Annotated in this window: 52 protein-coding genes and 1 pseudogene (1 of these 53 cut by a window edge); 19 read left to right on the forward strand and 34 right to left on the reverse strand. The window is 72.4% G+C overall.

Translation table 11 applies throughout. From position 1 onward, the window contains the following. Positions 1–694: 694 nt before the first annotated feature. Genes tyrS through argC form a run of 10 tightly spaced genes read right to left on the reverse strand, consistent with a single transcriptional unit; the run spans position 695 to position 11,218 of the window. Positions 695–1,972 carry a tyrosine--tRNA ligase gene (gene tyrS, locus FFT21_RS12840; RefSeq protein ID WP_137814078.1) on the reverse strand — a complete coding sequence of 426 codons (1,278 nt, stop codon included), beginning with the start codon at positions 1,970–1,972 and terminating at the stop codon, positions 695–697. 23 nt (positions 1,973–1,995) lie between these two features. Next, complete coding sequence (locus FFT21_RS12845; protein ID WP_137814079.1) at positions 1,996–2,649, reverse strand: DNA-3-methyladenine glycosylase; 654 nt, start codon at positions 2,647–2,649, stop codon at positions 1,996–1,998. Positions 2,650–2,686: 37 nt separating this feature from the next. Further along, on the reverse strand, positions 2,687–4,126 hold the full coding sequence (gene argH, locus FFT21_RS12850) for an argininosuccinate lyase (protein ID WP_137814080.1): 1,440 nt from the start codon (positions 4,124–4,126) through the stop codon (positions 2,687–2,689). 17 nt (positions 4,127–4,143) lie between these two features. Then, positions 4,144–5,346: an argininosuccinate synthase gene (locus tag FFT21_RS12855; protein WP_137814081.1), complete on the reverse strand. Its 1,203-nt coding sequence runs from the start codon at positions 5,344–5,346 to the stop codon at positions 4,144–4,146. After that, positions 5,339–5,881: an arginine repressor gene (locus FFT21_RS12860; RefSeq protein WP_137814082.1), complete on the reverse strand. Its 543-nt coding sequence runs from the start codon at positions 5,879–5,881 to the stop codon at positions 5,339–5,341. Before FFT21_RS12860 ends, FFT21_RS12855 begins: the two co-directional genes overlap by 8 nt. 5 nt (positions 5,882–5,886) lie before the next feature. Beyond that, on the reverse strand, positions 5,887–6,810 hold the full coding sequence (gene argF, locus FFT21_RS12865) for an ornithine carbamoyltransferase (RefSeq protein ID WP_137814083.1): 924 nt from the start codon (positions 6,808–6,810) through the stop codon (positions 5,887–5,889). 1 nt (position 6,811) lies between these two features. Continuing rightward, positions 6,812–8,026, reverse strand: coding sequence for an acetylornithine transaminase (locus FFT21_RS12870; protein WP_137814084.1), 1,215 nt, complete (start codon positions 8,024–8,026; stop codon positions 6,812–6,814). After that, complete coding sequence (gene argB, locus FFT21_RS12875; RefSeq protein ID WP_137814085.1) at positions 8,023–8,949, reverse strand: acetylglutamate kinase; 927 nt, start codon at positions 8,947–8,949, stop codon at positions 8,023–8,025. Before argB ends, FFT21_RS12870 begins: the two co-directional genes overlap by 4 nt. Beyond that, on the reverse strand, positions 8,946–10,136 hold the full coding sequence (argJ, locus tag FFT21_RS12880; RefSeq protein WP_137814190.1) for a bifunctional glutamate N-acetyltransferase/amino-acid acetyltransferase ArgJ: 1,191 nt from the start codon (positions 10,134–10,136) through the stop codon (positions 8,946–8,948). Before argJ ends, argB begins: the two co-directional genes overlap by 4 nt. Positions 10,137–10,195: 59 nt before the next feature. Next, positions 10,196–11,218 carry an N-acetyl-gamma-glutamyl-phosphate reductase gene (gene argC / locus FFT21_RS12885; protein WP_137814086.1) on the reverse strand — a complete coding sequence of 341 codons (1,023 nt, stop codon included), beginning with the start codon at positions 11,216–11,218 and terminating at the stop codon, positions 10,196–10,198. A 180-nt stretch (positions 11,219–11,398) separates the two neighbouring features. On the opposite strand from argC, the gene FFT21_RS12890 reads away from it, so the two are divergent. Next, a complete protein-coding gene (locus tag FFT21_RS12890) occupies positions 11,399–11,758 on the forward strand; it encodes a plasmid mobilization protein (protein WP_137814087.1) in 360 nt (119 codons plus the stop codon). Positions 11,759–11,989: 231 nt separating this feature from the next. Here FFT21_RS12890 and pheT read toward each other — a convergent pair whose 3' ends face one another. From pheT to infC, 6 genes are all read right to left on the reverse strand, one after another. Further along, positions 11,990–14,473, reverse strand: coding sequence for a phenylalanine--tRNA ligase subunit beta (pheT, locus tag FFT21_RS12895; RefSeq protein ID WP_137814088.1), 2,484 nt, complete (start codon positions 14,471–14,473; stop codon positions 11,990–11,992). A 3-nt stretch (positions 14,474–14,476) separates the two neighbouring features. Next, complete coding sequence (gene pheS, locus FFT21_RS12900; protein ID WP_137814089.1) at positions 14,477–15,544, reverse strand: phenylalanine--tRNA ligase subunit alpha; 1,068 nt, start codon at positions 15,542–15,544, stop codon at positions 14,477–14,479. Positions 15,545–15,701: 157 nt separating this feature from the next. After that, complete coding sequence (locus FFT21_RS12905) at positions 15,702–16,589, reverse strand: TrmH family RNA methyltransferase (RefSeq protein WP_137814191.1); 888 nt, start codon at positions 16,587–16,589, stop codon at positions 15,702–15,704. After that, on the reverse strand, positions 16,586–16,957 hold the full coding sequence (gene rplT, locus FFT21_RS12910) for a 50S ribosomal protein L20 (RefSeq protein WP_137814090.1): 372 nt from the start codon (positions 16,955–16,957) through the stop codon (positions 16,586–16,588). Before rplT ends, FFT21_RS12905 begins: the two co-directional genes overlap by 4 nt. Before the next feature lie 108 nt (positions 16,958–17,065). Continuing rightward, the gene (gene rpmI / locus FFT21_RS12915) at positions 17,066–17,260 is read right to left on the reverse strand and encodes a 50S ribosomal protein L35 (protein ID WP_137814091.1); all 195 of its coding nucleotides are present in this window, start codon (positions 17,258–17,260) and stop codon (positions 17,066–17,068) included. A 135-nt stretch (positions 17,261–17,395) separates the two neighbouring features. Next, the gene (infC, locus tag FFT21_RS12920; protein WP_137814192.1) at positions 17,396–17,944 is read right to left on the reverse strand and encodes a translation initiation factor IF-3; all 549 of its coding nucleotides are present in this window, start codon (positions 17,942–17,944) and stop codon (positions 17,396–17,398) included. A 348-nt stretch (positions 17,945–18,292) separates the two neighbouring features. Here infC and FFT21_RS12925 point away from each other — a divergent pair, with 348 nt between their 5' ends. Further along, positions 18,293–18,601 carry a DUF1844 domain-containing protein gene (locus tag FFT21_RS12925; protein WP_137814193.1) on the forward strand — a complete coding sequence of 103 codons (309 nt, stop codon included), beginning with the start codon at positions 18,293–18,295 and terminating at the stop codon, positions 18,599–18,601. Positions 18,602–18,775: 174 nt separating this feature from the next. On the opposite strand, the gene FFT21_RS12930 is transcribed toward FFT21_RS12925, so the two are convergent. Genes FFT21_RS12930 through FFT21_RS12940 form a run of 3 tightly spaced genes read right to left on the reverse strand, consistent with a single transcriptional unit; the run spans position 18,776 to position 20,939 of the window. After that, entirely contained in the window at positions 18,776–19,162 is a 387-nt protein-coding gene (locus FFT21_RS12930; RefSeq protein WP_137814092.1) for a RidA family protein, read from the reverse strand. Between the two features lie 11 nt (positions 19,163–19,173). Continuing rightward, a complete protein-coding gene (locus FFT21_RS12935) occupies positions 19,174–19,938 on the reverse strand; it encodes an IclR family transcriptional regulator (RefSeq protein WP_137814093.1) in 765 nt (254 codons plus the stop codon). Further along, complete coding sequence (locus tag FFT21_RS12940; protein ID WP_137814094.1) at positions 19,935–20,939, reverse strand: sugar kinase; 1,005 nt, start codon at positions 20,937–20,939, stop codon at positions 19,935–19,937. Before FFT21_RS12940 ends, FFT21_RS12935 begins: the two co-directional genes overlap by 4 nt. Positions 20,940–21,067: 128 nt before the next feature. Between FFT21_RS12940 and FFT21_RS12945 the strand changes: the two genes are divergently transcribed. The 4 genes from FFT21_RS12945 (at position 21,068) to FFT21_RS12960 (ending at position 25,382) form a co-directional block, all read left to right on the forward strand. Beyond that, positions 21,068–22,360 (forward strand): amino acid deaminase, encoded by a 1,293-nt coding sequence (locus tag FFT21_RS12945; protein ID WP_225978360.1) that lies wholly within the window; start codon positions 21,068–21,070, stop codon positions 22,358–22,360. 18 nt (positions 22,361–22,378) lie between these two features. After that, a complete protein-coding gene (locus tag FFT21_RS12950; protein ID WP_137814095.1) occupies positions 22,379–23,980 on the forward strand; it encodes an N-acyl-D-amino-acid deacylase family protein in 1,602 nt (533 codons plus the stop codon). A gap of 90 nt (positions 23,981–24,070) precedes the next feature. Then, the gene (locus FFT21_RS12955) at positions 24,071–24,337 is read left to right on the forward strand and encodes a DUF4235 domain-containing protein (protein ID WP_137814096.1); all 267 of its coding nucleotides are present in this window, start codon (positions 24,071–24,073) and stop codon (positions 24,335–24,337) included. A 16-nt stretch (positions 24,338–24,353) separates the two neighbouring features. Beyond that, positions 24,354–25,382, forward strand: a complete 1,029-nt coding sequence (locus tag FFT21_RS12960) for a YihY/virulence factor BrkB family protein (protein WP_137814097.1) — start codon at positions 24,354–24,356, stop codon at positions 25,380–25,382. Between the two features lie 126 nt (positions 25,383–25,508). Here FFT21_RS12960 and FFT21_RS12965 read toward each other — a convergent pair whose 3' ends face one another. The 4 genes from FFT21_RS12965 to FFT21_RS12980 form a co-directional block, all read right to left on the reverse strand. After that, positions 25,509–26,420 (reverse strand): 5-oxoprolinase subunit C family protein, encoded by a 912-nt coding sequence (locus tag FFT21_RS12965; protein WP_137814195.1) that lies wholly within the window; start codon positions 26,418–26,420, stop codon positions 25,509–25,511. A gap of 132 nt (positions 26,421–26,552) precedes the next feature. Beyond that, positions 26,553–27,188 (reverse strand): 5-oxoprolinase subunit B family protein, encoded by a 636-nt coding sequence (locus FFT21_RS12970; protein WP_137814098.1) that lies wholly within the window; start codon positions 27,186–27,188, stop codon positions 26,553–26,555. Positions 27,189–27,228: 40 nt separating this feature from the next. After that, positions 27,229–28,026, reverse strand: coding sequence for a putative hydro-lyase (locus FFT21_RS12975; RefSeq protein WP_137814099.1), 798 nt, complete (start codon positions 28,024–28,026; stop codon positions 27,229–27,231). An 18-nt stretch (positions 28,027–28,044) separates the two neighbouring features. Then, positions 28,045–29,331, reverse strand: coding sequence for an MFS transporter (locus FFT21_RS12980; RefSeq protein WP_137814100.1), 1,287 nt, complete (start codon positions 29,329–29,331; stop codon positions 28,045–28,047). A 385-nt stretch (positions 29,332–29,716) separates the two neighbouring features. Between FFT21_RS12980 and FFT21_RS12985 the strand changes: the two genes are divergently transcribed. Then, positions 29,717–30,382 carry a GntR family transcriptional regulator gene (locus FFT21_RS12985; RefSeq protein WP_225978377.1) on the forward strand — a complete coding sequence of 222 codons (666 nt, stop codon included), beginning with the start codon at positions 29,717–29,719 and terminating at the stop codon, positions 30,380–30,382. 106 nt (positions 30,383–30,488) lie between these two features. On the opposite strand, the gene FFT21_RS12990 is transcribed toward FFT21_RS12985, so the two are convergent. From FFT21_RS12990 to uvrA, 3 genes are all read right to left on the reverse strand, one after another. Next, positions 30,489–32,783: a WXG100 family type VII secretion target gene (locus FFT21_RS12990; protein WP_192909512.1), complete on the reverse strand. Its 2,295-nt coding sequence runs from the start codon at positions 32,781–32,783 to the stop codon at positions 30,489–30,491. A gap of 13 nt (positions 32,784–32,796) precedes the next feature. Beyond that, positions 32,797–33,144, reverse strand: a complete 348-nt coding sequence (locus FFT21_RS12995) for a DUF6317 family protein (protein WP_137814103.1) — start codon at positions 33,142–33,144, stop codon at positions 32,797–32,799. A gap of 133 nt (positions 33,145–33,277) precedes the next feature. Beyond that, the gene (gene uvrA / locus FFT21_RS13000) at positions 33,278–36,184 is read right to left on the reverse strand and encodes an excinuclease ABC subunit UvrA (protein WP_137814104.1); all 2,907 of its coding nucleotides are present in this window, start codon (positions 36,182–36,184) and stop codon (positions 33,278–33,280) included. A 455-nt stretch (positions 36,185–36,639) separates the two neighbouring features. Between uvrA and FFT21_RS13005 the strand changes: the two genes are divergently transcribed. The 4 genes and pseudogenes from FFT21_RS13005 to FFT21_RS30690 all read left to right on the forward strand — a co-directional run bounded on the left by FFT21_RS13005 (position 36,640) and on the right by FFT21_RS30690 (position 39,162). Further along, positions 36,640–37,368, forward strand: a complete 729-nt coding sequence (locus tag FFT21_RS13005; RefSeq protein WP_137814105.1) for a maleylpyruvate isomerase family mycothiol-dependent enzyme — start codon at positions 36,640–36,642, stop codon at positions 37,366–37,368. A gap of 102 nt (positions 37,369–37,470) precedes the next feature. Then, the gene (locus tag FFT21_RS13010; protein ID WP_137814106.1) at positions 37,471–38,148 is read left to right on the forward strand and encodes an MBL fold metallo-hydrolase; all 678 of its coding nucleotides are present in this window, start codon (positions 37,471–37,473) and stop codon (positions 38,146–38,148) included. Between the two features lie 170 nt (positions 38,149–38,318). Continuing rightward, positions 38,319–38,711 (forward strand): annotated as a pseudogene (locus FFT21_RS13015) (helix-turn-helix domain-containing protein); the annotation flags it as partial. Positions 38,712–38,754: 43 nt separating this feature from the next. Further along, the gene (locus FFT21_RS30690) at positions 38,755–39,162 is read left to right on the forward strand and encodes a DUF6545 domain-containing protein (protein WP_371856794.1); all 408 of its coding nucleotides are present in this window, start codon (positions 38,755–38,757) and stop codon (positions 39,160–39,162) included. Here FFT21_RS30690 and FFT21_RS13020 read toward each other — a convergent pair. Further along, positions 39,089–40,099: an o-succinylbenzoate synthase gene (locus FFT21_RS13020; protein WP_137814196.1), complete on the reverse strand. Its 1,011-nt coding sequence runs from the start codon at positions 40,097–40,099 to the stop codon at positions 39,089–39,091. The genes FFT21_RS30690 and FFT21_RS13020 overlap by 74 nt on opposite strands. 137 nt (positions 40,100–40,236) lie before the next feature. Here FFT21_RS13020 and FFT21_RS13025 point away from each other — a divergent pair, with 137 nt between their 5' ends. The 5 genes from FFT21_RS13025 (at position 40,237) to FFT21_RS13045 (ending at position 45,236) form a co-directional block, all read left to right on the forward strand. Then, on the forward strand, positions 40,237–40,896 hold the full coding sequence (locus FFT21_RS13025) for an MmyB family transcriptional regulator (protein ID WP_137814107.1): 660 nt from the start codon (positions 40,237–40,239) through the stop codon (positions 40,894–40,896). 343 nt (positions 40,897–41,239) lie between these two features. Next, a complete protein-coding gene (locus tag FFT21_RS13030; protein ID WP_192909513.1) occupies positions 41,240–43,789 on the forward strand; it encodes a sensor histidine kinase in 2,550 nt (849 codons plus the stop codon). Then, a complete protein-coding gene (locus FFT21_RS13035; RefSeq protein ID WP_225978361.1) occupies positions 43,755–44,195 on the forward strand; it encodes a roadblock/LC7 domain-containing protein in 441 nt (146 codons plus the stop codon). The genes FFT21_RS13030 and FFT21_RS13035 overlap by 35 nt, the downstream gene beginning before the upstream one ends. 8 nt (positions 44,196–44,203) lie before the next feature. Next, complete coding sequence (locus FFT21_RS13040; protein ID WP_137814110.1) at positions 44,204–44,575, forward strand: DUF742 domain-containing protein; 372 nt, start codon at positions 44,204–44,206, stop codon at positions 44,573–44,575. An 88-nt stretch (positions 44,576–44,663) separates the two neighbouring features. Next, entirely contained in the window at positions 44,664–45,236 is a 573-nt protein-coding gene (locus tag FFT21_RS13045; RefSeq protein WP_225978362.1) for a GTP-binding protein, read from the forward strand. Positions 45,237–45,241: 5 nt separating this feature from the next. Here the strand turns inward: FFT21_RS13045 and FFT21_RS13050 are convergent, their stop codons facing one another. The 6 genes from FFT21_RS13050 to FFT21_RS13075 form a co-directional block, all read right to left on the reverse strand. Next, positions 45,242–46,474, reverse strand: a complete 1,233-nt coding sequence (locus FFT21_RS13050; RefSeq protein WP_137814112.1) for a cytochrome P450 — start codon at positions 46,472–46,474, stop codon at positions 45,242–45,244. Further along, a complete protein-coding gene (locus tag FFT21_RS13055; RefSeq protein WP_137814113.1) occupies positions 46,471–47,130 on the reverse strand; it encodes a TetR/AcrR family transcriptional regulator in 660 nt (219 codons plus the stop codon). Before FFT21_RS13055 ends, FFT21_RS13050 begins: the two co-directional genes overlap by 4 nt. A 73-nt stretch (positions 47,131–47,203) precedes the next feature. Beyond that, the gene (locus FFT21_RS13060) at positions 47,204–47,761 is read right to left on the reverse strand and encodes an SRPBCC family protein (protein ID WP_307722929.1); all 558 of its coding nucleotides are present in this window, start codon (positions 47,759–47,761) and stop codon (positions 47,204–47,206) included. 245 nt (positions 47,762–48,006) lie between these two features. Continuing rightward, positions 48,007–49,710, reverse strand: a complete 1,704-nt coding sequence (gene glpD / locus FFT21_RS13065) for a glycerol-3-phosphate dehydrogenase (protein WP_137814114.1) — start codon at positions 49,708–49,710, stop codon at positions 48,007–48,009. Between the two features lie 153 nt (positions 49,711–49,863). After that, a complete protein-coding gene (glpK, locus tag FFT21_RS13070; protein WP_137814115.1) occupies positions 49,864–51,384 on the reverse strand; it encodes a glycerol kinase GlpK in 1,521 nt (506 codons plus the stop codon). 61 nt (positions 51,385–51,445) lie between these two features. Further along, positions 51,446–52,297 (reverse strand): MIP/aquaporin family protein, encoded by an 852-nt coding sequence (locus FFT21_RS13075; protein ID WP_137814116.1) that lies wholly within the window; start codon positions 52,295–52,297, stop codon positions 51,446–51,448. A 295-nt stretch (positions 52,298–52,592) separates the two neighbouring features. Between FFT21_RS13075 and FFT21_RS13080 the strand changes: the two genes are divergently transcribed. The 3 genes from FFT21_RS13080 (at position 52,593) to FFT21_RS13090 (ending at position 55,594) form a co-directional block, all read left to right on the forward strand. Beyond that, positions 52,593–53,360: an IclR family transcriptional regulator gene (locus tag FFT21_RS13080; RefSeq protein WP_137814117.1), complete on the forward strand. Its 768-nt coding sequence runs from the start codon at positions 52,593–52,595 to the stop codon at positions 53,358–53,360. 34 nt (positions 53,361–53,394) lie between these two features. Next, on the forward strand, positions 53,395–54,930 hold the full coding sequence (glpK, locus tag FFT21_RS13085) for a glycerol kinase GlpK (protein ID WP_137814118.1): 1,536 nt from the start codon (positions 53,395–53,397) through the stop codon (positions 54,928–54,930). 73 nt (positions 54,931–55,003) lie between these two features. Further along, positions 55,004–55,594, forward strand: a complete 591-nt coding sequence (locus tag FFT21_RS13090; RefSeq protein ID WP_137814119.1) for a DinB family protein — start codon at positions 55,004–55,006, stop codon at positions 55,592–55,594. Between the two features lie 56 nt (positions 55,595–55,650). Here FFT21_RS13090 and FFT21_RS13095 read toward each other — a convergent pair whose 3' ends face one another. Continuing rightward, positions 55,651–56,461 carry the final stretch of a S53 family peptidase gene (locus tag FFT21_RS13095; protein ID WP_192909514.1) on the reverse strand. It continues 965 nt past the right edge of the window, so the window shows 811 of its 1,776 coding nt (coding positions 966–1,776); its start codon lies off the right edge, out of view; the stop codon is at positions 55,651–55,653.

The following is a 56,461-nucleotide window of genomic DNA, read 5'->3' on the forward strand; positions in this document are numbered from 1 at the left end:
GCATATCAAGCTACTGGCATTACGACACGCTGTTGAGTTCTCAAAGAACACACGCACACCACCACGAAACCCACAACCGCAGGCCCGATCCGGGGCGCACAGACCCTCAGGTCCAATTCACTTTGTCGAGCTTACCCGGTACGGTACACCCGGTCCAAATCGACCCCCACGGGTCGAGGTCCCGAGTTCGTCCCGGAAGACTTTTCTAGGCTACCCGGTCCGGATCTTCCCGGTCAAATCGGCTCCATCGGTGCCGTTCGCCCCGGTTTCCGTCCCGGTGGTCACCACTCTACACCACACTTTGTGGAGCTTCGCGGGGACCCCCTGTCGCGCCCGACCCGCCCGGCCTTTCGGCTCGGCGGTCCGTTCCGCGCTGACGAAGAAAAAGTTACGCGTCCGGATCACCGAAGTCAAATCCGCTGGTCAACACGCCAGGCATGGCCGGACCGTTACGCGAATCCGCAGGTCAAGCGGCGTTCGCGTCGCGCAGTGCCCACGCTAGCTCACCACCGCCCGGACCGCAGTGTGACGCGCGCCACGTCTAAATGGCGGTGACAATGCGTTTTCCCTGGTCATTGGGCGTTGTTCCGGTGGGCTCACCGGCGGCCGCATGGCCTCCGCGACCTGTCCGTACAACACCGGCGGCCGGCCGCGCATCCCCGCGCGACCGGCCGCCGGTGGGTGGAACCCGGGGTCACACCTGGACGCGGACCCCGGCGGTGTTGCGCTTGCCACGGCGGAGCACCAGCCACCGGCCGTGCAGCAGGTCCTCCCGGCGGGGCTGCCACGACTCGTCCGCGACCTTCTCGTTGTTCACGTACGCGCCACCCTCGTTGACAGTGCGGCGCGCCGCACCCCTGCTGGGTGCGAGGCCAGTGGACACCAGCAGGTCGACGATGGTCGGCTGGTCGGCCATCCGCACCGACGCGGTGGGCGCCTCCGCCATGGCGGCGTCCAGTGTGCCGGGGTCGAGGTCTCGGAGCTCACCACGGCCGAACAGGGCCTGGCTGGCGGCGATCACCCGCCGGGTCTCCTGCTCGCCGTGCACCATCGTGGTCAGCTCCTCGGCCAGCCGGCGCTGCCCGGCGCGCAGCTGCGGCTTCTCCGCCGTGGTGCGTTCCAGTTCCTCGATCTCCTCGCGGGGCAGGAAGGTGAACAGCCGCAGGAACCGGCCGATGTCCGCGTCCGCGACGTTGATGAAGTACTGGAACCAGGCGTACGGCGAGGTCATCGCCGCGTCCAGCCACATGTTGCCGCCGCCGGTGGACTTGCCGAACTTGCGGCCCTCCGCGTCGGTGACCAGCGGCGCGGTCAGCGCGTGCACGGTGGCGCCGTCCATCCGGCGGATGAGGTCCACCCCACCGACGATGTTGCCCCACTGGTCGGACCCGCCGATCTGCAGCTTGCACCCGTACTTGCGGTACAGGTGCAGGTAGTCCTGGGACTGCAGGAGCAGGTAGCTGAACTCGGTGTAGGACATGCCCTCGCCGTCCAGCCGCCGTTTGACGGTCTCCCGGGCGAGCATGACGTTCACCGAGAAGTGCTTGCCGATGTCCCGGAGGAAGTCGAGCACCCGCTGCTCGCCGGTCCACTCCAGGTTGTTCACCGCGAGCGCGCCGGTCGGCGAGTCGTCGAAGTCGACGAACCGGGCGAGCTGGCCGCCGACCCGCTCGGCCCACTCGGCGACCACATCGGCGGCGTTCAGTGTGCGCTCCCCGGTCTCCCTCGGGTCGCCGATCAGCCCGGTGGCGCCGCCGGCCAGCACGATCGGCCGGTGCCCGGCCTCCTGGAACCGGCGCAGCATGAGCAGCGGCACGAGGTTCCCGGCGTGCAGGCTGGCCGCGGTGGGGTCGAAGCCGGAATACAGCGTGAGTGGCCCGCCGGCGTCGAGGTCGCGGCGCAGCGCGTCCAGGTCGGTGGACTGGGCGATCAGTCCACGCCAGCTCAGCTCGTCGAGAATGTGCTCACTCACGCCTGAAATCTTCTCCTACCAGGTCAACGCGTTTGCGGGCGGGCCGGCGGGGTCCGCCCACGCCGCTTCGTGCCCCGGCGGTAGGTCGTCACGGCCGGCGAGCCGGCCACCCAGTACCGCCACGGCACCTCGATGGCGGTGGCCACACCGACCCGGGGGCCGGTGCGGATCGACCCCGCGGGCACCGGGTCGCCGGCGAGCAGCCGCACCGGCGAGGCCGGGTCGGTCAGGTCCACGCCGTTGTGCCCGCGCTCCAGGCCGAGCACGCCGGTGAGCCGGGCCGGCCCCTTGGCCAGCTCGTTGTCGCTGCGGGAGGACGGCCGTCGGGCGCGGGCCAGTTCCAGCCCCTCCACCACCTCGCCGGCGCGCAGCAGCACGGCGCCGGGCACCCCGTCGGTGAGGCACACCACATTGGCGCAGAAGTGCATGCCGTAGATGAAGTACACGTACAGCCGCCCGGCGGGCCCCCACATCACCTCGTTGCGCGGGGTGCGGCCGCGGTAGGAGTGCGACGCCGGGTCGTCCAGCCCCCGGTACGCCTCCACCTCGACCAGCCGGACCCCGACCACGCCGTCCGGGGTCTCGCTCTCCAGCACCGTGCCGAGCAGTGCGGGCGCCACCACCAGCGGGTCGGGCGACAGGTCGGACTCGGTGAGCAACCGCCGCGCGGTCGTCATGCGCACACCCCCGCCTCTCCCCGGCCTGGTCATCGGCTCACGCGTTAGGCCGCACGGTGGTCTCCGCCCAGGCGCGGTGGTCGCGGACCCGGGCGGTCAACCGGTCGAGCTGCTCGGCGACCCGGCGCGGCGCCGTCCCACCGTACGCGTTGCGGGAGGAGATCGAACCGGGGACGGTCAGCACGGTACGCACCTCGGGGCGCAGGTGCGGCGAGCACCGGGTCAGGTCCTCGTCGGTCAGCTCGTCCAGCCCGACGCCGCGCTCCTCGGCCAGTCGCACGCACGCGCCGGCTGCCTCGTGCGCCACCCGGAACGGCACGCCCTGGCGGACCAGCCACTCGGCCACGTCGGTGGCCAGGGTGTACCCCTCGGGCGCCCAGGCGGCCATCCGCTCGGTGTCGAACCGCAGCGTGCCGAGCATCCCGGCCATCGCGGGCAGCAGCAGTTCGAGTTGCTCGACGGAGTCGAACAGCGGCTCCTTGTCCTCCTGCAGGTCCCGGTTGTACGCCAGCGGCTGGGCCTTCAGCGTGGCCAGCAGGCCGGTGAGGTTGCCGATGAGCCGGCCGGACTTGCCCCGGGCCAGCTCGGCGACGTCCGGGTTCTTCTTCTGCGGCATGATCGAGCTGCCGGTGGCCCAGGCGTCGTCCAGCACCGCGTAGCGGAACTCGGCGGTGGTCCAGACGATCACCTCCTCGGCGATCCGCGACAGGTCCACGCCAAGCATGGCCAGGCAGAACGCCGCCTCGGCGGCGAAGTCCCGGGACGCGGTGCCGTCGATGGAGTTCTCCACCGGCGCGTCGAAGCCGAGTTCCTCGGCCACTGCGGCCGGGTCCAGGCCGAGCGAGGACCCGGCGAGCGCGCCGGAGCCGTACGGGGAGACCGCGGCCCTCGTGTCCCAGTCGCGCAGCCGGGCCACGTCCCGCAGCAGCGCCTGGCCGTGCGCGAGCAGGTGGTGGGCCAGCAGCACCGGCTGGGCGTGCTGCAGGTGGGTGCGGCCGGGCAGCACCGCGTCCGGGTGAGCCTTCGCCTGCGCGACGAGCGCGTCCACCACGTCCAGTGTCCCGGCGACGACCCGGCGGGCGGCGTCCCGCAGCCACATCCGGAACTGGGTGGCCACCTGGTCGTTGCGGGACCGGCCGGCGCGCAGCTTGCCGCCCAGCGACGGGCCGGCCCGCTCGATCAGGCCGCGTTCCAGCGCGGTGTGCACGTCCTCGTCGGCGACGGTCGGGGTGAACGCCCCGGACACCACGTCGGCCTCCAGGGCGTCCAGCGCCTTGAGCATGCCGTCGAGTTCGTCGGCGGTGAGCAGGCCGGCGCGGTGCAGCACCCGGGCGTGCGCCCGGGAGCCGGCGATGTCGTAGCGCGCCAGCCGCCAGTCGAAGTGGGTGGATGCGGAGAGCGCGGCCATCGCCTCGGCCGGCCCGGAGGCGAACCGGCCGCCCCACAGCGACACCCCGCCGCCGTTGTTGTCTGCCACAGGAGGTCCTCCGTGGTTCAGGCGCCGTGCTGCTGGTCCCGCTTGGCGGCGATCTTGCTGGGCAGGCCCCAGAGCTGCACGAAGCCCTTGGCCAGCGACTGGTCGAAGGTGTCGCCCTCGTCGTAGGTGGCCAGGTTGAAGTCGTACAGGGACCGCTCGCTGCGCCGGCCGGTGACCACCGCGCGCCCGCCGTGCAGCACCATGCGGATCTCGCCGGAGACGTGCTCCTGGGTGCGGTCGACGAAGGCGTCGAGGGCGTCCTTGAGCGGGGAGAACCACAGGCCGTCGTAGACGAGTTCGGACCAGCGCTGCTCCACCTGCCGCTTGAACCGGGCCAGGTCGCGCTCGACGGTGACGCTCTCCAGTTCCTGGTGGGCGGTGATCAGTGCGATGGCGCCGGGCGCCTCGTAGATCTCCCGGCTCTTGATGCCGACCAGCCGGTCCTCGACCATGTCCAGCCGGCCGACGCCCTGCGCCCCGGCCCGCCGGTTGAGTTCCTGGATGGCCTGCAGCGGGGTGACGGTCTCGCCGTCGATGGCCACCGGCACGCCCTTGTCGAAGGTGACGACCACCTCGTCCCGGTCGCGCGGGACAGCGGGATCGGCGGTGTAGGAGTAGACGTCCTCGATCGGCGCGTTCCAAATGTCCTCCAGGAAGCCGGTCTCCACGGCCCGGCCCCAGACGTTCTGGTCGATCGAGTACGGCGACTTCTTGTTCACGTCGATGGGCAGGTCGCGCCGCTCGGCCCAGGCGATGGCCTTCTCCCGGGTCCACGCGTAGTCGCGGACCGGGGCGATCACCTTCAGGTCGGGGGCGAGCGCGCCGATGCCGACCTCGAAGCGGACCTGGTCGTTGCCCTTGCCGGTGCAGCCGTGCGCCACCGCTGTGGCGTTGTGGTACTTGGCGGCCTTCACCAGGTGCTTGACGATCAGCGGCCGGGACAGCGCGGAGACCAGCGGGTAGCGGTCCATGTAGAGCGCGTTGGCCCGCATCGCCGGCAGGCAGTACTGCTCGGCGAACTCGTCGCGGGCGTCGGCGACGACGGCGTCCACCGCGCCGCAGGCCAGCGCCCGCTTGCGGATGGTCTCCAGGTCCTCGCCGCCCTGGCCGACATCCACGGCCACGGCGACCACCTCGGCGCCGGTTTCCTCGGCGATCCAGCCGATCGCCACCGACGTGTCCAGCCCACCGGAGTAGGCGAGCACGACCCGGTCACTCATGACTTTCTCCCTTGATGCTGTGGTTGCCGGAGGCCAGCGCGGTCAGCCGCTCGGCGAGGTCCGCGCCGGTGAGGGGTTCCCTGGCCACGACCAGGATCGTGTCGTCGCCGGCGATGGTGCCGACGATGTCGTGCAGCGCCGCCCGGTCCAGGGCGCTGGCCAGGAAGTGCGCCGCGCCGGGCGGGGTGCGCAGCACGGCGAGGTTGCCGGAGAAGTCGGCGGACACCAGCAGCTCGCCGAGCAGCCGGGCCAGCCGGGTGGTGCCGCCCTCCACCCCGCGGACCGGGCTGCCGTCCTCGGGGATCACGTACACCGGGGTGCCGCCGTCCGCGCCGCGCAGCTTGACCGCGCCCAGCTCGTCCAGGTCCCGGGACAGGGTGGCCTGGGTGACCTCGATGCCCTCGGCGGCCAGCAGCTTGGCCAGCTCGGCCTGGCTGTGCACCGCCCGCTGGGAGAGGAGCTGGACGATCCGGGCCTGCCGCGCGGCCCGGGTGGCGGCGCCGTTGGCCCCGCCGCGTGGTGGCGAGATCGTCATCGTGGTCACCCCCGTTCCAGTAGCCAGGTGAGCAGCGCCTTCTGCGCGTGCAGCCGGTTCTCCGCCTCGTCCCAGACGGCGCTGGCCGGACCGTCGATCACCTCGTCGGTGATCTCCATGCCGCGGTGCGCGGGCAGGCAGTGCAGCACCGTGGTGCTGGTGCCGGTCTTCGCCAGCAGCTCCGCGTTGAGCTGGAACGGGCGGAACGGGTTGACCCGGTCCCGGCCGTCGTTCTCCTGGCCCATCGACGTCCAGGTGTCGGTGACCAGCACGTCGGCGCCGGCCACACTGGCCACCGGGTCGGTGAGCACGTCCACCGACCCGCCGGTCTCGGCGGCCCGCTTCCGCGCCGCGTCCAGCACCCAGGGCAGCGGGCTGAACCCGGCCGGGGCGGCGATCCGCACGTGGAGGCCGGCGGTGGTGCCGCCGAGCAGCAGCGAGTGCGCCATGTTGTTGCCGCCGTCGCCGAGGTAGGTGAGCGTCAGCCCGGCCAGCCGGCCGTGCCGCTCCCGAATGGTCTGCAGCTCGGCGAGCACCTGGCAGGGGTGGAACTCGTCGGTCAACGCGTTGATTACCGGCACCCGGGACACCGAGGCCATCGCGTCCATCCGGGCCTGTGCGAACGTCCGCCACACCACCGCCTGCACGTAGCGGCTGAGCACCCGGGAGGTGTCCTCGATGGTCTCCTCCCGGCCGAGCTGCATCATCCGCCCGTCCACCACCACCGGGTGGCCGCCGAGCTGGGCGATGCCGACCTCGAAGGACACCCGGGTGCGGGTGGAGTTCTTCTCGAAGATCACCGCGACGCCCTGGGGGCCGGCCAGCGGCCGGTGGCTGTACGGGTCCTTCTTCATGGCGTCGGCCAGGTCGAGCACGGCAAGCTGCTCGCCCGGGGTGAGGTCGTCGTCGCGCAGGAAGTGGCGTGGCATGTCAGCCCTCCGGGTCTCCGCCGGCGTCCAGCACGGCGGGCAGGTCGGTGAGGAAGGCCCGCACCTGCTCGCGGTCGACGACCAGCGGCGGGGCGAGCCGGATGGCGTCCGGCTGGACCGGGTTGACCAGGTAGCCGGCCCTGGTGGCGGCGGCGGCCACCGCGGCGGAGACCGGTTTGCGCAGCGCGATGCCGAGCAGCAGGCCGGCGCCGCGCACCCCGGCGACCAGCGGGTGCCGCAGTTCCGCCACGCCGGAGGCGATCTCCTTGCCCAGCGCCGCGGCGTGGTCGGCGAGGCCGTCGGCGGCGATGGTGCGCAGCACGGCGAGTCCGGCGGCGCAGCACACCGGGTTGCCGCCGAAGGTGGTGCCGTGCTGGCCGGGCTGCAGCAGCTCGCCGGCGCGGCCGAGGCCGATGCACGCGCCCAGCGGCAGCCCGGCCCCCATCCCCTTGGCCAGGGTGACCACGTCCGGGGTGATGCCGGCCTGCTGGAAGGCGAACCACGTGCCGGTGCGCCCGAGCCCGGTCTGCACCTCGTCCACCGCTAGCAGCGCCCCGGCCCGGGCGGTGATCTCGCGGGCGGCGTGCAGGTAGCCGTCCGGGGCGGGGATCACGCCGCCCTCGCCGAGGATCGGCTCGAGGAACACCGCGGCGGTGTCGGCGTCCACCGCGGCCTCGAGTGCGGCGACGTCGCCGAACGGCACGTGGTGCACGCCGGGGACCAGCGGCTCGAACGGGGTGCGCTTGCCGGGCTGGCCGGTGAGCGCGAGCGCGCCCATGGTGCGGCCGTGGAAGGCGTTCTCGCAGGCGACGACCTTGGACCTGCCGGTGAGCCGGGCGATCTTGAACGCGGCCTCGTTGGCCTCGGCGCCGGAGTTGACGAACAGCACCCTGCCGTTGCCGGTGGCGCCGAGCAGGTCGAGCAGTGCCTCGGCGAGTTCCAGCGCGGGGGAGTTGATGTACAGGTTCGAGGTGTGCGTGATGGTGCCGATCTGCTCGGTGACCGCCCGGACCACCGCGGGGTGGGCGTGGCCGAGGATGTTCACCGCGATGCCGGCGAGCAGGTCGAGGTAGCGGTTGCCCTCGGCGTCCCACACCTCGGCACCCTCGCCGCGCACCAGGGTGAGCCGCGGGGTGCCGTAGTTGTTCATCAGCGCGCCCTGCCAGCGCCGCTGACCGTCCATGTTGGACGCCACCGCGTGTGCCAGGTCGGTCATTCGCCCGCCTCCCCTGTGGTTGCCTCGTCCGGCAGCACCATGGTGCCGACGCCGCGGGTGGTGAAGACCTCCAGCAGCACCGAGTGCGCCAGCCGACCGTCGATCACGTGCGCGCCGGGCACCCCGCCGCGGACCGCGCGCAGGCAGGCCTCCATCTTCGGCACCATGCCGCTGGCCAGGCCGGGCAGCATGCGCTCGAGCTCGGCCACCCGGATCTTGTGCAGCAGCGACGCCGGGTCGGGCCAGTTGGCGTACAAACCTTCCACGTCGGTGAGCACGACCAGTTTCTCCGCGCGCAGTGCGACGGCCAGCGCGCCGGCCGCGGTGTCCGCGTTGACGTTGTGCACCACGCCGTCGGCGTCCGGGGCCACGGTGGACACCACCGGGATGCGGCCGGCGTCCACGATGTCCAGCACCGCGTCCGGGTTGACCGCGACCACGTCGCCGACCAGGCCGACGTCCACCGGCTCGCCGTTGACCACGGCGGAGCGGCGGGCCGCGGTGAACAGGTGCGCGTCCTCGCCGGAGATGCCGACCGCGTACGGGCCGTGCGCGTTGATCAGCCCGACCAGCTCCCGGCCGACCTGGCCGACCAGCACCATGCGGACCACGTCCATGGTCTCCGGGGTGGTGACCCGCAGGCCGCCGCGGAACTCACCGGTGATGCCCAGCCGGTCCAGCATGGCGCTGATCTGCGGTCCTCCGCCGTGCACCACCACCGGGCGCAGGCCGACGAGCCGGAGGAACACCATGTCCTGGGCGAAGGCCCGCTTGAGCGTGTCGTCCACCATGGCGTTGCCGCCGTACTTGACGACCACCGTGGCCCCGTGGAACCGCTGCAACCAGGGCAGCGCCTCGATGAGCACCTCCGCCTTCGCCGCCGCCTCCGCGCGGCTGGCCGCCAGATCCTCGGTCATGGTCATGACGAGTACGCGCTGTTCTCTTCGACGTAGCCGTGGGACAGGTCGGTGGTCAGGATGGTGGCGGTGCCGCTGCCGAGGCCGAGGTCGACGACCACCTCGATGGTCCGGCCGGAGAGGTCCACGGTGGACCGATCGGTGGCGAACGTCCCGCCCCGGCACAGAGTGACGCCGTTGATCGCGATGTCCAGCCGGTCCGGGTCGACGCGGGCCGGCGAGTAGCCGACCGCGGCGGCGATCCGGCCCCAGTTCGGGTCGGAGCCGAACAGCGCGGTTTTCACCAGGCTGTCGCGGGCCACCGTGCGGGCGGCGTGCACGGCGTCGTCCTCGCTGGCCGCGCCGCGCACCGTGACGTTGATCTCCTTGGTGACGCCCTCGGCGTCGGCCTGCAACTGGGCGGCGAGGTCGGCACAGACGGCGGTGAGCGCGCCGGTCAGCTCGGCCGGTTCGGGCTGCGCCCCGGAGGCGCCGGAGGCGAGTAGCAGCACGGTGTCGTTGGTGGACATGGATCCGTCGATGTCCAGCCGGTCGAAGGTGGTGCGCACCGCCTCGCGCAGCGCGGCGTCCGCGGTGGCGCCGTCCACCAGGGCGTCGGTGGTGAGCACCGCGAGCATGGTGGCCATGCTCGGCGCGATCATCCCGGCGCCCTTGGCGAACCCGCCGACCGTCCAGCCGTCCGGGTGACGCAGGGTGGCCTGCTTGGGCACCGTGTCGGTGGTCATCACCGCGGTGGCGGCGGCGAGCCCGGCCTCCCGGCCGGCGTCCAGCGCGGACGCGGCGGCGTCCACTCCGCACAGAACCGCGTCCATCGGCAGCAGCTCGCCGATCAGGCCGGTGGAGCACACCGCGACGTCGATCGCGCCGATACCCAGCGCGGCCGCGACCTTCTCCGCGGTGGCGTGGGTGTCCTGGAAGCCCTTCGGCCCGGTGCACGCGTTGGCGCCACCGGAGTTGAGCACCACGGCCCGCAGTCGCCGCCCGGCCAGCACCTGCTGCGACCACAGCACCGGGGCGGCCTTGACCTGGTTGCGGGTGAACACCGCGGCGGCCGTGTCCGAGGGCCCGTCGTTGACCACGAGCGCGAGATCGAGGGCGCGGGACGCCTTGATCCCGGCGGCCACCCCGGCGGCGCGGAACCCGGCCGGCGCGGTCACGCCGAACTCGCGGTCTACTGTGGACTCGGCAACCATGGTCACGGGGCCTTCCTTTCCGCGAGTTCGCGCGACCGTTTCGCGGCTTGGCGCGGGCATCAGGGCGCCACTCCCAGGGTGGACAGGCCGGTGGTCTCCGGCAGGCCGAGAGCGAGGTTCATGCACTGGACGGCACCACCGGCGGTGCCCTTGGTCAGGTTGTCCACGGCGGCGACGGCGACCAGCCGGCCCGCGTCGGGGTCGACGGTGACCTGCAGGTGCACCGCGTTGCCGCCGAGGGTGGCTCCGGTGGTGGGCCAGCGTCCCTCCGGCAGCAGGTGCACGAACGGCTCGCCGTCGTAGCACGTGGCGTATGCGGCGCGCACGTCACCCGGGTCCGCCGCGAGGGGCGCGGTGCAGGTGGCCAGGATGCCGCGCGGCATCGGCGCGAGCACCGGGGTGAACGACACCGACACCGGCCGGCCGGCCACCACGCTGAGGTTCTGCACGATCTCCGGGGTGTGCCGGTGGGTGCCGCCGACGCCGTAGGCGCTGGCCGAGCCCATCACCTCGGAGCCGAGCAGGTGCGGCTTGAGGTTGCGGCCGGCACCCGAGGTGCCGGACACCGCGACAACCACGGCGTTCGGCTCCACCAGGCCGTGCGCCAGCGCCGGGGCCAGCGCCAGGCTGACCACGGTCGGGTAGCAGCCGGGTACCGCGATCCGCCGGGCGCCGCGTAGCTTCTCCCGGGCGCCGGGCAGTTCGGGCAGCCCGTACGGCCACGACCCGGCGTGCTCACCGCCGTACCAGCGCCGCCAGGCCGCCGGGTCGGTGAGCCGGTGGTCGGCGCCGCAGTCGACGACCAGCACGTCGTCGCCGAGCGCCGCGGCGATCTCCGCGGAATGGCCGTGCGGCAGCGCGAGGAACACCACCTCGTGCCCGGCCAGCGCGTCCACCGTGGTGTCCGCGAGCACCCGGTCGGCCAGCGGCACCAGGTGGGGCTGGTGCTGGCCCAGCGTGGTGCCCGCGTTCCCGCCCGCGGTGAGCGCGCCGACCTCCACCTCGGGATGCCCCAGCAACAGCCGGAGCAGCTCACCCCCGGCGTAGCCACTCGCTCCGGCGACCGCGACCCGAACCGTCATACGAATGATTATGCACGACTATGCAAGTTCAATCAACGTGATCGTGCCCGACTCACGTCTGCCCACGGACGCGGACCTCGCCGGGGCAGGCGCGCAACGGCCGGCTATCTTCCGTAGCCGCGCCCGCATGGTCCCCGCCACCCGGACGGCTCGCCCCATCATCGCGTGGGAGGTCTGACCATGACCAAGCATCCCGATGAGATGACAGATGCCGAGGCCGCCGACTTCTACTACCAGCATCGCAACGATCCCGACCTGGTTGGCGAGGAAGTCGAGGTCGTCGCGCCGGCACGGCTGAGCCGGGTGGTTTCCGTACGGTTCAGTCCCGAGGAGGCGGAGAAGGTGCAGCAGCGCGCGGAGGCTGCCGGGCTCACCCTGTCCGCGTACGTGCGGCAGGCCGCTCTGGACGCTCCCGCAGCCCCGAGACCGCCAGTAAGGATGTCGTGCGCGAACTGGCCTCGCTCCGCAAGGCCGTGCAGCGCATCGAAGACAAGCTGGGTGCATGAACGGCGGTGCGGCCCCGGCGCCGAACGGTTGTAGAGCACATCCTTGAAACAATCGAACCGATTGAGCGGCCTCAGGAATCCGCCACCGGTCAAAAGCGGTCACGCCACGGGTCGGAATCCGCGCCAGCCGACACGGCCTCGCGCACCTCGGCAATCTGCCTGGCGAACGATCTCATCAGATCCGGCGATGCCTTGCCAGCGACGGAACACCCTCCGGAGTGCCCGCCCGTTGGCGCGTGGTTCCGGTCCAGGCCAACGCCGTGGCTCAGCCACGGAGGGTGGCGCCGCAGCGTTCGGTGGCGGCGGCGACGGCGGCGTCCCGGGCAGCGGTGGCCTCCGCCACGGTGAGCGTGCGGTCCGGGGCACGCATGCGCAGCGAGTAGGCCAGCGACCGCTTGCCCTCGCCGATCTGTTCGCCGGTGTAGACGTCGAAGAGCTGCACGTCCTCCAGCAGGTCGCCGGCTCCGGCGCGGAGCGCGGCGGCCACCTCGGCGGCCGGCACCTCCCGGTCCACCACCAGGGCCACGTCCAGCAGCACCGGTGGGTAGGGCGAGATCGCCGGGGCGGGCCGCCGCTCCCGCAGCGGCAGCGCGTCCAGGTCCAGTTCCATGGCGCAGGTGCGCTTGGGCAGGCCGAGCGCCTCCACCACCTTGGGGTGCAGCTCGCCGGCGTGCCCCACCGGCCAGTCGCCGACCCGCAGCTCGGCGCACCGGCCCGGGTGCCACGGCGGCAGGTCGCCGGTCACCACGTTCAGCTCGACGCCGTACGCGTCCGCGGCCAGGCGGGCGGCCTGCACGGCGTCCGCCCAGTTCGCCTCGCGGCCGGGTCCCCACCAGCCGGGACGCTCGCGGTGCCCGGCCAGCACCACGGCGACGTGCAGCGGCTGCTGCGGCAGCGCGGCGAGCAGGGTGGCCACCTCGGCGTCCGAGGGCCGCCGGCTGACCCCGAGTTCGGGCACCGGGACCTGCTCGCTGCGCGGCAGCACCACCTGGCCGATGTGGTACAGCGCCAAGTCGCGCTGCCCGCGGGAGACGTTGCGCGCCAGGGCGTCCAGCAGGCCGGGCAGCAGCGTGGTGGTCAGCCGGTCGCGCTCGGCGTCCAGCGGGTTGAGCAGCCCGACGGTGTCCCGCCGGACGTCCTCGCCGTCCAGCCCGAAGGCGTCCCAGGTGGCCGGCGAGACGAACGGGAAGGGCAGCACCTCGACGTAGCCGGCCTCGGCCAGCGCGCGGGACACCGTGCGGCGGCGCCGCTGCACCTCGGTGAGCCCCCGGCCGGGCGGGGCCGGCGGCAGCTCCGACGGGATGGTGTCGTAGCCCTCCAGCCGCAGCACCTCCTCCACCAGGTCGGCGGGCTGGTGGAGGTCGGAGCGCCAGGTGGGCGGGACCACGGTGACGATCGTGGTGCCGTCGTCGGTGGTGCCGACCTCGACCCGGCAGCCGATCTGGCCGAGCCGGCGCGCGGTGACCCCGCGCTGGTAGCGCACCCCGGCGACCCGGTCCGGCAGGTCGATCGGCATGGTCACCGGCTCGGGCAGTTCGGGCACGCCGACGTCGGTGCGGCCGGGGTGGATGCTGCCCTCGCCGTACTGGCGCAGCAGCCGCGCGGCTCGCTCCAGCGCGGCCGGCGGCAGCGCCGGGTCGACGCCCCGCTCGAACCGCCTGGACGCCTCGCTGGGCAGCTTGTGCCGGCGCACCATCCTGGCGATCGACGGCGGGTGCCAGTTCGCCGCCTCGAGCAGCACGTCGGTGGTCTTCTCGCCGATCTCGGTGGTGGCCCCGCCCATCACCCCGGCGAGCGAGATCGGGCCGGTCTCGTCGCAGATGACGATGTCGTCCGGGTCCAGCTCGCGCTGCACGTCGTCCAGGGTGGTCAGCTTCTCGCCGGCCTTGGCGCGGCGAACGGTGAGGTCGCCGGTGAGCTTCTCCGCGTCGAAGGCGTGCAGCGGCTGGCCCATCTCCAGCATCACGTAGTTGGTGACGTCCACGGCCAGCGAGATGGAGCGGATGCCGGCGAGCATCAGTCGGCGCCGGATGAACCACGGGGTGGGCGCGGTCGGGTCCACCCCGGTGACCCTGCGGAACACGAACCGGCGGCAGCCCTCCGGGTCCTCGATGGTCAGCGGCCACGCATCGCCCTCGGCGGCGGGCACGTCCAGCACGGCCGGGTCGCCGTAGGGCACCTCCAGCGCACAGGCCAGCTCGCGGGCCAGACCGCGCACGGAGAAGCAGTAGCCGCGGTCCGCGGTGGGCGCCAGCTCGATCACCGTGTCGTCCAGGCCGAGGAACTCCCTGGCGTCGTCACCGGGGTCGGCCACCCCGCTCTCCAGCACCAGGATGCCGCTGTGGTCCTCGCCGAGGCCCAGCTCGCGCGCGGAGCAGATCATCCCCTCGCTGACCCGGCCGTAGGTCTTGCGGGCGGAGATGGCGAACCCGCCGGGCAGCACCGCGCCGGGCAGCGCGACCGGGACCAGGTCGCCCTCGACGAAGTTGGTCGCGCCGCAGACGATGCCGCGCACCTCGTCACCGGTCTCCACCTGGCAGTACCGGATCGGCTTCTTGAATCCGGTCAGCTCCTCGATCTCGGCGACCCGGCCGACCACGAGCGGTCCGGTGATGTCGCCGAGCGGCTGGACCTCCTCCACCTCCAGCCCGATCCGCACGAACGCGTCGGCCAGTTGCTCGGCGGTGATCTCCTCGTCGAGGTCGCTGACGTCGACGTGCTCGAGCAGCCAGGAAACGGGAACGCGCACGGTTCAGGCCTCCGTTCCGAAGGGCAGGGTGAAGCGGACGTCGCCCTCGACCATGTCCCGCATGTCGGCAAGACCGGAGCGGAACTGCAGGGTGCGCTCCAGGCCCATGCCGAAGGCGAAGCCGGAGTACACCTCGGGGTCGACGCCGCAGGCGCGCAGCACGTTCGGGTTGACCATGCCGCAGCCGCCCCACTCGACCCAGCCGGCGCCGCCCTTGCGGTTCTCGAACCACACGTCCACCTCGGCGGAGGGCTCGGTGAACGGGAAGAACGACGGGCGCAGCCGGGTGCGGGTCCGCTCGCCGAACATCGCGCGGGCGAACAGGTCCAGGGTGCCCTTGAGGTGGGCCATGGTGATCCCCCGGTCCACCGCCAGGCCCTCGACCTGGTGGAACACCGGAGTATGCGTGGCGTCCAGCTCGTCGGTGCGGAAGGTGCGGCCCGGGCAGACCACGTAGACCGGCAGCTCACGCTCCAGCAGCGCCCGGATCTGCACCGGGGAGGTGTGCGTGCGCAGCACCAGGCCCGAGTTCTCCGGGGCGACGTAGAAGCTGTCCTGCATGGTGCGGGCCGGGTGGTCCTTGCCGAAGTTCAGCGCGTCGAAGTTGAACCACTCGGTCTCCACCTCGGGTCCCTCGGCGACCTCGTACCCCATCCCGACGAACACGTCGGCGACCCGCTCGGAGAGCGCGGTGATCGGGTGCCGGGCGCCGCGCGGCACGCGGTCCCAGGGCAGGCTGACGTCCACCGCCTCGTCCCGCAGCACCCTGGTGTCCCGCTCGGCCTGCAACTCGGCGCGGCGCTCGTCGAAGGCGGTCTGGATCTCCGCGCGTGCCTCGTTGACCCGCTTGCCCGCCTCGGACCGCGCGGCCGGCGGCAACGCGCCGATCTCGCGGCGCGCGGTCAGCAGCGGGGAGCGCTCGCCGAGGTGGGCCGGCTTGGCAGCGACGAGCGCGTCCAGGTCGGCCGCGGCGGCGAACGCCTTCCGGGCCTCCCCGACCGCGTTCTGCAGGGTCTCCGGCGCGAGCGCCGCGACCTCCTTGGGGTCGTATTCGTCGTTGGCTGCGGACATGACTTGAGACGACTCCTGTGTGCGGACGGCCGCTGCGGCGACCCGCGACCGGGGGCTTGTCGAGCAGCCACGGCGCACGGGCAACACGCCGATCCTAGGTGATCAGCGGGGCCGCCGTTCCGCCAGCCCTGTTGTTGTCGGTGCTGGTCGGTGCTGGTCAGGATGCTCGTGATCGGTTGTCGGCGCCGGCCCGGCCGGTGCCACGGCGCTGCGCCCGCGCGCTGGCGTAGAGGCACACGGCCGCCGCGGTCGCCAGGTTCAGGCTCTCCGCCGCACCGTAGATGGGCACCCGCAGGGCGCCGTCCACGGCGGCGAGCACGTCGCCGGGCAGCCCGTGCGCCTCGCTGCCGAACACCCACGCCGTGGGCCGGGCCAGGTCACCGGCGTCCTCGGCGGCGTCCAGGTGACGCTCGGCATGCCCGTCCGCGGCGAGCCGCCGCAGCCCGGCGGCCTGGGCGGCGGCCAGCACCGTCCCGACGTCGCGGCAGCGGGCCACCGACGGGTGGAACAGGCTGCCGGTGGAGGCCCGGACGCACTTGCCGTTGTGCGGGTCGACGCTGTCCCCGGCGAAGACCACCGCGTCCGCGCCGGCGGCGTCGGCCACCCGCAGCACGGTGCCGGCGTTGCCCGGGTCGGCCACTCCGACCAGCACGGCGACCAGCCGGGGGTGGCCCCGCAGCGCCTCGGCCAGCGGCACGTCCACCGGGTCGCACACCGCGACGATCCCCTGCGGGGTGACCGTCTCGGACAGCCCGGCGGCGGCCCGCTCGGTGACCGTGCTCACCAGCACCCCGGCCGCCTCGGCGGCGGCCAGCAGGTCGCGGTGCCGGGCGGCGGCCGGCTCGGTGACGAACATCTCGTGCACCCGGCCCCGGCCCGCCGCGGCCCACGCCAGGGCCTCCCGGACGGCCTGGACGCCCTCGGCGAGGAACCGGCCGGCCTTGTCCCGGCCGGTCCGCCTGGTCAGGCCGCGCGCGGCGGCGACCCGGGGAGTCCGCTCCGTGTACGGCGCGGCCCCGGGTCGCGATGCGCGTGCGGTGCTCAGCCCTGTGCCCCCGCCGGGACGTTGGTCCGGGCCAGCTCGACCAGCGCGGTGAACGCGCTCGGGTCGGTGACGGCGAGGTCGGCGAGGATCTTCCGGTCGACCTCCACCCCGGCGGCCTTCAGGCCCTGGATGAACCGGTTGTAGGTGAGGCCGTTCTGCCGTGCCGCGGCGTTGATCCGGGTGATCCACAGCTGCCGGAAGTCACCTTTACGGGCGCGGCGGTCCCGGTAGGCGTAGTTGAGCGAGTGGAGCATCTGCTCCTTGGCCTTGCGGTACAGCCGCGAGCGCTGCCCGCGGTAGCCGCTGGCCAGCTCGAGGGTCGTGCGGCGCTTCTTCTGGGCGTTGACCGCCCGCTTGACGCGTGCCACGGGTCCGTCCTGTCGATCTCAAGGGGGCTTCGGGTGGTGCCCCGGTGGGCATGGGTCCTGGGATCCGATGGGCGGGCCGCCGGTCGGCGGGCGCCTCGGGGTGGGCCGTCAGCGGCCGAGCAGCTTCCTCGCCTGCCGCACGTCGCTCCGGGCGACGTCGTCGGTGCCGGCGAGGCGGCGGGTCTTCTTGCTGGGCTTCTTCTCCAGCAGGTGCCGGCGCCCGGCGCGCTCGTGCAGCAACCGGCCCCTGCCGGTGATCTTGATGCGCTTCGACATCCCGCTGTGCGTCTTGTTCTTGGGCATGGTTGTCCCTCGTCTCGGGCTGCCGCCGCCCGCGCGGCGGCAGCCGGGCGTCCATCTCGATCTCACCCGGTGGTCACACCGGGCGGTCTCACCGGGCGCGCTCGCCGGCCGTCGGTGCCGGCAGGGCCCGGCGGGTCACTCGCTCTCGGCCTTGGCGGCCGACTTCGGCCGGGCCTTCTTGTGCGGCGCCAGCACCATGACCATGTTGCGACCGTCCTGCTTGGGCGCGGTCTCGACGAAGCCGAGTTCGGCGACGTCGTCCGCGAGCCGCTGGAGCAGCCGGTAGCCGAGCTCCGGCCGAGACTGCTCACGACCACGGAACATGATCGTGACCTTGACCTTGTTACCGTGCGAGAGGAAGCGGGAGACGTGGCCCTTCTTCGTCTCGTAGTCGTGTGGGTCGATCTTGGGGCGGAGCTTCTGCTCCTTGATGACCGTGAGCTGCTGGTTGCGGCGTGCCTCGCGGGCCTTCTGCGCGCTCTCGTACTTGAACTTGCCGTAGTCCATGAGCTTGCAGACGGGCGGGCGCGCCTGCGGGGCGACCTCGACGAGGTCGAGATCCGCCTCCTGGGCGAGTCGGAGCGCGTCATCGATGCGGACGATGCCGACCTGCTCGCCGTTTGGCCCCACCAAACGGACCTCCGACACCCGGATGCGGTCGTTGATGCGCGGCTCGGGGCTGATAGCGCCTCCTCCAGTTCCGGAAACGGTTGTGCGCGGCCACGCGGCTCGTGTGCCCCGGCAAGGAAAAAGGCCCCGGTACCGTGGTGGCACGCGGGACCCGCACTTCCTACCGATCAGCCGGCGCCAGCGCGCCGGACCGCCGCCGGAAGGCGTGAACGCCACCGGCGGGACCGGACCCGGCCGCCTAGGCGGCGACTCGGGTGGGAGCGGGGCTCCTCTTGCCGCCCCCGCACGCGCGGGGACTGGTCGCACATGACATGGTAGCAGGCCGTGAACTCCTCCAGCGACGCAGCGGCACGGCGCGCCGAGCCCGACGACCCCGGCCGCGGCCGCCCCGACGTCCGGGAGCTGGCCGACGTCCCGAGCGTGGAAGTCATCAGCAGGGCCGCGGTCATGCTCATGTCGGCCGCCGCCGAGCGGCTGGGGCTGGCCGAGGAGGACCCCGGCTCGGCCGCCGGCCGCGACCTGGACGAGGCCCGGCGGCTGATCACCGCGCTGGCCGGCCTGGTCACCGCGTCGGCCGAATACCTGGGGCCGCACGCCGGCCCGCTGCGGGACGGCCTGCAGGCGCTGCAGCGGGCGTTCCGGGAGGGCTCCACCTACCCGGACCCGCCAGGCCAGGGCCCCGGCGAGAAGTTCACCGGTCCGGTGTACTGACAGCCTGTTCCGGAACCGGACCGACCCGCGATGGCGAGCACGGGAACGCGCCAGGGCGTAGCCTCGCGATCGCGGGGGCGGGGCACCTCGTCGGGCACAACCGGAGCGCCATGTCCGTCTCGCGCCCGGGGGGACGCGATCGCGGCGCGCGTTCGCGGAGCAGGCACCGAGCCGTCAGCCGTCCAGGACGGCCATGGCGTCGATCTCGACCAGCTTCCCGGGCGGCAGGCCGACGTAGACGGTGGTGCGGGCGGGCATCGGCTCGGTGAGGAACTCCGCGTAGGCGGCGTTCATCTCGGCGAAGTGCGCGGTGTCGGTGAGGTACACCCGCAGCATCACCACGTCGTCCATGGTGGCCCCGCCCGCCTCGAGCACGGCGACGACGTTGCGCATCGCCTGCCTGGTCTGCTCGGCGACGGTGCCGCCGACCGTCTCGCCGGTGGCCGGGTCGATCGCGATCTGCCCGGAGACTTGGAGGATGTTGCCCTTGCGCACGCCTGGCGACAGCGGCACACCGGCGACGACGGCGGAGGCCTGGGGAACGACGGCGGTCTTCGGCATGAACGCTCCGTTCATCCTTCGGGGGTGTCGGTTGTCGGGTAGCCGCACTCGGCGGACGCCATGGCGGCGGCCCGCAGCAGCTCCGGCACGAGGCCGAGCAGACCGTCGAGGTCGAGCAGCACGCGGGGCACGGAGAGGGACACGGCGGCGAGCACCCGGCCGCCGGCGCCCCGCACCGGTGCGGCGATGCAGTGCACGAAGTCCTCGTGCTCGGCGTCGTCCACCGCGTAGCCCCGCTCCCGAACGCGGCTCAGCTCGGCACGGTACCGCCGCGGGTCGGTGATGGTGTGCTCGGTGAGCCGGGGGAACTCCATCGTGGCCAGCACGGCGTCGAGTTCGCCGGCGGGCAGCGCGGCGAGCAGCACCTTCCCCACGGCGGTGCAGTGCAGCGGGGCGCGCCGGCCGACCCGGGAGTACATCCGCACCGGGTGCCGGCCGTCGAACTTGTCGATGTAGATCGCCTCGCCGCCCTCGTAGCTGGCCAGGTGCACGGTATGGCCGGTGGCGGCGTTCAGCTCGCGCAGCGCCGGTTCCGCCGCCCGCCGCACGTCGCGCTCCTCCAGCGCCTGGTTGGCCAGGTCGAACAGGGCGCTGCCGAGCCGGTAGTGCCTCGGTTCCTCGCGGCGGACGAACCGGTGCGCCTCCAGCGTGCGCAGCAGCCGCAGCGCCGTGGTCTTGTGCACCCCGAGCGCCCGGGCCAGCTCGTCCAGCGTGCGCGGCCCCCGCCGGGACAGCTCACCGAGCAGGATCAGCCCGCGGTCCAGGCTCTGGCTCACCGGAGCGCTCCGTCCAGGGTGATCCGGGCCGCGGCCCAGGTGCGCTCGTCGCAGCTGAGCAGCCGGGTCACCGTCGCCTCGGGCAGCGGCTCGCCGACGTCGTGCCGGGTGAGCAGGGTGGCGGCCGCCCGTAGGTGCCCCGCGCGCAGCCGCCGCCGCGCGTCGTGGCCGGCGAGCGTGGCGGCGAGGAACCCGGCGGCGAAGGCGTCGCCCGCGCCGATCGGCTCCACCACGTCCACCCGCAGCGACGGTTCGAACACCGTGGCGCCGCCCTCGATCAGGGTGGCGCCCTCGGCGTCCCGCTTGACCACCACGGTGCGCGGGTGCGGCAGCAGCGCGCGCAGCGCGTCCGGGTCGGCGGTGCCCCACACCCGCTCCGCCTCGTCCGCGCCGACCAGCACGACGTCCGCGGCGTCGGCCAGGTCGCGGAGCACCTCGGCCGGGTCGAGGCCGCGGTCCGCGGCGTGCTCGTCGGCCCACAGCGCCGGCCGCCAGTTGACGTCGAAGGACACCAGGTGCCGGCGCGGGCCGAGCAGGGCGCGCAGCAGCCGCAGGCAACTGTCGGACAGTGCCGCGGTGATCCCGGTGACGTGGACCAGCCGCACGCCAGCCAGGTCGACGCCGTCCAGCACCTCGGGGCCGAGCGCGGCCGCGGCCGAACCGCGGCGGTAGTAGCGCACCCGGCTGCCGGACACCGCGCTCTCCTTGACGTACAGCCCGGTGGGCCGCAGCGGATCGACCCGAACGCCACGGACGTCCACGCCGGCCGCGCGCACCGCGTCCACCACGGCACGGCCGAACGCGTCGTCGCCGACCGCGGACAGCCAGGCGCTGCGCACCCCCAGCCCGGCGAGATGGCAGGCCACGTTGGACTCCGCGCCGCCGACCGTCCTAGTCCAGGCGCGTACCCGGTGTGCCGGCCCGGGCTCGCCCGGCATCAGCACCGCCATGGTCTCCCCCACGCACAGCACCTCCGGAGCGCCCGGCTCCTCGATCCCCATGCACCCCTCCGAACGTGGCCGCCGGCAGCCGTGGTGCGCGGCGTTGACGGCGGAGCGCGGCCATGCTACACAGCCCCTCATCACATCACGCAACGGTCATTGCGTAATATGCAACGGAGGGTGGTGCGGTGCGGCCGGCGACCATCAACCGGGACGCACTCGCCGCGATCCGCGTGGAGCGGGTCGACTGGCGGTTCAAGGGCATGCCCGCGGCCACCTTCGGCGCCACGATCGGCGAGGTGGCGGACCGGGCGCTGGACGTCTTCGCCGACGGCTTCGTCGGCCCGCTGCTCGTGCTGGACGCCGACGCGGTCGAGCACAACCTGCGCACGATGGCCGGCTGGTGCGCCGGGCGGGGGCTGGCCCTGGCACCGCACGGCAAGACCACCATGGCGCCGCAACTGTTCGCCGCCCAGCTCGACCACGGCGCCTGGGCGATCACCGCGGCGAACGCCAGCCAGCTCCGGGTGTACCGGGCGTTCGGGGTGAGCCGGGTGCTGCTGGCGAACCAGCTCGTCGACCCGGCCGCGCTGCGCTGGCTGGCCGCCGAGCTGGACCGCGACCCGGACTTCGAGTTCGCCTGCTGGGTGGACACCGTGGCCGGCGTCCGGCTGATGACCGACGCGCTCACCGCGGCCGGCGCCGCCCGCCCGGTGGACGTGCTGGTGGAACTGGGTGCGCCGGGCGGCCGAACCGGCGCCCGCGACCAGGACGAGGCGCTGGCGGTGGCCAGGACCGTGCGGGACAGCCCGGCGCTGCGGCTGGTTGGGGTGGCCGGCTACGAGGGCGCGCTCGCCCACGACGCCGGCCCCGCCGCACTGTCCACGGTGGACGATTTCCTCGCCGGCATGCGGTCGCTGACCGTGCGGCTGGCCGGCGCCGGCCTGTTCGACGTCGACCGGGTGATCGTGACCGCGGGCGGCAGCGCGTTCTTCGACCGGGTCGCCGACGCGCTGACCGGACCGTGGCCGGACGGGCTGCCCGTGCTCGGCGTGCTGCGCGGCGGCGCCTACCTCACCCATGACGACGGCTTCTACCGCGGCATCTCCCCGCTCGCCCGGTCCACCACGGACACCCCGTTCCGGCCGGCGCTGCGGGCCTGGGCGCAGGTCACCTCGCGGCCCGAGCCGGGACTGGCGCTGCTCACCGCGGGCAAGCGGGACGTCTCCTTCGACGAGGGACTGCCCGAGCCGCAACTCGTCCGCGACGCCGAGGGGACGGTGCGGCCGATCACCGGCTGCCGGGTGACCGCGCTGAACGACCAGCACGCCTTCCTCGACCTGGCCGGGGGGACGGCGGTCGAGGTCGGCGACTGGGTGGGCCTGGGGCTGTCGCACCCGTGCACGGTGTTCGACAAGTGGCAGCTCGTCCCCATGGTGCGCGGCAGCACCGTGGTGGATCTGATCCGCACGTTCTTCTAGGCACCGCGGGAGGTGGCCGTGGACGTCGTCTTCCGCGGTGCCCGGGTGATCGACGGCACCGGCGCGCCCGCGTTCCTCGCGGACGTGGGAGTCGCCGAGGGCCGCATCGCCGAGGTGGACCGGCGCCGCCGGCTGGGTGGCCGCCGGGTAGTGGACGCCGACGGGCTGGTGCTCGCGCCCGGGTTCATCGACATGCATGCCCATTCTGACCTGCAACTGCTGGCCAACCCGGGGCACGAGGCCAAGGTGTGCCAGGGCGTGACCCTGGAGGTGCTCGGCCAGGACGGCCTGTCCTACGCCCCGGTGGACGGCGCCGTGCTCGCCGCGCTGCGCGAGCAGTTGGTCGGCTGGAACGGCGACCCGCCGGGCTTCGCCTGGGACTGGCGCACGGTCGGCGAGTACCTGGACCGACTGGACGCCGGCATCGCGGTGAACGCGGCCTACCTGGTGCCGCAGGGCACGCTGCGCGCGGTGTGCGTCGGCTGGGACGACCGGCCCGCCACACCGTCCGAAGTGGACGCCATGCGCGGCCTCCTGGACCAGGGTCTGGCCGAGGGCGCGGTCGGCATGTCCTCCGGGCTGACCTACACCCCCGGCATGTACGCCGACACCGGCGAGCTGGTCGCCCTGTGCGAGGTGGTCGCCGCCCGGCACGGCTACTACTGCCCGCACCACCGCAGCTACGGCGCGGGCGCACTGGACGCGTACGCGGAAATGATCGAGGTGTCCCGGCGGTCCGGCTGCCCGCTGCACCTCGCGCACGCCACGATGAACTTCCCGGTGAACGCCGGCCGCGCCGGTGACCTGCTCGCCCTGCTGGACGGCGCGATCGCCGGCGGCTGCGACGTCAGCCTGGACAGCTATCCCTACCTGCCCGGCGCCACCTACCTGTCCGCGTTGCTGCCGAGCTGGGCCGCGGCCGGTGGGGTCGACGCCACGGTGGCGCGGCTGGCGGACCCGGCCACCCGGCAGCGGCTGCGCGTGGAACTGGAGGAGACGGGGTCCGACGGCTGCCACGGTGTGCCGGTGGACTGGGCGACGATCCAGATCAGCGGTGTCCGCCGAGCGGAACAGGCGCACCTGGTCGGACTTACCGTCGCCGAGGCCGCGCGCCGGGCCGGGCGGGCGCCCGCGGAGCTGTACTTCGACGTGCTCGTCGCGGAGCGGTTGGGCACCTCCTGCCTGATGCACGTCGGTCACGAGGACAACGTGCGCACCATCATGCGGCACCCGGCGCACACCGCCGGCAGCGACGGCCTGCTCGTCGGGGAACGGCCACACCCCCGGGCGTGGGGCACGTTTCCCCGGTACCTCGCCCGGTACGTGCGCGAGCTGGGCGTGCTCGGCCTGGAGGAGTGCGTCGCGCACCTCACCGGCCGGGCGGCCCGCCGGCTGCGGCTGGCCGACCGCGGCCTGATCCGCGAGGGGTACGCCGCCGACCTCGTGCTGTTCGACCCGGAGACGGTCGCCGACACCGCCACGTTCGACCAGCCGGGCAGGCTGCCGGCGGGCATCCCGCACGTGCTGGTCAACGGCGTGCCGGTGGTGCGGGACGGGGTGCGCACCGGCGCCCTTCCCGGCCGCTCGCTGCGCAACCACGGCGCCGGCGGCGTCCACTGATCATGCGCCGGGCACGCCGGGCGTATGGGCCCGGCGCGCCCGGGTAACCCTCCGGGGACGAAGGTCGCCGGCTCCCGCCCGGGAGGAACCATGACGAAGCTGCTCTACAAGCCGTTCGGGATGCTGTTCAGCGTGCTCGGCGGGCTCACCGCGGGCGCGCTGTTCAAGCGGCTGTGGCGGCTGGTCACCGGCGAGGAGGAGACGCCGACGGCCACCCGGCAGGAGTACGGCTGGCGCGAGGTGCTGCTCGCCGCGATGCTCGAGGGCGCGGTCTTCGGCCTGGTGAAAGCCGCCGTCGACCGGGCCGGCGCGGTGGCGTTCAGCAAGGTCGCCGGCAGGTGGCCCACCGACAGGTGACGGTCAGGGGTATGCCGTGAGCCCACGACACTCGACGCGCCGGGCCCGCCGGGCATCCGCCCGCCGCGAGGCGGGTGCGGCGACCGTGCCCGGCCAGCGCCGGCCGCCGGAGACACCGAGGAAGCTGCCCGGCAGCCAGTGGTGGGGTGCGTTGAAACGCACCCGGCGCGAGTTCCAGCGGGACAACATGATCGACTGGGCGGCGGCACTGACCTATTACGGCGTGCTGTCCCTGTTTCCCGCGATCATCGTGCTCACCGCGGTGCTCGGTCTCCTCGGCCCGGGCACGACCCAGGGCCTGCTGGGCTACGTCCGGCAGATCGCGCCCGGCCCGGCCGGTGACGTCGCCGGCACCATCGTGCGGCAGGTCCAGGGCAGCCAGAGCCTGGCCGGCGTGGCCGGCATCGTCGGCGTCGTGGTCGCGCTGTGGAGCGCATCCGGTTACCTCGGCGCGTTCACCCGCGCCTGCAACGTCATCTACGACGTCGAGGAGGGCCGGCCGCTGTGGAAGGTCACCGTGCTGCGCGTGGTGCTGACCCTGTCGATGATCGTGCTGCTGGGGCTGTGCGCGACCGGCGTGGTGTTCACCGGCGGCCTCGCCGACGCCGCGGGGCGGGCGCTCGGGCTGGGCACGACCGTGGTCGCGGTGTGGAACGTCGCCAAGTGGCCGGTGATCGTGCTGCTGGTCAGCCTGGCCATCGCGGTGCTGTACTGGGCCGCGCCCAACGTGCGGCAGCCACGCTTCCGCTGGCTGACCCCGGGCAGCCTGCTCGCCATCCTGGTCTGGCTGGTCGCCTCCGGGGGGTTCGGCGCGTACGTGGCGAACTTCGGCTCCTACAACAAGACCTACGGTTCGCTGGCAGCCGTCGTGGTGTTCCTCATCTGGCTGTGGCTGTCCAACATCGCGATCCTGCTCGGCGCCGAGTTCGACGCCGAGCTTGCCCGCGGCCGCAGCGTCGCGGCCGGCGAACCAGCCGACCGGGAACCCTTCCTGCCGCCCCGCGACACCAGAGCCATGGAGGAGACTCCGCCGCACACCGAGTGAGGCCGTGCGCCCAGCTACGCGCCAGCATCGACACCGGCCAGAAAAGCGCGCCGCGCCGCCGATGTCGGCGTCAAGATCGGGGTGTGACCTTTCCGCGCGTGCTCATGCCTTTCCTGAGGTGACCGGTCAGCGGCCGTCGTCCGGGCGGAAGCGGATGCGCTGGCCGGGACGGGTCTGGGCGGCGAGGTGCAGGTCGTCTTCGACGACGACGGCGACGACCGGGTAGCCGCCGGTGACCGGGTGGTCGGCGAGGAACAGGATGGGCTGGCCGGACGGCGGCACCTGGAGCGCACCGTCGACCATCGGCTCGGGCGGCAGTTCCCGGGCATCCCGGCGGCGGAGAGCGGGCCCGGCGAGCCGCAGGCCCACCCGGTTGCTGTCGCTGGTCACCTCGTACGGCACCGAGCACAGCGTGGCCAGGGCATCGCCGGTGAACCAGTCGTCGCGCGGGCCGGGGACCACCCGCAGCACCGGCTGGTCCGGATATCCGGGCTGCGGTGCGAGGTCCACGGTGGGATAGGCCAGGGCGTCGGAGCCGATCGGCAGCACGGTGCCCGGAGCGAGCGGGGACGGGCCGAGGCCGGCGAGGGTGTCCGTGGCCCGCGCGTGCAGGACCGGTGGCACGTCGATCCCGCCGCGCACCGCGAGGTAGCTGCGCATGCCGCTGGTGGGCGTTCCGACGCGCAGTTCCGCGCCGGGCGGCACCCGGACGGGTCCGTTCATGCCGGCGGCCCGGTCGCCGACCCGCACCGGGCAGGGTGCGCCGGTGACGGCGACCAGCGCGGGCCGGTCGAAGCGGGCGGCCAGGCCGCCGAAGGTGATCTCCACCGCGGCCGCGCCCTCCGGGTTGCCGACCAGCCGGTTGGCCAGCCGGAGGCTTCGCCGGTCGGCGGCACCGGACCGGCCGACGCCGAGCGCTGCCAGGCCCGGCCGGCCGAGGTCCTGGACGGTGGCCGAGGGTCCGGGGTGGACGATCTGGAGACTGCCGCGAAGCGGTTGCCCACCGGTGGCCGCCGGGGTGGCGGCCGCGGGTGTCAGGGTCACGGCGTCTCCTCCACGTGTTCGCACCGGTTCCGGCGACCCCGTGGGGCGACGCGGGTCAGCACGCGCATCACGTGACCTTCCCGTCCGTGAGTCCGCACGCGACCGCGATGGCGTCGCCGCGGCGCATCAGGGAGCCACCTCGGCAAAGCGGACGCGGGTGCCCGGCAGGAGCAGCGCGGGCGGGTCGCGGTCCGGCTGCCACACGGCGAGTTCGGTGTGCCCGATGATCCGCCACCCGCCGGGTGACGGCCGCGGATAGACGCCGGTGTACCGGTCGGCGACGGCGACGGCACCGGCCGGCACGCGGGTGCGGGGCTCGGCGCGGCGCGGCACGTGCAGGGCCGGGTCGAGGCCGGCCAGGTAGCCGAACCCGGGGGCGAACCCGCAGAAGGCGACCACGTACTCGCCGGCGGTGTGCCGCCGCACCACCTCGCCGGGGGGCATCCCGACCTCGCGGGCGAGTTCGGCGAGGTCCTCGCCGTCATACCGGACCGGCACGGTGACCGGGGCGCGGGTGTCGCCCGCCGCGCGTGCGGTGCCGGGGTCGGCGCCGCCGGCCAGGGCGGCGACATCGGTGGCGAGCCGGTCGAACGTGGTCCGTGCCGGGTCGAAACGCAGCAGCAGGGTGCGGGCGGCGGGCACCATCTCCACCACCCCGGCCGGGGTGTGCCGCCGCAACTCGGCGTGCAGGTCGAGGACCTGCTCCAGGTCGTTCACGTCGACCAGGGCGGCGTGCCGGCCGCACCGGCGTAACCGCGGCATCACGCACCTCCGGCCCGGAACCGTCGCGCCCACGGCGCCATCATCCGACGACCCGGTACTCGGCGTCGCTGGAGTCGGTGACGAGCATGTGGCCGGGCGCGTGGCTGATCGCGAACGGCGGCCGGGAGGCCATCAGCACCGCCTGCGGCGTCACCCCGCAGGCCCAGAACACCGGCACGTCGCCGGGCACGGCCGTCACCGGGTCGCCGAAGTCCGGCCGGTCCAGGTCGGCGATGCCCAGCCCGGCCGGGTCCCCGACGTGCACGGGTGCGCCGTGCACCGCCGGCATGCGAGCGGTCACCCGCACCGCCGTGTCCACCTGGTCGGCGGGAATCGGGCGCATGGACACCACCATCGGCCCGGACAGCCGCCCCGCCGGCCGGCACTGCCGGTCGGTCCGGTACATGGCGACGTTGCGGCCCTGTTGCCGGTGCCGCAGCGGGATGCCCGCCTCGACCAGCGCGGTCTCGAAGGTGAAGCTGCATCCGATGAGGAAGGCGACCAGGTCGTCCCGCCACCGCGCGGCCACCTCGGTGGGCTCGTCGACCAGTTCGCCGTGCTCCCAGACCCGGTAGCGGGGCAGGTCGGTGCGCAGGTCCGCGCCGGGTGCCAGCACGGTGTGCGCCGCGCCCGGGTCGGTGACGTCGAGTACCGGGCACGGCCCGGGGTTGCGCTGGGTGAACAGCAGCACGTCGTACGCCCAGTCCTCGGGCACGGCGATGAGGTTGGCCTGGGTGTATCCGGTGCACCACCCGGTGGTGGGTGCGGCGATGCCGTCCCGGAACAGGCCGCGGGCCTCCCGCGGGGTCAGCTTCGCCGGATTCTGGATCGTCGTCATGGTCGGACCTCCAGCGGCTCACAGAAGCTCGCGGCCGCGGGTCTCGGGCAGGCCGAGCAGGGCCAGCGCGGCGATCACGTAGGCGAACGCACCGAACACCATCGCGCCGCCCACTCCCCAGCTGCTGGCCAGGAAGCCGACGAGGGTGGGGAACGCCGCGCCGACGGCTCGACCGAAGTTGTAGGTGAACCCCTGGCCGGTGCCGCGCTGCGCCGTCGGGTACAGCTCGGCCAGGAAGGAGCCGAACCCGCTGAAGATCGCCGAGATGAAGAACCCGAGCGGGAAGCCGAGCAACAGCACCAGGGTGTTCGCCCCGGTCGGCAGGTGCGTGTAGGCGAAGATGAGCCCCGCCGACAGCACGGAGAACAGCGCGAAGGTGCGCTTGCGGCCGAGCAGGTCGGTGAGGTAGCCGCCGCAGACGTAACCGACGAACGCGCCGGTGATGAGGAACGCCAGGTACCCGCCGGTGTTGACGACGGTGAGATGCCGCTCCGTCTTCAGGTAGGAGGGCACCCAGGTGGCCAGCGTGTAGTAGCCGCCCTGCACGCCGGTGGCGAGCAGCGCGGCGAACAGCGTGGTGCGGCCCAGGTCCCGGCCGAAGATCGCGCCGAAGGAGCCGCGCCGCTCGACGCTTCGGGTCTGCTCGGCCACGTGCGGCGCGTCGCTGACCCGGCGGCGCAGGTAGAACACCAGCAGCGCGGGCAGCGCGCCGGTCCAGAACAGCACGCGCCATCCGATGTCCGGCGTGGTCACGCTGAACACGATGGTGTAGACGACCACGGCGAGACCCCAGCCGACCGCCCAGGAACTCTGGATGAAGCCGACCGTCCTGCCCCGGAAGCGCGGCAGGCAGTACTCGGCGACCAGGACCGCGCCGGCCGCCCATTCACCGCCGAAGCCGATGCCCTGCAACGCGCGGAACACCAGCAGGGTTCCGAAGTTGGGCGCGAACCCGCACAGCACGGTGAACACCGCGTAGGTGAGCACCGTGATCTGCAGGGTGCGGACGCGCCCGATCCGGTCCACCAGGAGCCCGGACAGCGCGCCGCCCACCGCGGAGAGCACCAGGGTGACCGTGGTGAGCAGGCCGGCCTCGCCCTTGGAGATGCCGAGCCCCGCGGAGATCGCGACCAGGCCCAGGGGCAGGACCTGAAAGTCGTAGGAGTCCAGGCCGTAGCCGCCGAACGCGCCGGCGAAGGCGCGGCGGCCTCCGGGGCCGAGGGAACGGAGCCAGGCGAACGGTCGCGTGTCCTCGGACACGCGCGTCGTGTCGGATGCCGTGCCGGATGGGGAGGAAGTGCTCATCTCTCACCTCGCAGGTGGGGGCAGGTGGTGGGCGAGCGATCGGGACGGGCGGGTCGCCGTCCTGGTTCCCGGACCCGCGTCGCGGGTTCGGGCCGGCCGGGTGGACGGCGGACGGCCGGGTGGTGGACGGTGCGGCGCGGTGGGACAGCACACTAGAGGATCGTTGAACAATCCCACAAGAGGGATGTTGCTTCGTTCCGCGACGCACCGGCTACATTCGGAACCTGACCGGCATGCGTGGCGACCGTGCGTGTCGCGCCGTGTGCCGCGTGCCGGCCGGACGCTGGAGGGTGCCGTGACCGAAACCGCTTCCGGGTACCTCGCCTCGGGGCGCGCCGCGCCGCCGTCGCCGGAGGGCGGTCGCGCGCTGGAGGCGGACCGGGCGCTGCTCGGCCGCACCAGCACCGCGGAGCGTGTCGCGGACATCCTCCGGACCCGCATCACCGAGGGCTTTTTCCCTCCGGGTACCCGGCTGGCCGAGGATGCGATCGGCGCCGGCCTGGGGGTTTCCCGGAACACCCTGCGGGAGGCGTTCCGGCTGCTCACCCACGAACGCCTGCTGGTCCACGAGTTGAACCGGGGCGTGTTCGTCCGGTTGCTCACCGTCGCCGACGTGGTGGACCTCTACCGGGTGCGCAAGCTGGTCGAGTGCGCGGCGATCCGCGGGGTCGACCGCCGGCCGGACGGCCTGGACCGGCTCGCCGCGGCGGTGGCCGATGGCGAGGAGGCCAAGGCGCGGGACGACTGGCGGGCCCTCGGCACCGCCAACATGCACTTCCACCAGGCGCTCACCGCGCTGGCCGGCAGCCGGCGGGTGGACGAGCTGATGGCCGGCGTGCTCGCCGAGCTGCGACTGGTGTTCCACGTCATGGCGGACCCGCGCCGGTTCCACGAGCCGTACCTGGCCCGCCACCACGCGATCATCGCCCGGCTCGCCGACGGCGACGGTCCGGGCGCGGAACGCCTGCTCGCCGAGTACCTGGACACCGCGGAGGCCCAACTCGTGGACGCCTACGCGCGGAAGACCGCCACCCCCCGACCCACCGGCTGAGGCGGTGTCCGGCGAGACCTGTTCCGCCCGGCGAACGGCAACGTCCAGCGGCTACCGGTAACGCGGTGGGCGGCGGTGTCCCGGAACGGCCACCGCCGCCCACCGTTCAGTTCTGGCCCTCGGACTCCTTCAGCCGGAGCCGGCCGGTGCTGTAGTCGTTGTCGATCTGGTGGACGACCGGGCCGATATAGCGCGCGTATCCGGCGCCGCTGGTCCAGCTCTGCAACTCGTTCCACTGCTGCTCGCTGAGGTGGGACAGGTCCGCGGAGCGCAGGTCGGGCGGCGGCGCGTCGTTCGGCGACCACATCTGGTGCTGCCACATCGCCTGGAACGCCAGATCCGCGGCCTGCGAGCGACCGTGGCCGTACTGGCTGGCGATCTCCTGCTGGGCGATCGCGCTGCTGTCGTGCTTGGAGCCCTCGACCAGGGCGTTGATGTAGCCCTCCGCGCCCTGCCCGATGTAGCTGGCGCCGGGCACGGGGAGCTTGTCGATGACCTTGCCGAGCACCAGGTTCGCGATCTTCCCGCGCTGCTCGATCGCGTGGTTGTAGGCGTCGTCGGCCGCCTTGTGGCCCTGGCTGATGGCGTCGGCCTTGGCGTCGTCGAGCGCGCCGAAGACCTTCGCCGAGTTCCCGGCCTGCACCTCGATCTGGTGGCTGCGGTCGTCCATGCTGTGCTGGGTGTCCCCGGCGATGTGGTCCATCGCGACGGCGCTGTAGGCGCGTTCGGCGTTGTACATGGTGACGTAGGCGTTCGGGTCGTGCGCCGTGCTGCCCATCACGCGGAGCACCTCGTTCTCGTCGAACAGCGCGTGCGCGTCCCTGGTCCCGGGCAGCACCGGGTCGGTCCAGGTGCCGTAGCCCAGGTGGGCGGGATCGTTCAGGTCGCCGTGCTGCTGGATCGCGTGGTTCACGTCGCCGATGTAGGCGGCCACCATGCTGCCCACGCTGTCCCGGATGACCGGCGGCACGTCGCCGTTGCGGAACTGCGACGAGCCCAGCACGTGCACCGTCTCGGTCATGATGTGCGCGGAGACCTGGTCGTGCGTCCCGCCGGTGGTCGCGCCCTGCAACGCGTTGCCCAACTCGTCCATGCCCGGCGACTGGTAGTTGGCCGGGATCGGCGTGCCGGACGGCAGGTCGGGCACCCAGTGGCGCTTGCCGAGCAGGTAGTCGATCTTGTCGCCGTGCGCCGGGTCGAAGAACGCCTTGGCCGCGTCCGAGTTCTGGTGCATGGCCGACATCAGGCCGTTCATCGGGTCGAACCCGCCGGTCTTCGGATTCGCGATGTTGAGGTCGAAGCCGTTGTACATCGCGCCGTTCGGCCGGTTCTCCGCCCACACCAGCGGGTTGTGGTTCTCGAAGTCGTACATGTCGCCGCCCACCTGGAGCAGGAAGTCCTTCGAGTACCAGTGGTTGTCCAGCAGCGTGCCGAGCATCTGGTAGCCGTACGGCTGGTACGAGTACGAACCGATGTCGATCTTCTCGCGGCCGGCGGCCTTCAACTGGTCGATCCAGTTCTGGTCCAGGTGCGGCTGCTGGCTGCCGTCGGTGGCGGTGGCCAGCGCGGCACCCATCTGCTGCTGGATGTCGGTGAGCGCGGACAGCCGGAACCCGTTGTGCTGCTGGTCGAGGCCGCTGGCCATCTGCGCCAGCACGCCGGTGAACCGCAGCGCGCCCTCGGCGCCGAGCTGGTTGTAGAACGTCGTGGTGAACTCGTGGTCGTAGGCGTAGGAGTCGAGCAGTGTCTGCAGCTCCTCCAGTTCCTCGTCGCTGAGCAGGGGCGCCTTCCGCGCCAGCGCGGCCGCCTTCTTCGCGTCGCCGACCGGGTCGCGGGTCTCGCCACCGCCGTCCCCGGGGTAGGACATCGTCGTCACGGCGCCCGGGTCCGCCTCGTCCGCCCCGTGCTGCCGCAGCGCCGCCGCGACCTCCTCGTCGACCTTGGTGGCGCTGTCGAGCGCGTTGCCGATCAGGCCGCCGACCTCCTTGGCGAGCCGTTCCACGGTGGCGAGCTTCGCCGGATCGGTGAGCATCTCGACGGTGCGGGCGGCGTTCCACGACACCGAACCGTCCTTGCCGATCTCCAGCCCGAATTCCTCGGCGATCCGCAGTGCCCGGTTCAGCACCGACTGGGCGTGGCCGAGACCGTCGGCTCCCGCGCGCAACGTCTTGGCGACCGCGCGCAGCCGCTGGTGGTGGTCGGTGAACCGGGCACCGAGCTGGTCGAGGTGGCCGCGCGCGGCCTCACCCGCCTGCCCCTGCCAGGCCGCCAGCCGGCCTCCGACCTCGCGGTGCAGCCGGTCGCCGTGCTCGGAAACCGCGTCGGCGAGCCGCTGCCAGGCGTCGGCCGCGGATTCCAGCGTGTCGGGGCGGAAATTCCGGAGCTGTTCGATGGAGACCACGAATCCGATCCTCTCAACGCCCGCCGATGGCCCGGAACCGTGTCGCGTTCTCCTCGTCCGCCCGCTGGTAGCCGGCGACGGTCTCGGAGAGGCGGTCGGCGACCCCCTGCACGGCCTCGGAGAGGCCGCCCAGCCTGGTGATCCAGGTCTGCGCGCAACCGTCCAGCGCGGCGTCCATCAGCAGGCCGGGCCCGCCGTGGCGCAGCATGCCGGCGCCGGCCCGCACGGTGTGCCCGAGGTCCTCGGCGGCCCGTCCGGCATGCGCGGCCGCCTCGGTCAGCTCGGCGGGCAGCACGGAGAAGGATTCCGCGGCGGCCGCACCGGCACCCGCGGCAGGGGAAGATGGTCTCGGCAGGTTCATAGCTGATAAGAATGGCGCACTCCGCGTCCGGTTCCCGCCGATCCGTGTAATGTGCGGTGGCAAATCGCCGGGTTCCGCCGCGACTGGTGCCCGCGCCCGGCGGGCGGGCCGCGCGGGCGACCGCCGGCAGCCACTAGCCGGCGGAGGCGACCGCGCGGACGACCGGCGTCACGCCCGCGGCGAGGTGCCCGTCGAGGACGTGCCGCAGGAACTGGCCGGTGTAGCTGTGCTCCATCTCGGCCACCTGCTCCGGGGTGCCCTCGGCGATGACCGTGCCACCGGCCGCGCCGCCCTCCGGGCCCATGTCCACGATCCAGTCCGCCGTCTTGATGACATCCAGGTTGTGCTCGATGACGATCACCGTGTTGCCCTTGTCCACCAGGCCGTCGATCACCCCGAGCAGCTTGCGGATGTCGTCGAAGTGCAGCCCGGTGGTCGGCTCGTCCAGGATGTAGACCGTCTTGCCGGTGGACCGCTTCTGCAGCTCGCTGGAGAGCTTCACCCGCTGCGCCTCACCACCGGACAGGGTCGGTGCCGGCTGGCCGAGCCGGACGTAGCCCAGGCCGACGTCGACCAGGGTGCGCAGGTGCCGGTGGATCGCGTTGATCGGCTCGAAGAACGCCGCCGCCTCCTCGATCGGCATGTCCAGCACCTCGGCGATGGTCTTGCCCTTGTAGTGCACCTCCAGGGTCTCCCGGTTGTACCGGGCGCCCTTGCAGACCTCGCACGGCACGTAGACGTCCGGCAGAAAGTTCATCTCGATCTTGATGGTGCCGTCGCCGGCGCACGCCTCGCAGCGGCCGCCCTTGACGTTGAAGGAGAACCGGCCGGGCTGGTAGCCGCGGATCTTCGCCTCGGTGGTGGCCGCGAACAGCTTGCGGATGTGGTCGAACACGCCGGTGTAGGTGGCCGGGTTGGACCGCGGGGTGCGGCCGATCGGCGACTGGTCCACCTTGACCAGCTTGTCCACCAGGTTGAGCCCGCGCACCCGGGTGTGCCGGCCGGGCACCTGCCTGGCGCCGTTCAGCTTGTTCGCCAGCACGGTGGCCAGGATGTCGTTGACCAGGGTGGACTTGCCGGACCCGGACACCCCGGTGACCGCGACCAAGCAGCCCAGCGGGAACGACACGTCGATGTTGCGCAGGTTGTGCTGGCGCGCGCCGACCACGGTGAGCTGCCGCCTGCGGTCCACCGGCCGACGCATGCCCGGCACCGGGATCTGCTTGCGGCCGGCCAGGTAGGCGCCGGTGATCGAGCGCTTCTCGGCGAGCAGCCCCTCGACCGGCCCGCTGTGCACGATGTGCCCGCCGCGCTCCCCGGCGCCCGGGCCGATGTCCACCACCCAGTCCGCGGTGCGGATGGTGTCCTCGTCGTGCTCCACCACGATCAGCGTGTTGCCCAGGTCGCGCAGCCGGGTGAGCGTCTCGATCAGCCGGTGGTTGTCCCGCTGATGCAGCCCGATGGACGGCTCGTCCAGCACGTACAGCACCCCGACCAGGCCGGAGCCGATCTGGGTGGCCAGCCGGATGCGCTGCGCCTCGCCGCCGGAGAGCGTGCCCGCGGCCCGGTCCAGGGAGAGGTAGTCCAGGCCGACGTCGAGCAGGAAGCCCAGCCGGGCCTGGATCTCCTTGAGCACCCGGCCGGCGATCATCTGCTCGCGCGGGCCGAGCACCAGGCCGTTGAGGAACTCGGCGCAGCCCTGCACGGACAGCGCGCACACGTCGGCGATGGACTTCTCCCCCAGGTCGCTGTGCTCCAGGGTGACCGCGAGGATCTCCGGCTTGAGCCGGGTGCCCCGGCAGGCCGGGCAGGGCACCTCCCGCATGTAGCCCTCGTACTTCTCCCGCATGTACTCGGACTCGGTCTGGTCGAGCCGGCGCTCCAGGAACGGGATGACGCCCTCGAAGTTGGCGTAGTACGACCGCTCCCGGCCGTACCGATTGCGGTAACGGACGTGCACCTGCTCGTTGACGCCGTGCAGCACGGCCTTCTGCACCCGGGCCGGCAACCGCCGCCACGGGGTGTCCATCCGGAAGCCGACCGCCTCGGCCAGCGACTCCAGCAGCCGGGTGAAGTAGTCGGCGGTCTGCCCGCCGGCCCACGGCGCGATCGCCCCCTCGGCGAGGGACAGCTCGTCGTCCGGCACCACCAGCTCCGGGTCGACCTCCTTGCGTGTCCCGAGGCCGGTGCACTCCGGGCAGGCCCCGTACGGCGAGTTGAACGAGAACGACCGCGGCTCCAGGGCCTCGAAGCTCAGCCCGCACTCGGCGCAGGCCAGGTGCTCGGAGAAGATCCGCTCGCGGTGCTCGGCGTCCGCCGGGAGGTCGACGAACTCCAGGATGACCAGGCCGTCGCCCAGCCGCAGCGAGGTCTCCACCGAGTCGGTGAGCCGCTGCTTGGCGCTCGGCTTGACGGTCAGCCGGTCGACCACCACCGCGATGTCGTGCTTCTCCTGCTTCTTCAGCTTGGGGGGCTCGGTGAGTGGGTAGACCGTGCCGTCCACCCGGACGCGGGCGTAGCCCTGGCCCTGCAGGGTGCGGAACAGGTCGACGTACTCGCCCTTGCGGCCGCGCACCACCGGGGCGAGCACCTGGAACCGGGTGCCCGGCTCCATCTCCAGCACCTGGTCGACGATCTGCTGCGGGGTCTGCTTGGTGATCGGCCGGCCGCAGTTCGGGCAGTGCGGCTTGCCGGCCCGCGCGTACATCAGCCGCAGGTAGTCGTAGATCTCGGTGATGGTGCCTACGGTGGACCGCGGGTTGTGGCTGGTGGACTTCTGGTCGATGGACACCGCCGGGGACAGGCCCTCGATGAAGTCCACGTCCGGCTTGTCCATCTGGCCGAGGAACTGCCTCGCGTACGCGGACAGCGACTCGACGTAGCGCCGCTGCCCCTCGGCGAAGATCGTGTCGAACGCCAGGCTCGACTTGCCCGATCCGGACAGACCGGTGAACACGATCAGGCTGTCCCGGGGCAGGTCCAGGTCGACGCTACGAAGGTTGTGCTCGCGGGCACCGCGAACGACGAGGCGGTCGGCCACTGAAGTCCCCTCGGAAATGATCTTGCGACGGTTGGGTGGTGCGGAGGCCGCTCATGCTAGGCACCACCACCGACAAAACATGCTATGCGCGGCCACCGACGGAAACGGGGCGGCGGGGCCGGCGCATTCCCCTGTCAAGGTCAGTGTGCCTCGACCAACCCGACCTGCCGAGTCCCGCGTTCGCACCAACACCACCAGGCTCACCAGGCACAGCAGCCGCCGGCGGGCGAGGCGTCTCCGCCTCCCGCCCGGGAGTGGACCAAAGGAGAAGCCGACTGACAAACCGGCTGGCAAACGCCGCCCGTCAGGCCCTACCGGTTGGTACCCCGCACCCCTACGCTGGAGCGAACCCACCAATGATCGCCGTAGATCACGCCTCGAGGTCGGGGAGGGGCGAAATGATCGGAACCAACGCCGGATCCGTCGCACCGTCCGCAACTTCCTCCGGAGCCGACATGCCCCGTGGCAAGGCCGCCGTCGAGCGAGCGATGGCCGGGTTGCGCGCGGTGGTGGACGCCACCGAACGGTTGGACCGGGTGGTCGAGCGGATGACGGACGCGGCCGCCCGCGGCCCGAGCCGGCTGCCCGGCTGGACCAGGGGCCACGTCGTCAGCCACCTGGCCCGCAACGCCGACGCCCTGGTCAACCTGCTCACCTGGGCCCGCACCGGGGTGGAGCATCCGGCGTACACGAGCAGGGCGGACCGGGACGAGGCCATCGAGGAGGGCTCGGCCCGGCCGGCGCGGCTGCTGCACGAGGACCTCGCGGCGGCGAGCGCCCGGTTCGCGGTGGCGGTCCGGGAACTGCCGGAGAGCGCCTGGCGCGCCGAGGTGGCGATCTGGGACTCCGCCCTCGCCGCGCACGAGGTGCCCTGGCTGCGCTGGCGCGAGGTGCTGGTGCACCTGGTCGACCTGGACCTCGGCGTCGACTTCGGCGACCTGCCCGGTGACGAGTTGGAGGCACTGATCGACGACGCCGTGACCGGGTTCCACGGCCGGCCGGAGGTGCCGTCGCTGTGGTTGGAGGCCGAGTTCGACGACCGCAGCCGCAGCTGGGAGCTGAACGCCCGGTCCGGCGCGGTCTCCGCCACCGTTCGCGGCCCGGCCGGTGACCTGCTCGCCTGGCTGACCGGGCGGGCCGACGGCGTCGCGCTGGACGCCCCGGAACTGCCGGCCTGGGCCTGACCGGCCGGCCCGCGCGCTCGGGTACGGCCGGGGACCGCCGGGCAACACGCGGAACCGCGGGGGCGTGGAGCGGTCCGGCCACACCGGCTACCGTCAGCCGTTGTGGAGGTTCTGGACGAGTACACCGGGCACGTCGACCCGCAGGGCGCGGCCGCACGCCGCACGCTGGACGCGTTGACCATCACCAAGGTCTCGGTCGGGCCGATGGACAACAACGCCTACCTGCTGGTGTGCCGGAGCACCGGGGAGGCGCTGCTGGTCGACGCGGCCAACGACCCGGAGCGGCTGTCCGACCTGCTCGGCCACGGCACCGATCGGCCGACGTTGCGCACCATCGTGACCACCCACCAGCACGCGGACCACTGGCAGGCGCTCGGTGCGGTGGCCGGCGCGACCGGCTCGAACACCGTGGCCCACCCCGCCGACGCCGGCCCGCTCCCGGTGCCCCCGGACATCCTCGTCGAGCAGGGCGACACGCTCCGGGTCGGGGAATGCGAGCTGGAGGTGATCCACCTGCGTGGCCACACGCCCGGCTCGATCGCGCTGCTCTACCGCGACCCGGCCGGCCATCCGCATCTGTTCACCGGCGACTCGCTGTTTCCCGGCGGCGTCGGCAAGACCACGTCTCCGGAGAACTTCGAGTCCCTGATCAACGACGTCGAGTCCCGCGTCTTCGACTACCTGCCGGATGACACCTGGTTCTACCCCGGCCACGGCGACGACTCCACCCTCGGTGCCGAGCGCCCCAAACTCCCCGAATGGCGCACCCGCGGCTGGTGAGCCAACCCGCCGACTCCGACGCGACAACATCGACGATGTCGTCCACACCGTGTTGCGGGCCATGACCTTGTTGACGCCGGGGTGGTCGTGAGGGGTTGAAGGGGACGGGTCTTCCGGCGGCAGGATGACAACCGCGAAGTACCTCGTCCGCCGACCAGAAAGACCCGTCCGTGCCTCACCGTAACGCCCCGCTGTCCCTGGAAGGCCGCCGCAGGCTCGTCGAACGCTGCCGGACCCGACCGATCGCGCACGTCGCCGCGGAGATGGGGATCTCCCGCCAGTGCGCGTCGAAGTGGATCAACCGCTACCGGAAGTTCGGCGAACTCGGGTTAGCGGACCACAGCTACACCCCGCGTCGGCAGCCCACCGCCACCGACGCCGAGACGCTAGCCCGTATCGAGCGGTGGCGCCGCGAGCGCAAGTGGTCCGCGGCCTGGATCAGCTGCGAACTGGCCGCCGAGGGCGTGCAGATCAACCGCCGGACCGTCACCCGCCACCTCGCCCGCCTGGGCCTGAACCGACGCCGCTTCCTCGACCCCACCGGCGCGTCCAACCGCGTCCCCCCAGCGCTCGGTGCGAAACCTGCGGTACAGGCTACGCCGACGTGTGATCGAGATTCGAGACGGCTGGCGCTCCGTGCGGCCGTATCTAACCGAGGACGTGGCCGAGCGCGCGCGGGCCGACGGCGCCCGGACGAACCTGACCGGCCTGGCATTGGAGGCGTTCGTGCAGGCGCGGCAACTGGATTCCGCACTGCGCATGTACCAGCGCGTGCCGCGGCCACCGGCCCCGCCCCGTCGGCGACGACGACCGTACACTACGGCGACGACTTCGACGACGAGATCAGATGGCTGGCGTTGGTGGCGGACACTTTCAGCGCCAAGCCGGCCCGCGACACCGCGTGAGTGTGGCCCCGGATCGGCGGAGCTACACGTCGCTCCTACCGGTCGAAATCCCAGTCCGCCTGCTCGAACAGCGCGCGGACCCTGGCCAGCCGCTCGGTCCACCAAGTGATCCGCGCCGGATCGGTCATCGCGTAGGTTTCCAGGAGTTCCGGGTCCGGAGTGGGTGCCGCAGTGGGCACCGGCAGGTAACCGTCGACCGTGCGCAGCGACTGGTCCTCCGGCACCAGGTCGCCGGTGAGCAGGGAGAGCGTGCCCAGGCCGCAGGCAAATTCCAGTTCGGGCAGCGCGCCGGCGAGAGCCAGCTGGCTGGCCAGCCCGATACTGGTCTCCAACGCCGAGGAAACCACGCACGGCAGCCCGGCCGCCTCGGCCACACGCAGCGCCCGCCGCACTCCGCCCAGCGGCGTGCACTTGATCACGGCGACGTCCGCGGCCCCCGCCACGGCGACCCGCAACGGGTCCTCGGCCCGCCGGATCGACTCGTCGGCAGCAATCGGCACGTCGACCTTGGCCCGTACCGCGGCGAGATCCTCGATCGTAGGGCACGGCTGCTCCACGTATTCCAGTCCGCCGGCCGCCCTGTCGAGTTGGGTAATCGCGTTCACCGCGGTGTCCACGTCCCATACCCCGTTTGCGTCCACCCGGACTCGTCCGTCCGCGCCAATGGCGTCTCTGACCGATTCCAGGCGGGCCAAATCCTCGGGCAACGAATCCGAATGGTCGGCGACCTTCACCTTGGCGGTGCGGCAGCCGGACTTGGCAACAATTTCGTATGCCCGTTCCGGATCGACCGCTGGCACGGTGCAATTGATGGGGATTCGGTCCCGGGCCGGCGCCGGCCAGCCTCGAGTGCACTGCTCAACGGCGGTGGCCAGCCAAGAGACCGCTACCGTGTCGTCGTAGTCCGCGAATGGGCAGAACTCCCCCCAACCGAGCGGTCCCTCCAGCAGGACTCCCTCTCGCACGGTAATGCCACGGAACCGGCTCCGCATCGGGATCGCGTACAGGCGAGCACCTTCAAAGTTAACCTCGGTCACCGAATTCATCGCCACAAGAGCGAGTGTACACAGTACCGTATTGTTAGCGCCACGAGACAACATCCATATTGGCCGGCGGCGATGCCGCATCACCCGTCCGTACCAGGGTCTGCCCAACCGGGGCGTCCAGCGCCGCGGCGCCTTTCATGACCACGTTCCGCGCGGAACGTTGGTGGCTGAGCATGCTCCTGCCGTACGCGGCACTGCGGCACATGGTGGCCACCTTCCGCGACGCCTACGGCCGCCGCCTCGGCGACCCCGACTGGGAGTGCCTGATCAGCCGGCTGTCCGCGGCGAGCGCCGAGTTCGCCGCCATGTGGGCCGACCACGACGTGCAGGCGCCGTCGACCCGGCAGAAGGTCTACCGGCATGCGAGCGCCGGCGACTTCGCCCTGTCGGTCACCGGCTTCGCTCTCGCCGCCGATCCCGACCTGCGGATGATGGTCTACAACCCGGTTGACGACGACAGCCGTCGCCGGGTCGACTGGCTGACCACGCACCCGGATGCCCCGGTCAGCGACCACACGCACTCCACCCGCGACCCCGTGCGCCGGCTGCCCGGCCGCCCGGCCGCCCGGACGCGCGAAATTCGGTCGAGTGATCGGCGAACGGATCGTGAACTCGCGGTGACGAATCCTTCGCTCGCGGGGTGGCGAGAATCGGTGCCGCGAGCGATGTCGAGGTATCTTTCGGGTGATATAAAGTCACGCCTCAGTAGGGGCAGGAATCCCGGCGGAGTACCGCATTCCCGGCTTCGCCGCCGTCGACGCGCCGAGCCGGGCGCGGAGGCTTCCGGCGACCACTGAAGCGCCCGCCCGGCGGTACTGATTGCTCCGAACGGCCGATCAAGTTGTGCGGCGGACGGAGTCTGCGGACGAATTTCCGGGACGTCGTTGACTGCCACAAATCACGCACTTACGGTCTGCTTGCGCGCGGCGGTGCCACGACGACACGGCCGGAGGCAGACAGCTCTCCACCCGATTCGCCGTCCTTCGCCGCGCGCAGGGGGAATCCGCCGGTGAACCGCATACCCGGCGGCGCGTCGTCTCTCGACTTCCCGAAGTGGTGCGGCCGGAAAGTGGAAGGTGTCGTGCGGCGGTGATGCGCTCATCCAGGCGGTTCCGGTGGCCGGCGACCATCAGGGCTCGCGTGCTGGCCATCGTGTCGGTGCCGAGCGTGGCGATGCTCGTCGCCGGCGCCTGCCTCTTCGGCTACCTGATCAGCGATGGCCTGCACGTCCGCGGCTTCGCCGAGGACGTGCGTAGGGCGCTCGGCCCGACCACGGCGTTCATCGCGAGCGCCGAGGAGGAGCGCCGGCTCACCCTGCAGAGCCTCAGCCAGCCCGCGCAGACCCGCGCCGATCTCGAGGAGCAGCGCCGGCGGGTGGACGCGGCCCTCACCGACCTCTCCGCGGCGAACGCGCGCCTGGCCAGGGACGCGTCCGCCGACATGCGCGCCTCGCTGCGCGCGTTCAACCGGGCCAGCCACCGGCTGAACGACGTGCGGCACCGGGTCGACAACGGCCAGATCGACGTGCCGGAGGCCTACGCGTTCTACAACGACCTGCTCGCCCGGTGCGGCGCCACCATCCAGGACATCGCGCGGTCGGCGGCCAGCGCCCAAGTCGGCTTCGAGCAGTTGATCGCCTACAACCTGTTCACGGCCGCCGAGGCGATGTCGCGGGCGCACGCGATCGCCGTGCGCGCGGTGTCCAGCGGCCTGGACCCTGACCAGATGCACGAACTCGCCCACGAGCTGGGCGCCTACCACGGTCAGCTCGAGGCGTTGGTGCCCGAGATGACGCAGCAGGAGCAGGGCACCTACGCCGCGCTGAAGACCACCCCGGCGTGGCAGCAGCTCGCCGTGGACGACGAGTTCGTGATGAACCACGACGACGACTTCCAGGCGGACCACGGTCGGACGCGCGGCATGGCGGTGCCGTTCAACACCACCGACTGGGAGAACGCCGCGCACCAGCTCTCGCAGGGGCTGATGGGCCTCTACGTCAGCCATTCCACCTATGCGGCGGATCTGGGCACGGCCAGCGGTCGCCGGGCGCTGGTCACCTCGGTGCTGCTCGGCGCGGGCATCGTCCTGCTGGTGGCCGGTGTGCTGGTGGTCGCCGTGCGGCTGTCCCGCCGGCTCATCCACCGGTTGACCCGGCTGCGCGAGGAGACCCTCGACATGGCCGACCGCCGGCTTCCGGACCTGGTTCGGCGGCTGGGTGAGGGCGAGTCCGTCGACCTGGAAACCGAGGTGCCGTGGCTGGACCACGGCGAGGACGAGATCGGCCAGGTGGCGAAGGCGTTCAACGCCGCGCAGCGCAGCGCGATCGCCGCGACGGCGCGGGAGGCCGAGACCCGCGAGGGGGTGCGGGCGGTGTTCCTCAACATCGCGCACCGCACCCAGGTGATCGTGCACCGGCAGCTCAAGGTGCTCGACCAGGCCCAGCGCTCCCTGGAGGACCCGGACCAGCTGCAACTGCTGTTCCAGTTGGACCACCTCGCCACGCGCGGCCGGCGCAACGCGGAGAACCTGATCATTCTCGGCGGTGGGCAGGCTGGCCGCCAGTGGCGCAACCCGGTGTCCGTGCGCGAGGTGGTGCGCGGCGCGATCGCCGAGACCGAGCACTACATGCGGATCAACACGGTCCGCCTGCCGGACGTGGCGGTCAGCGGCGTGGCGGTGGCCGACCTGGTGCACCTGCTCGCCGAACTGCTGGACAACGCCACCTCGTTCTCACCGCCGCATTCGCTGATCGAGGTGCGGGGCAACGCGGTGGGCCGCGGCGTGGTGATCGAGATCGAGGACCAGGGCCTGGGCATCGACCCGGACCACCTCGAGCGGTTCAACGCGATGTTGCAGGACCCGCCCGACTTCAGCGTGATGGCCCTGTCCGAGGAGCCCCGCATCGGTCTGTTCGTGGTGGCCAGGCTGGCGTCCCGGCACGGCATCAAGGTCACCCTGCGCGAGTCCGCCTCCGACGGGATCCGGGCCACGGTGCTCCTTCCCACGGGCATCCTGGCGGGCGCGGCCACTCCGGCGATTCCGCCGGCGGCGAGACCGGACGCCCGCGCCGCCGTCGCGATCTCGCCGGCGCCCGCGGACGAGCGCCCGGCCGTCCGGCGGCGGGTTCCGCCGCCCGCCCTGGAGCCGGCGCTGCTGCCCACGCTGGTGCGGGAGGCGCCGCTCGGCGCGGGCGAGTACCCGGTCGACGGTTACTCGCCCGCCGCGGTGGGCGCGATACCCGCGAGCAGGCCGGCCGGCGCGTCCGAGAGCGGGACGGCCAGCGGATCCGCGGGCGAATCCGCCGACGTGTCCGCCGCCGACGCGTCGCGGGAGCGCCCGGCCGAGTCCCCGGACCGGGCGGCCGAACCGGACGGGGCCGAGGTGGCCGGCACACCGGACGAGGTGGGCGGCGCGACCGGGGTGCGGGGCCGGGTTCTGGACCATCTCGCGCCGCTACCCCGGCGGGTGCGGCAGCGGAACCTCGCGCCGCAGTTACTGGCGAACGGCTCCGCCGCCGGCGGCGCGCAGACCGGCGAGAGCAGCGGCCGCACCGCCGAGCATTCGCGCAGCAGGATGGCGGCCTTTCAACAGGGCACCCGGCGGGCCCGGGCTGGTGAGCCGGAGCCCACCCCCGCTCGGGCCGAGGCGAGAGTAGATGAGGGCGATGACGGTGAAAGCCAACGTCGGTGAACTGGACTGGTTGCTCGACGACCTGGTCGGGCGAGTGCTGGGGGCGGAGCACGCGGTACTGCTCTCCGCCGACGGCCTGCTCATGGGACGCTCCGCCGATCTGTCCACAGGGGACGCCGAGCACCTCGCGGCGGTCGCGGCGTCGTTCCAGAGCCTGGCCAGGGGAACCGGGCGCCAGTTCGGCGGCGGTGACGTGCATCAGACGGTGGTGGAGATGGAACGCGCCTTCCTGGTGGTGACGGCCGCCGGGATGGGGGCGTGCCTGGCCCTGCTGGCCAGCGCCGATGCGGATCTCGGCGTGATCGCGTACCAGATGAACCTGATGGTGACCCAGGTGGGCAGGTACCTCGCCTCGTCGCCGCGGAACGACCTCGCGGAGCGGGCCGCGCAGGCGCCGACCTCATGAGAACGACGATGTCCGTTCCGGGAGAAACCTGGTTCGACGAGGCGGCCGGGCCGCTGGTGCGGCCGTACGCCGTCACCCGTGGCCGCACCCGGGCGGCCGTACCGCACCTGGAGCTGATCACCCTCGTGGTGGCGGTCCAGCCCGAGGTGCACGGTGCCGCCGTGGAGCCCGAGTGCGCGCACATCCTGCGGGTGTGTGCGCTGCCCCGATCGGTCGCCGAGGTCGCCGCCCGGGTGGATCTGCCGCTGTGCGTGGTGAAGGTGCTGATCAGTGACCTGATCGAGCGCAAGTACATGATCTTCCGTGCCGGTCCGCCGCCGGCCACTCCGCCCGACCTGACCATGCTGCAGAAGGTGCTCGATGGCATCCGGAAACTCTGACGGCCAGTTCCCGAACCGGACCGGCGACGCCGAGTATGGGAACGCGCCGGGGCGTTCGGGAACGGGCGCGGCGGTCCGCGCGCGGCCCGTGCTCGAGGCCCTCCCGGTGAAGGTGCTGATCGCCGGCGGTTTCGGCGCCGGCAAGACCACCCTGGTCGGCTCGGTGAGCGAGATCGTGCCGCTGCGCACCGAGGAGCTGCTCACCGAGGTGGGCGCGGCGGTGGACGACGTGACCGGAGTCGAGCGCAAGACCACCACGACGGTGGCGCTGGACTTCGGGCGGATCACCATCGCCGCGGATCTCATCCTGTACCTGTTCGGCACGCCCGGGCAGGAGCGCTTCTGGTTCATGTGGGACGAGTTGGCCCAGGGTGCGCTCGGCGCGCTCGTGCTCGCGGACACGCGGCGGTTGGGCAGTTGTTTCCCCTCGGTGGACTTCTTCGAGCGGCGGCGCATCCCCTTCGTGATCGGGGTGAACTGCTTCGACGGGGTGCAGCCCTACCCGGTGGAGGCGGTGCGGCAGGCGCTGGACGTGGACGGCGAGGTCCCGGTGCTGCTGTGCGACGCGCGGGACCGCGAGTCCGTCAAGTTCCTGCTGATCGCCCTCGTCGAGCACATCATGGCCACCCTCCGGGTGGCCGACACCGCGCCGACCGGCTGACGGCGTCAGGGCGCTCCGAACGCGACGGGCAGCCGCGCCATGCCACGCAGCACGATGTTGTCCTTCCAACTCGGCTCGCCGGCAAGGCGCAGGGCGGGCGCGCGCCGGGCCAGGGCACGCAGTGCGATCTGTCCCTCCAGCCGGGCCAGCGGCGCGCCGAGGCAGAAGTGGATGCCCTGGCCGAAGGCGAGGTGCCGGGACGGCTCGCGGCCGATGTCCAGCCGGTCCGGGTCGGGGTGCGCGTCCGGGTCGCGGTTGGCCGAGCCGATCAGCGCGAGGACGAACGAACCCCGCGGCACCGGCGTTCCGTTGATGTCCGCGTCCTGCAGCGCGACCCGCGCGGTGAGCTGCACCGGCGAGTCGAAGCGCAGCAGTTCCTCCACCGCGCGGCCGGCCAGCTCGGGTTCGGCTCGCAACCGGGTGAACTGCTCGGGATGGCGGAGCAGCGCCAGCACGCCGTTGCCGATCAGGTTGACCGTCGTCTCGTGCCCGGCGATCAGCAGCAGCACGCAGGTGGCCAGCAGCTCGCTCTCGGTCAGCACGTCGCCCTGCTCGCAGACGCCAACCAGCGCGCTCAGCAGGTCGTCACCGGGGTCCCGGCGGCGCTCGGCGATCAGCGCGCGGAAGTAGCCGACGAACTCGGCACGGGCCTCCACCTGCCGCGCGCGGACCTGCGGCGGGATCAGGAAGTCCGGGTCGAGTCCCCGGGCCATGGCATGCGACCAGGCGGTGAACCGCTCCCGGTCACGCAGCGGGACGCCGAGCAGCTCGCTGATCACGATGACGGGCAGCGGGGCGGCCAGCGCGGAGATCAGGTCCCCGGTTCCGGCGGCGAGTGCGGCGTCCAGCAGTTCGCCGGTGATCCGCTCGATGCGCGGGGCGAGCCGCGCCACCATCCGCGGGGTGAACGCCTTCGCCACCAGCCTGCGCAGCCGGGTGTGGTCGGGCGGGTCCAGGCGCAGGAAGGACCGCACCGGCACACCGTTCTCGTCCACCAGGGCGTCGTCCCGGACCTGGTACTCCGGGGACGGCACCGGCAGCTGCTCGGGTCCGCCGTGCCCGAACCGGTTGTCGCGCAGCATGGCCGCGCAGTCCGCGTGCCGGGTCAGCACGAGCAGTCCCTCGGCCGGGCGGAGGATCGGCACGGTCTCCCGCCAGCGCCGGTATCCCGGGTACGGGTCGGCCCGCAGCTCCGGCGCGAACAGGTCGGTGAGGGTGGGCTGCTGGACGTCGGTCATCGCGACTCCTCCCCGTCCGGTTCCGGCGAGCCGGCCTCGGCGGCCAGGCCGGCGAACAGCCACCGCAGGGCCTGGCCGTAGAGGCCGTCCGGCACGCTGCCCGGGTCGACGCGCCGCTGCCGCACCAGGCCCTGGAACAGCGCCAGGGCCACCACGGCGACGTGCTCGCCGGGCACGCCGATGCGGTGGCCCCGGCGCCGCATCTCCCGGTCCACCAGGTCCTTGAGCGCGCCCTGCACGTCGTGCTGCTGCTCGGCCAGGGTGTCCATCAGCCGCGGGTTGCGCACCGCGTAGAGCCAGAACTCGGCCTGCAGCAGCGCGAAGTCCACGTCCTTGTCGGCGACCTCGACCAGCTGGGCGCTGAGCGCGCCGAGCGGATCCGCCACGGCCGGGTCCTCGAGGATCTGGGCGGCCTCCCGCAGCCGCCCGCTGGCCCGCGCCGACAGCAGCTCCAGGAACAGCTGTTCCTTGCCGCCGAAGTTGGAGTACAGCGCGCCGATGGAGAACCCGGCGGCCTCGGCGATCTCCTCCACCGAGGCGCCGGCGAACCCCTTCCGGGCGAACGTGCGGGCGGCGGCGTCCAGCAGCAGCTCCCGGGTCCGCGCCTTGGACTCCGCCCGGCTGAGCCGCCGCCTCGCGGGTTCGTCGCGCGCCATGAGTCCACGCTACTCGGATAGGATTTGCTATCTCAATAGCGAGTCCTTCACCGTTGACGTGCGGCGCGGCGACCTAGGCGGGCAGCGTCTCGCCCGTCTCCAGCAGGGTCTTGAGCCCGGACAGCACCTGCGGCCAGCCCTCGCTGACCATCTCCAGCGCGGTGCTGCCCGGCTCGAACCCGTCGTGGATGACGGTCAGCTTGACCTGCTGCCCGAGGTCCTCGATCTCGAAGGTGACCTTCGACCGCGGTTCCGCCGCCAGCGTCTCCCGCCGTTCCTCGCTCCACCCGAACTTCTCGCCGAGTTCGGGAACGAACGTGTGCCAGGTGTAGGACAGCCGGCGGTAGGGCTCGGACTCGAGCACCACCTGCTCCGGGTCGGCGATCCGGATGCCGTGGTTGTCCCAGGTCATCGTCGAGCCGGCGGTCCAGTCCGTGTGGAACTCCGTGTTCCAGTAGCGCCGGGTGAAGGCCGGGTCGGTGAGCGCCTGCCAGAGCCGTTCGTGGTGTTGATGTAGGTCGTGTAGACGAACGAGGGCTTGCGGCCAGGGCCAGCAGGAGCAGCACGACGCACCCGATGACCCACCCCCCGGGCACACGCTCTCCCGCGCGCGCGGCGAGAAACCGTCCATGGTGGACACCGAAGTGTCCACCATGGACGGTGGAGGTGGTGGTCACCACCGGCTCACCGTGCCGGCCATGCCGCCGTCACCGGTCTCCGGCGCGCCCTTGGGCTTCACCGGCACCTGCGGCTGGCATGTCTCCCTGGTGTCCGGTTCTGCCGTGCACCAGGGAGACGCCGTGCCGCCGGCGCGGTTGTTCGTCAGCGAATCACGAAACGGCCACGTTCCTCGACATCATCCAACCGGAGCGGCGGCTAGGCGAGGCTCACCTCCGCGACCTCGCCGGCGGCCAGCCGGGCGGCGTTGGCCTCCACGTCGGTGGCGGCCTCCTGGGCGGCCCGCTCGGCGCGCACGCGGTCGGCGTACAGCCGCACCTCGCGCTGGGTGGTGGCGTCGTCCCAGCCGAGCAGCGGCGCGATCAGCGACGCCACCTCGGCGGCGGCGAACAGTCCGCGGTCCGACTCCTCGATGGAGACGCGCAGCCGCCGGGTGAGCACGTCCTCCAGGTGCAGCGCGCCCTCGTGGGACACCGCGTAGTAGGCCTCGGCCCGGAGGTACTCCTCGGCGCCCGGGATCGGCGTGCCCAGCTCCGGCCGCTCGGCGATCAGTTCGAGCAGGTCGCGGACGCCGGAGCCGTACCGGCGCAGCAGGTGCTCCACGGTGGCGACGGGCAGCCCGGCGCGCTCGGCCACGACATGCCGGTCGATCCACAGCTCGTGGTAGCCGACCGCGCCGAGGATGGGCAGGTGTTCGGTGCGGGACGGCGGCACCGCGCGGCCCAGCCCGCGCGCCGCGGCGTCCACCGCGTCCCTGGCCATCACCCGGTACGTCGTGTACTTGCCACCGGCCACGGTGACCAGGCCGGGCGCGGGCGTGGCCACCGCGTGCTCCCGGGACAGCTGGGCGGTGTCCGCGGACTGCCCGGCCAGCAGCGGGCGCAGCCCGGCGTACACGCCCTCGATGTCGTCGCGGGTGATCGGGGTGCGCAGCACGGCGTTGACGTGGTCGAGGATGTAGTCGACGTCCGCGCGGCTGGCGGCCGGGTGCGCCTTGTCCAGGTCCCAGTCGGTGTCGGTGGTGCCGATGATCCAGTGCTTGCCCCACGGGATGACGAACAGCACACTCTTCTCGGTGCGCAGGATCAGCCCGGTGTCGAGGCGGACGCGGTCCCGGGGCACCACGATGTGCACGCCCTTGGAGGCACGCACGGAGAACGGCTTGGCCGCCGCCGCGGCCTGGTGCAGCTCGTCGGTCCACACCCCGGTCGCGCTGATCACCCGGCGGGCGCGGACCACGACCTCCCCGCCGGTCTCCACGTCCAGCACGTGCGCGCCGGTGACCCGGTCGCCGTCCCGGACCAGTCCGGTGACCCGGGCCCGGGTCAGCACGGTGGCACCGAGTTGCGCGGCGGTGCGGGCGATCATCATGGTGTGCCGGGCGTCGTCCACCTGCGCGTCGTAGTACTGGATGGCGCCGACCAGCGCGTCCTCCCGCAGCGACGGGGCGACCTGCAGTGCCCTGCGGCGGGACAGGTGCCGGTGCCGGGGCAGCGCGCGGGCCCCGCCCATGGTGTCGTAGAGCAGCACGCCGGCGCCGATGTAGCCGCGCTCCCACACCCGGTGCCGCAATGGCAGCAGGAACGGCACCGGCCGGACCAGGTGCGGCGCGAGGCGGTGCAGCAGCAGCGCGCGCTCCTTGAGCGCCTCGCGCACCAGTGCGAAGTCACGCTGCTCCAGGTAGCGCAGCCCGCCGTGGATGAGCTTGCTGGACCGGCTGGACGTGCCGGCCGCCCAGTCCCGCGCCTCCACCAGGGCGACGGACAGGCCGCGGGAGGCGGCGTCCAGCGCGGCGCCCGCTCCAACCACACCGCCGCCGATGACCAGCACGTCGAGTTCGCTCTCGCCGATCGCCTGCCACGCGGCGGCGCGGTAGTCCGGGCCCAGTCGTGCGGTTGTCACGTGTGCTCCTTCTTGTCCACGAGTCCGCGCCCCCACGACCGGCCCGGCAGGGCACGGCTCTCGGACGACGGGGTTTTCAGGCGCGCGGAAGTGGCTGCGGGTGGGCCCAGGTCGGGGTACGACCCACCCGCAGCCGGGTTTACGGGAAACGGATCAGGATTCGACGTCGACCCAGTCGAGGGTGCGGGAGACCGCCTTCTTCCAGCCGGCGTAACCCTTCTCCCGCTGCTCCTCGGTCCAGCTCGGCTGCCAGCGCTGGTCCTCGTTCCAGTTCTGCACCAGTTCGTCGGTGGACTCCCAGAATCCGACGGCGAGCCCGGCGGCGTAGGCGGCGCCGAGCGCCGTGGTCTCCGCGACCACCGGCTTGGACACCGGCACACCGAGGATGTCCGCCTGGAGCTGCATGCAGAGCTGGTTGGCGGTGACGCCGCCGTCCACCCGGAGCACGTCCAGGGTGACGCCGGAGTCGGCCTGCATGGCCTCCACCACGTCCCTGGTCTGGTAGCAGATCGACTCCAGGGTGGCCCTGGCCAGGTGGGCGTTGGTGTTGTAGCGGGACAGGCCGACGATGGCGCCGCGCGCGTCGGACCGCCAGTACGGCGCGAACAGGCCGGAGAACGCCGGAACGAAGTAGACCCCGCCGTTGTCCTCCACCTGCCGGGCCAGCGCCTCGCTCTGCGCCGCGCCGGAGATGATGCCGAGCTGGTCGCGCAGCCACTGCACGGCCGACCCGGTCACCGCGATGGAACCCTCCAGCGCGTACACCGGCTTGTCCGCACCGAGCTGGTAGCAGACGGTGGTGAGCAGGCCGTGCTGCGAGCGGACCGGTTCGTGGCCGGTGTTGAGCAGCAGGAAGTTACCGGTGCCGTAGGTGTTCTTGGCCTGGCCGACCTCGAAGCACACCTGGCCGACGGTGGCCGCCTGCTGGTCGCCGAGCGCACCGGAGAGCGGCACCTCGCCGCCCAGCGGCCCCTCCGCCCGGGTCACGCCGTAGAAGTCCGGAGTGGACGATGGCCGGATGGCGGGCAGCATGGCGCGCGGCACACCGAAGAACGACAGCAGCTCGTCGTCCCAGTCCAGCGTCTCCAGGTTCATCAGCATGGTGCGGCTGGCGTTGGTGACGTCGGTGACGTGCACCCCGCCGTCCGGGCCGCCGGTGAGGTTCCACAGCAACCAGCTGTCGGTGGTGCCGAACAGCGCGTCGCCGGCCTCGGCGGCCTCCCGCACGCCGTCCACGTTCTCCAGGATCCACTGCAGCTTGCCGCCGGAGAAGTAGGTGGCCGGCGGCAGCCCGGCCTTGCGCCGGATGACGTCCCCCCGGCCGTCCTTGTCCAGCGCCGCGGCGATCCGGTCGGTTCGGGTGTCCTGCCAGACGATGGCGTTGCCGTACGGCCGGCCGGTCCTGCGGTTCCACACCACGGTGGTCTCGCGCTGGTTGGTGATGCCCACCGCGGCCAGGTCGGACGCCTGCAGGTTGGCCGTGGTGAGCGCGGTCTGGATGACCGCACGGGTGCGCTCCCAGATCTCGGTCGGGTTGTGCTCGACCCATCCGGCGCGCGGCAGGATCTGCTCGTGCTCCAACTGGTGCCGGGCGACCTCGTTGCCCCCGTGATCGAAGATCATGAATCGGGTGCTCGTCGTGCCCTGATCGACTGCTCCGACGAAGTCAGCCATCTTGACGTGGTCTCCTTTGCTCGGGCCGGGCTGGTGCTCGGCCGCGGAATCGGGCGCGGAATCAGGCCGGCACGGACTCGGTCGCGGCGGACACGGTCTTGCCCGGCTCCGCCGTGGGCGGCTCGATGCCCGCCAGCTCCTCCGGCGGCAGGAAGCGGCCAATGAGCAGCTGGTACAGGCCGGCGCCGAGCAGGCCGCCGATCAGCGGTCCGACGATGGGCACCCAGAAGTAGAGATTTCCGTACTGGTCGTGGAACGCCGTGTGATACCCGGTGACGAACGAGGCCAGCCGCGGGCCGAAGTCGCGGGCCGGGTTGATCGCGTAGCCGGCGTCGGTGCCCCACGCCATGCCGATCGCCACCACCAGCAGGCCGATCACCACCGGCGCCAGGTTGGCCGCCGGTGAGGTGTTGCGCAGGTCGGTGATGGCCAGGATGAGGAACAGCAGGATCGCGGTGCCGATGACCTGGTCGCGCAGCGCGCCCAGGTCCGTGATGGGCAGTTCACCGTTGCCCGGCAGGGTGGAGAACACGCCCTGCGTCTTGATGGTGTGTCCCGGGTCGGCCTTGGCGAGCACCTCGCTGTAGTTCCACCGGACGATCAGCGCGGCCAGGAACGCGCCCGCGGTCTGCGCCAGCGAGTACGGCAGCACCTTGCGCCAGGAGAACCCCTTGAACGCCGCCAGTGCGACGGTGACGGCCGGGTTGAGGTGTGCCCCGCTCACCCGGGCGGCCACGTACACGCCGAGCGTGACGCCCAGGCCCCAGGCCCACGCGATGCTGTCGTGGGTGCCGATGCCGGCGGCGGCGACCTGCGCCACCACACCGACACCGAAAAGAATCAAGATCATGGTGCCCGCGAACTCGGCGGCCAACTCGCCGACCAGTCCGCGGGCCCTCAGGCGCTCCACCATGGTTTCTCCTCGGCTTGCAGCGTCGTCGCCGGACCGTGGGCCCCGTTGCCCACGCCCAACGCCTCGGAAAGGGACTCGATCAGTGACCCCCCTCACGGATGGCAGAGACCGTAAAGCGGGCGAAACAACGGGTCAACGAACGTGGGTCGACAATGTCGAACACCGACCATGCATGTAGGACGGCGATAGGCGAGGAAGATCACATATCACCGTTCCGAGACCGCCCGGTCGCGGCCCGTGGCCAGCCATTGTTCGGCATTGTCGAATAGCGGTTGGCCGGCTACGGTTCCCTCTCGTGCCAGGACCGGTCCAGTCAATCGAACGTGCGGCGGCGATACTTCGCTTACTCGCCCGGGGTTCCGGGCGGCTCGGCGTCGGCGAGATCGCCAGTGCGCTGGATCTGGCCAAGGGCACCGCGCACGGCATCCTGCGGACGTTGCAACGTGTCGGCTTCGTCGAGCAGGATCGGGCCACCGGCAAGTACCAGCTCGGCGCCGCCCTGCTGCACCTCGGCACCAGCTACCTGGACGTCAACGAGCTTCGCTCGCGTGCCATCAACTGGGCCGACGCGCTGGCCGCGCGCAGCGGGGAGGCGGTGCACATCGGCACCCCGCTGGAGGGCAAGGTGCTCGTGGTGCACCACGTCTTCCGCCCGGACGACACGCTGCAGACCCTGGACGTGGGCGCGCTGCTCCCGCCGCACGCCAGCGCGCTGGGCAAGGTGCTGCTCGCGTTCGACAACGGGCTGGCCCTGACCGTACAACGCGCCGAGCTACCCGCGTTCACGCATCGCACCATCACGGACCCGAAGGTGCTCGCCCGCACGCTGGCCGGGGTGCGGGAGGCCGGCTGGGCGCACGAGACCGAGGAGGCCGTGCCCGGGGACGCGAGCATCGCGGCGCCGATCCGCGGGTTCGGCGGCTTGGTCGTCGGCGCGATCGGGATTTCCGGTGCGATGGAACGGATCTGTGACGGCAGGGGGCAACCCGATCCGACCCTGGTGACCTATGTCCGGGACGCCGCCCGCGCGGTCTCCCGCGACCTCGGAGCGGCCCGATGGTAAACGGCAGCCACCCCGACGTAGAGGCAGGAATGCGATGGCGCAACGGTATGTGATGGCGGTCGACCAGGGCACCACCTCGACCCGCTGCATCCTGTTCGACCAGCGCGGTCGCCTGGTGTCCGTGGCGCAGCGCGAGCACCAGCAGTTCTTCCCCAAACCGGGCTGGGTCGAGCACGACGCCATGGAGATCTGGCGGAACCTGGAACGCATCGTGCCGCAGGCGTTGCGCCAGGCCGGCATCGACGTCGGCCAGGTCGTCGCGCTCGGCATCGCCAACCAGCGGGAGACCAGCGTGCTGTGGGACCGGCACACCGGCATCCCGATCGGGCGTGCGGTGGTGTGGCAGGACACCCGCACCGACACGCTGGTCGACGCGCTCGCCGGGGCGGTGGGCGCCGATCAGGTCCGCGAGCGCAGCGGGCTGCCGCTGGCCACGTACTTCTCCGCGCCCAGGATCCGCTGGCTGCTGGACAGCCTGCCGGGCACGCGGGACCGCGCCGAGCGCGGCGACATCCTGTTCGGCACCATGGAGAGCTGGCTGATCTGGAACCTCACCGGCGGCACGGACGGCGGGGTGCACGTCACCGATGTCACCAACGCCAGCCGCACGCTGCTGATGAACCTCGGCTCGCTGGGCTGGGACGACGAGCTGCTGTCCTTCTTCGGCATCCCGCGCCGGATGCTGCCGGAGATCCGGTCCTCCACGGAGATCTACGGCACCGCGCGGCGGATCGTGCCGAATGTGCCGATCGCGGCCGCGCTCGGCGACCAGCACGCCGCGCTGTTCGGGCAGACCTGCTTCGCGCCGGGCGAGGCCAAGTGCACCTACGGCACCGGCAGCTTCCTGCTGATGAACACCGGCACCACCCCGGCCCGGTCCACCCACGGCCTGCTCACCACGGTCGGCTTCCAGATCGGCGACGCGCCGGCGGTGTACGCGCTGGAGGGCTCGATCGCGATCACCGGTGCGCTGGTGCAGTGGTTGCGGGACGGGCTGGAGATGATCGCCACCGCGCCGGAGATCGAGACGCTGGCCCGCAGCGTGGAGGACAACGGCGGCTGCTACATCGTGCCCGCGTTCTCCGGGCTGTTCGCCCCGCACTGGCACAGCGACGCGCGCGGCATCATCGCCGGCCTCACCTCCTACATCACCAAGGGTCACCTCGCGCGCGCGGTGCTGGAGGCGACCGCGTGGCAGACCCGCGAGGTGGTGGACGCGATGAACGCCGACTCCGGGCTGGAGCTGCGCACGCTGAAGGTGGACGGCGGGATGACCGCGAACAACCTGCTCATGCAGTTCATCGCGGACGTGCTCAACGTGCCGGTGGTGCGGCCGATGTTCGCCGAGACGGTGTCGCTGGGCGCCGCCTACGCCGCCGGGCTGGCCGTGGGCTACTGGCCGGACATGGAACGGCTGCGCCGCAACTGGCACCGCGCGGCGCAGTGGCTGCCGGACATGGACCCGGCCAAGCGGGCCAGGGAGTACGCGCACTGGCGGCGCGCCGTGGAACTCACCTTCGGTTGGACCCGCCCGTTCGACGACGATCCCGAGGACGCCCTGTCCCGGTGAAGCATCTCGCGGCCGAAAACTGTCGGGCCGGGGTCGTAGCGTGCCGGTCGGCACACAAGGAGAGGGGAACACCATGACCGGCACCGAGAACACCGGCCCGGGCCTGGACGTCAGCGGCTACCGGCAGGCGGCGAGCGGCGCCGGCGCGGAGGTCCAGGGCGAGCGGGCCGACCTGCTGGACACCCTGGCCAAACACCGGTTCTTCCTGCGCCACACGGTCCGCGATCTCACCGACGAGCAGGCCAGACGGCGCACCACGGTGAGCGCGCTGTGCCTCGGTGGGCTGATCAAGCACGTCGCCGCCGTGGAGCGCGGCTGGGTGGACTTCATCCTGGACGGCCCGTCGGCGATGGGCCCGTGGGACGAGGAGAGCATGGCGAAGATGGCGGCCGAGCGAGCCGCCGAGTTCGACCTGCTCGACGGCGAAACACTGGCCGGGGTGCTGGCCGAGTACGAGCGGGCGGCGCGGCGCACCGACGAACTCGTCGCGACGCTGCCCGACCTGGACATGTCCCACCCGTTGCCGGAGGCGCCCTGGTTCGAGCCGGGTGCGCGGTGGTCGGCGCGGCGGGTGCTGTTGCACATCGTGGCGGAGACAGCGCAGCACGCCGGCCACGCCGACATCATCCGCGAGTCGTTGGACGGCGCGAAGACCATGGGATGACCCCACCGTGGGCGCCCCGCGGGGAGCCACGCGGCGGCGGCTCCCCGCGGGGGCGGTCAGCAGCCCACGTGGTCGATGTCGCAGATCAGTCCGGTGACCCTCGGGGCTCCCCAGCCGGTGACGTAGTCCCAGCCGGGGAGGGTCGGGTAGAGGCCGTTGCCGGCGGGCAGTCCGGTCGCGGTGTCGGTGGACGACACGTCGAAGAAGTCCCTCGGGTAGGACACCGCGTCCTTGCCGACCCGGTAGAGGGCGTAGTTGGCGAAGCCGTTGCCGCCGGCGTTGCGCGACGCGCCCTGCACCCGGGCCCACATGCCCGCCCACAGCGGCGAGGACAGCGACGTGCCGCCGCCGACGCTGGCCGCGCCGTTGGAGACGATCGCGTACCCGTTGGACACGACGTCGCCGGACTGCGCGGACACGTCGGCGATGCCGCGGCAGACGGTGAGCGGATCGGTCACGCAGTCGACGCTGAGACCCGGAGTGCCCCGCTGGTAGGACGGCGCGGGGTGGAACAACGTCGACCCGCCGCCGGAGTAGGCCCAGCCGTACTCCCGGGAGCGGTGTCCCTTGCCGTCGGTATAGAGCACGGTGCCGCCGACGCCGACGACGTACGGCAGCGACGCGGGCGAGTTGGTCACCGGCACGCCCTGGTTGAGCACACCGTTACCGGCGCCGATGAGCTGCGCGTAGGCGATCGGGCAGGACGAGCCGGTGTCCCCGGTCGACGAGAATAGCGTCTTGCCCTCGATCGCCGCCTGCCGCAGGATCTGCGTCCAGGTGTAGTCGGAGTTGTTGCCCAGCCCCTGGCCGGCCGGCAGGCTCGGGTTGTTCAGCAGCGGCTGGCCGGCGATCGGGCTGACCACCGGG

This window comes from Gandjariella thermophila, from assembly GCF_005405885.1.
GTDB lineage: Bacteria > Actinomycetota > Actinomycetes > Mycobacteriales > Pseudonocardiaceae > Gandjariella > Gandjariella thermophila.

Bases quoted from the DNA above. Each gene is read 5' to 3' on its own strand.
- FFT21_RS12845 (WP_137814079.1), bottom strand. From the start codon at position 2,649: ATGACGACCGCGCGGCGGTTGCTCACCGAGTCCGACCTGTCGCCCGAC.
- FFT21_RS12855 (WP_137814081.1), bottom strand. From the start codon at position 5,346: ATGAGTGACCGGGTCGTGCTCGCCTACTCCGGTGGGCTGGACACGTCG.
- FFT21_RS12860 (WP_137814082.1), bottom strand. From the start codon at position 5,881: ATGACGATCTCGCCACCACGCGGCGGGGCCAACGGCGCCGCCACCCGG.
- argF (WP_137814083.1), bottom strand. From the start codon at position 6,810: ATGCCACGCCACTTCCTGCGCGACGACGACCTCACCCCGGGCGAGCAG.
- FFT21_RS12870 (WP_137814084.1), bottom strand. From the start codon at position 8,026: ATGACCGACCTGGCACACGCGGTGGCGTCCAACATGGACGGTCAGCGG.
- argB (WP_137814085.1), bottom strand. From the start codon at position 8,949: ATGACCATGACCGAGGATCTGGCGGCCAGCCGCGCGGAGGCGGCGGCG.
- argJ (WP_137814190.1), bottom strand. From the start codon at position 10,136: ATGGTTGCCGAGTCCACAGTAGACCGCGAGTTCGGCGTGACCGCGCCG.
- argC (WP_137814086.1), bottom strand. From the start codon at position 11,218: ATGACGGTTCGGGTCGCGGTCGCCGGAGCGAGTGGCTACGCCGGGGGT.
- FFT21_RS12890 (WP_137814087.1), top strand. From the start codon at position 11,399: ATGACCAAGCATCCCGATGAGATGACAGATGCCGAGGCCGCCGACTTC.
- pheS (WP_137814089.1), bottom strand. From the start codon at position 15,544: ATGTCCGCAGCCAACGACGAATACGACCCCAAGGAGGTCGCGGCGCTC.
- rpmI (WP_137814091.1), bottom strand. From the start codon at position 17,260: ATGCCCAAGAACAAGACGCACAGCGGGATGTCGAAGCGCATCAAGATC.
- FFT21_RS12930 (WP_137814092.1), bottom strand. From the start codon at position 19,162: ATGCCGAAGACCGCCGTCGTTCCCCAGGCCTCCGCCGTCGTCGCCGGT.
- FFT21_RS12940 (WP_137814094.1), bottom strand. From the start codon at position 20,939: ATGGGGATCGAGGAGCCGGGCGCTCCGGAGGTGCTGTGCGTGGGGGAG.
- FFT21_RS12955 (WP_137814096.1), top strand. From the start codon at position 24,071: ATGACGAAGCTGCTCTACAAGCCGTTCGGGATGCTGTTCAGCGTGCTC.
- FFT21_RS12970 (WP_137814098.1), bottom strand. From the start codon at position 27,188: ATGCCGCGGTTACGCCGGTGCGGCCGGCACGCCGCCCTGGTCGACGTG.
- FFT21_RS12975 (WP_137814099.1), bottom strand. From the start codon at position 28,026: ATGACGACGATCCAGAATCCGGCGAAGCTGACCCCGCGGGAGGCCCGC.
- FFT21_RS12980 (WP_137814100.1), bottom strand. From the start codon at position 29,331: ATGAGCACTTCCTCCCCATCCGGCACGGCATCCGACACGACGCGCGTG.
- FFT21_RS12995 (WP_137814103.1), bottom strand. From the start codon at position 33,144: ATGAACCTGCCGAGACCATCTTCCCCTGCCGCGGGTGCCGGTGCGGCC.
- FFT21_RS13005 (WP_137814105.1), top strand. From the start codon at position 36,640: ATGCCCCGTGGCAAGGCCGCCGTCGAGCGAGCGATGGCCGGGTTGCGC.
- FFT21_RS13020 (WP_137814196.1), bottom strand. From the start codon at position 40,099: ATGAATTCGGTGACCGAGGTTAACTTTGAAGGTGCTCGCCTGTACGCG.
- FFT21_RS13025 (WP_137814107.1), top strand. From the start codon at position 40,237: ATGACCACGTTCCGCGCGGAACGTTGGTGGCTGAGCATGCTCCTGCCG.
- FFT21_RS13035 (WP_225978361.1), top strand. From the start codon at position 43,755: ATGAGGGCGATGACGGTGAAAGCCAACGTCGGTGAACTGGACTGGTTG.
- FFT21_RS13040 (WP_137814110.1), top strand. From the start codon at position 44,204: ATGTCCGTTCCGGGAGAAACCTGGTTCGACGAGGCGGCCGGGCCGCTG.
- FFT21_RS13050 (WP_137814112.1), bottom strand. From the start codon at position 46,474: ATGACCGACGTCCAGCAGCCCACCCTCACCGACCTGTTCGCGCCGGAG.
- FFT21_RS13055 (WP_137814113.1), bottom strand. From the start codon at position 47,130: ATGGCGCGCGACGAACCCGCGAGGCGGCGGCTCAGCCGGGCGGAGTCC.
- FFT21_RS13060 (WP_307722929.1), bottom strand. From the start codon at position 47,761: ATGGACGGTTTCTCGCCGCGCGCGCGGGAGAGCGTGTGCCCGGGGGGT.
- glpK (WP_137814115.1), bottom strand. From the start codon at position 51,384: ATGGCTGACTTCGTCGGAGCAGTCGATCAGGGCACGACGAGCACCCGA.
- FFT21_RS13075 (WP_137814116.1), bottom strand. From the start codon at position 52,297: ATGGTGGAGCGCCTGAGGGCCCGCGGACTGGTCGGCGAGTTGGCCGCC.
- glpK (WP_137814118.1), top strand. From the start codon at position 53,395: ATGGCGCAACGGTATGTGATGGCGGTCGACCAGGGCACCACCTCGACC.
- FFT21_RS13090 (WP_137814119.1), top strand. From the start codon at position 55,004: ATGACCGGCACCGAGAACACCGGCCCGGGCCTGGACGTCAGCGGCTAC.